This window comes from Actinomadura luteofluorescens (genome assembly GCF_013409365.1).
Classification (GTDB): Bacteria; Actinomycetota; Actinomycetes; order Streptosporangiales; family Streptosporangiaceae; genus Spirillospora; species Spirillospora luteofluorescens.
In genome coordinates, this window is sequence record NZ_JACCBA010000001.1 from 3,458,264 (window position 1) to 3,513,294 (window position 55,031).

At 73.1% G+C, this 55,031-nt stretch carries 55 protein-coding genes and 1 pseudogene (2 of these 56 running past the window's edge); 24 read left to right on the forward strand and 32 right to left on the reverse strand.

What is annotated here, in order from left to right; translation table 11 throughout:
- Window positions 1–659, reverse strand: partial view of a sensor histidine kinase gene (locus tag BJY14_RS15950; protein ID WP_179844327.1) — the 5' portion only. It extends 469 nt beyond the left edge of the window; 659 of the gene's 1,128 nt are visible here — the first part of the coding sequence; the start codon lies at window positions 657–659; the stop codon falls past the left edge of the window.
- A gap of 134 nt (window positions 660–793) precedes the next feature.
- Between BJY14_RS15950 and BJY14_RS15955 the strand changes: the two genes are divergently transcribed.
- Window positions 794–1,981, forward strand: coding sequence for a glycosyltransferase 87 family protein (locus BJY14_RS15955; protein WP_179844328.1), 1,188 nt, complete (start codon window positions 794–796; stop codon window positions 1,979–1,981).
- Here BJY14_RS15955 and bluB read toward each other — a convergent pair.
- A complete protein-coding gene (bluB, locus tag BJY14_RS15960) occupies window positions 1,875–2,504 on the reverse strand; it encodes a 5,6-dimethylbenzimidazole synthase (protein ID WP_179844329.1) in 630 nt (209 codons plus the stop codon). The two genes, BJY14_RS15955 and bluB, sit on opposite strands and share 107 nt — an antisense overlap.
- Window positions 2,505–2,555: 51 nt before the next feature.
- A complete protein-coding gene (locus tag BJY14_RS15965; protein WP_179844330.1) occupies window positions 2,556–3,398 on the reverse strand; it encodes an SMP-30/gluconolactonase/LRE family protein in 843 nt (280 codons plus the stop codon).
- A gap of 161 nt (window positions 3,399–3,559) precedes the next feature.
- On the opposite strand from BJY14_RS15965, the gene BJY14_RS15970 reads away from it, so the two are divergent.
- Together BJY14_RS15970 and BJY14_RS15975 are read left to right on the forward strand one after the other, a co-directional pair.
- On the forward strand, window positions 3,560–3,799 hold the full coding sequence (locus BJY14_RS15970) for a ribbon-helix-helix domain-containing protein (RefSeq protein ID WP_179844331.1): 240 nt from the start codon (window positions 3,560–3,562) through the stop codon (window positions 3,797–3,799).
- Complete coding sequence (locus BJY14_RS15975; protein ID WP_179844332.1) at window positions 3,796–4,185, forward strand: hypothetical protein; 390 nt, start codon at window positions 3,796–3,798, stop codon at window positions 4,183–4,185. Before BJY14_RS15970 ends, BJY14_RS15975 begins: the two co-directional genes overlap by 4 nt.
- A gap of 17 nt (window positions 4,186–4,202) precedes the next feature.
- On the opposite strand, the gene BJY14_RS15980 is transcribed toward BJY14_RS15975, so the two are convergent.
- Window positions 4,203–6,512: an MMPL family transporter gene (locus BJY14_RS15980; RefSeq protein ID WP_179844333.1), complete on the reverse strand. Its 2,310-nt coding sequence runs from the start codon at window positions 6,510–6,512 to the stop codon at window positions 4,203–4,205.
- Window positions 6,513–6,584: 72 nt separating this feature from the next.
- Between BJY14_RS15980 and BJY14_RS15985 the strand changes: the two genes are divergently transcribed.
- Both BJY14_RS15985 and BJY14_RS15990 read left to right on the forward strand, forming a co-directional pair.
- Window positions 6,585–7,214 (forward strand): TetR family transcriptional regulator, encoded by a 630-nt coding sequence (locus tag BJY14_RS15985; protein ID WP_179844334.1) that lies wholly within the window; start codon window positions 6,585–6,587, stop codon window positions 7,212–7,214.
- A 122-nt stretch (window positions 7,215–7,336) separates the two neighbouring features.
- Window positions 7,337–9,352, forward strand: a complete 2,016-nt coding sequence (locus tag BJY14_RS15990; RefSeq protein WP_179844335.1) for a hypothetical protein — start codon at window positions 7,337–7,339, stop codon at window positions 9,350–9,352.
- 21 nt (window positions 9,353–9,373) lie between these two features.
- Here BJY14_RS15990 and BJY14_RS15995 read toward each other — a convergent pair whose 3' ends face one another.
- The 4 genes from BJY14_RS15995 to BJY14_RS16010 form a co-directional block, all read right to left on the reverse strand.
- Window positions 9,374–10,108 (reverse strand): alanyl-tRNA editing protein, encoded by a 735-nt coding sequence (locus tag BJY14_RS15995; RefSeq protein ID WP_179844336.1) that lies wholly within the window; start codon window positions 10,106–10,108, stop codon window positions 9,374–9,376.
- Window positions 10,109–10,145: 37 nt separating this feature from the next.
- Entirely contained in the window at window positions 10,146–10,511 is a 366-nt protein-coding gene (locus BJY14_RS16000; protein ID WP_218905412.1) for a DUF2516 family protein, read from the reverse strand.
- 172 nt (window positions 10,512–10,683) lie between these two features.
- On the reverse strand, window positions 10,684–11,139 hold the full coding sequence (locus BJY14_RS16005; RefSeq protein ID WP_179844337.1) for a hypothetical protein: 456 nt from the start codon (window positions 11,137–11,139) through the stop codon (window positions 10,684–10,686).
- Complete coding sequence (locus BJY14_RS16010) at window positions 11,136–11,588, reverse strand: helix-turn-helix domain-containing protein (protein WP_246395941.1); 453 nt, start codon at window positions 11,586–11,588, stop codon at window positions 11,136–11,138. The genes BJY14_RS16005 and BJY14_RS16010 overlap by 4 nt, the downstream gene beginning before the upstream one ends.
- A gap of 175 nt (window positions 11,589–11,763) precedes the next feature.
- Between BJY14_RS16010 and BJY14_RS16015 the strand changes: the two genes are divergently transcribed.
- Window positions 11,764–12,135, forward strand: a complete 372-nt coding sequence (locus BJY14_RS16015) for a DoxX family protein (protein ID WP_179844339.1) — start codon at window positions 11,764–11,766, stop codon at window positions 12,133–12,135.
- A 16-nt stretch (window positions 12,136–12,151) separates the two neighbouring features.
- Here the strand turns inward: BJY14_RS16015 and BJY14_RS16020 are convergent, their stop codons facing one another.
- A complete protein-coding gene (locus BJY14_RS16020; RefSeq protein ID WP_179844340.1) occupies window positions 12,152–12,448 on the reverse strand; it encodes a YiaA/YiaB family inner membrane protein in 297 nt (98 codons plus the stop codon).
- A gap of 89 nt (window positions 12,449–12,537) precedes the next feature.
- Window positions 12,538–13,422: a neutral zinc metallopeptidase gene (locus tag BJY14_RS16025; RefSeq protein ID WP_179844341.1), complete on the reverse strand. Its 885-nt coding sequence runs from the start codon at window positions 13,420–13,422 to the stop codon at window positions 12,538–12,540.
- Window positions 13,423–13,626: 204 nt separating this feature from the next.
- On the opposite strand from BJY14_RS16025, the gene BJY14_RS16030 reads away from it, so the two are divergent.
- The 5 genes from BJY14_RS16030 (at window position 13,627) to BJY14_RS16050 (ending at window position 18,440) form a co-directional block, all read left to right on the forward strand.
- A complete protein-coding gene (locus tag BJY14_RS16030; protein WP_246395943.1) occupies window positions 13,627–15,405 on the forward strand; it encodes a DUF2207 domain-containing protein in 1,779 nt (592 codons plus the stop codon).
- Between the two features lie 60 nt (window positions 15,406–15,465).
- Window positions 15,466–15,870, forward strand: coding sequence for a hypothetical protein (locus BJY14_RS16035; RefSeq protein WP_179844342.1), 405 nt, complete (start codon window positions 15,466–15,468; stop codon window positions 15,868–15,870).
- Between the two features lie 178 nt (window positions 15,871–16,048).
- On the forward strand, window positions 16,049–16,753 hold the full coding sequence (locus tag BJY14_RS16040) for a FadR/GntR family transcriptional regulator (protein WP_218905414.1): 705 nt from the start codon (window positions 16,049–16,051) through the stop codon (window positions 16,751–16,753).
- Window positions 16,750–17,997 (forward strand): CynX/NimT family MFS transporter, encoded by a 1,248-nt coding sequence (locus BJY14_RS16045; protein ID WP_179844343.1) that lies wholly within the window; start codon window positions 16,750–16,752, stop codon window positions 17,995–17,997. The genes BJY14_RS16040 and BJY14_RS16045 overlap by 4 nt, the downstream gene beginning before the upstream one ends.
- 41 nt (window positions 17,998–18,038) lie before the next feature.
- Window positions 18,039–18,440 (forward strand): hypothetical protein, encoded by a 402-nt coding sequence (locus BJY14_RS16050; RefSeq protein WP_179844344.1) that lies wholly within the window; start codon window positions 18,039–18,041, stop codon window positions 18,438–18,440.
- 173 nt (window positions 18,441–18,613) lie between these two features.
- Here BJY14_RS16050 and BJY14_RS16055 read toward each other — a convergent pair whose 3' ends face one another.
- Window positions 18,614–19,213: a dihydrofolate reductase family protein gene (locus tag BJY14_RS16055; protein ID WP_179844345.1), complete on the reverse strand. Its 600-nt coding sequence runs from the start codon at window positions 19,211–19,213 to the stop codon at window positions 18,614–18,616.
- 307 nt (window positions 19,214–19,520) lie between these two features.
- Between BJY14_RS16055 and BJY14_RS16060 the strand changes: the two genes are divergently transcribed.
- A complete protein-coding gene (locus BJY14_RS16060) occupies window positions 19,521–20,099 on the forward strand; it encodes a TetR/AcrR family transcriptional regulator (protein WP_179844346.1) in 579 nt (192 codons plus the stop codon).
- On the opposite strand, the gene BJY14_RS16065 is transcribed toward BJY14_RS16060, so the two are convergent.
- Both BJY14_RS16065 and BJY14_RS16070 read right to left on the reverse strand, forming a co-directional pair.
- Window positions 20,096–21,073 carry an asparaginase gene (locus tag BJY14_RS16065; RefSeq protein ID WP_179844347.1) on the reverse strand — a complete coding sequence of 326 codons (978 nt, stop codon included), beginning with the start codon at window positions 21,071–21,073 and terminating at the stop codon, window positions 20,096–20,098. The two genes, BJY14_RS16060 and BJY14_RS16065, sit on opposite strands and share 4 nt — an antisense overlap.
- 170 nt (window positions 21,074–21,243) lie before the next feature.
- Window positions 21,244–22,071: a beta-keto acid cleavage family enzyme gene (locus BJY14_RS16070; protein ID WP_179844348.1), complete on the reverse strand. Its 828-nt coding sequence runs from the start codon at window positions 22,069–22,071 to the stop codon at window positions 21,244–21,246.
- 20 nt (window positions 22,072–22,091) lie between these two features.
- Between BJY14_RS16070 and dtd the strand changes: the two genes are divergently transcribed.
- Window positions 22,092–22,517, forward strand: coding sequence for a D-aminoacyl-tRNA deacylase (gene dtd / locus BJY14_RS16075; protein ID WP_179844349.1), 426 nt, complete (start codon window positions 22,092–22,094; stop codon window positions 22,515–22,517).
- A 25-nt stretch (window positions 22,518–22,542) separates the two neighbouring features.
- Here dtd and BJY14_RS16080 read toward each other — a convergent pair whose 3' ends face one another.
- The 4 genes from BJY14_RS16080 to BJY14_RS16095 all read right to left on the reverse strand — a co-directional run bounded on the left by BJY14_RS16080 (window position 22,543) and on the right by BJY14_RS16095 (window position 25,640).
- Window positions 22,543–23,034 carry a hypothetical protein gene (locus BJY14_RS16080; RefSeq protein ID WP_179844350.1) on the reverse strand — a complete coding sequence of 164 codons (492 nt, stop codon included), beginning with the start codon at window positions 23,032–23,034 and terminating at the stop codon, window positions 22,543–22,545.
- Window positions 23,035–23,113: 79 nt separating this feature from the next.
- Complete coding sequence (gene ygfZ / locus BJY14_RS16085; protein ID WP_179844351.1) at window positions 23,114–24,100, reverse strand: CAF17-like 4Fe-4S cluster assembly/insertion protein YgfZ; 987 nt, start codon at window positions 24,098–24,100, stop codon at window positions 23,114–23,116.
- Between the two features lie 43 nt (window positions 24,101–24,143).
- The gene (locus BJY14_RS16090; protein ID WP_141578642.1) at window positions 24,144–24,560 is read right to left on the reverse strand and encodes a Fur family transcriptional regulator; all 417 of its coding nucleotides are present in this window, start codon (window positions 24,558–24,560) and stop codon (window positions 24,144–24,146) included.
- 594 nt (window positions 24,561–25,154) lie between these two features.
- Window positions 25,155–25,640, reverse strand: coding sequence for a heme-binding beta-barrel domain-containing protein (locus tag BJY14_RS16095; RefSeq protein WP_179844352.1), 486 nt, complete (start codon window positions 25,638–25,640; stop codon window positions 25,155–25,157).
- Between the two features lie 111 nt (window positions 25,641–25,751).
- Here BJY14_RS16095 and BJY14_RS16100 point away from each other — a divergent pair, with 111 nt between their 5' ends.
- Together BJY14_RS16100 and BJY14_RS16105 are read left to right on the forward strand one after the other, a co-directional pair.
- A complete protein-coding gene (locus BJY14_RS16100) occupies window positions 25,752–26,414 on the forward strand; it encodes a GIDE domain-containing protein (RefSeq protein WP_179844353.1) in 663 nt (220 codons plus the stop codon).
- Window positions 26,415–26,564: 150 nt separating this feature from the next.
- Window positions 26,565–26,927, forward strand: a complete 363-nt coding sequence (locus tag BJY14_RS16105; RefSeq protein WP_179844354.1) for a DsrE family protein — start codon at window positions 26,565–26,567, stop codon at window positions 26,925–26,927.
- A 93-nt stretch (window positions 26,928–27,020) separates the two neighbouring features.
- On the opposite strand, the pseudogene BJY14_RS48000 reads toward BJY14_RS16105, so the two are convergent.
- Window positions 27,021–27,581, reverse strand: a pseudogene (locus BJY14_RS48000) (DUF2238 domain-containing protein); the annotation flags it as partial.
- Window positions 27,582–27,726: 145 nt separating this feature from the next.
- Here BJY14_RS48000 and BJY14_RS16110 point away from each other — a divergent pair.
- The gene (locus tag BJY14_RS16110) at window positions 27,727–28,746 is read left to right on the forward strand and encodes a TerC family protein (protein ID WP_179844355.1); all 1,020 of its coding nucleotides are present in this window, start codon (window positions 27,727–27,729) and stop codon (window positions 28,744–28,746) included.
- A gap of 7 nt (window positions 28,747–28,753) precedes the next feature.
- On the opposite strand, the gene BJY14_RS16115 is transcribed toward BJY14_RS16110, so the two are convergent.
- Window positions 28,754–29,284 (reverse strand): DinB family protein, encoded by a 531-nt coding sequence (locus BJY14_RS16115; protein WP_179844356.1) that lies wholly within the window; start codon window positions 29,282–29,284, stop codon window positions 28,754–28,756.
- Between the two features lie 104 nt (window positions 29,285–29,388).
- A complete protein-coding gene (locus BJY14_RS16120) occupies window positions 29,389–32,052 on the reverse strand; it encodes an ATP-binding protein (RefSeq protein WP_179844357.1) in 2,664 nt (887 codons plus the stop codon).
- Window positions 32,053–32,159: 107 nt separating this feature from the next.
- Between BJY14_RS16120 and BJY14_RS16125 the strand changes: the two genes are divergently transcribed.
- A complete protein-coding gene (locus BJY14_RS16125; protein ID WP_179844358.1) occupies window positions 32,160–32,705 on the forward strand; it encodes a cysteine dioxygenase family protein in 546 nt (181 codons plus the stop codon).
- An 11-nt stretch (window positions 32,706–32,716) separates the two neighbouring features.
- Here BJY14_RS16125 and BJY14_RS16130 read toward each other — a convergent pair whose 3' ends face one another.
- Window positions 32,717–33,370 carry a maleylpyruvate isomerase N-terminal domain-containing protein gene (locus tag BJY14_RS16130; RefSeq protein ID WP_179844359.1) on the reverse strand — a complete coding sequence of 218 codons (654 nt, stop codon included), beginning with the start codon at window positions 33,368–33,370 and terminating at the stop codon, window positions 32,717–32,719.
- A gap of 53 nt (window positions 33,371–33,423) precedes the next feature.
- Window positions 33,424–34,317 carry an NAD(P)-dependent oxidoreductase gene (locus tag BJY14_RS16135; RefSeq protein ID WP_312879253.1) on the reverse strand — a complete coding sequence of 298 codons (894 nt, stop codon included), beginning with the start codon at window positions 34,315–34,317 and terminating at the stop codon, window positions 33,424–33,426.
- A 97-nt stretch (window positions 34,318–34,414) separates the two neighbouring features.
- Here BJY14_RS16135 and BJY14_RS16140 point away from each other — a divergent pair, with 97 nt between their 5' ends.
- Complete coding sequence (locus BJY14_RS16140; protein ID WP_312879254.1) at window positions 34,415–35,035, forward strand: TetR/AcrR family transcriptional regulator; 621 nt, start codon at window positions 34,415–34,417, stop codon at window positions 35,033–35,035.
- On the opposite strand, the gene BJY14_RS16145 is transcribed toward BJY14_RS16140, so the two are convergent.
- From BJY14_RS16145 to BJY14_RS16155, 3 genes are all read right to left on the reverse strand, one after another.
- A complete protein-coding gene (locus BJY14_RS16145) occupies window positions 35,022–35,516 on the reverse strand; it encodes a pyridoxamine 5'-phosphate oxidase family protein (RefSeq protein WP_246395945.1) in 495 nt (164 codons plus the stop codon). The two genes, BJY14_RS16140 and BJY14_RS16145, sit on opposite strands and share 14 nt — an antisense overlap.
- Before the next feature lie 72 nt (window positions 35,517–35,588).
- Window positions 35,589–36,677 carry an alkene reductase gene (locus BJY14_RS16150; protein WP_179844363.1) on the reverse strand — a complete coding sequence of 363 codons (1,089 nt, stop codon included), beginning with the start codon at window positions 36,675–36,677 and terminating at the stop codon, window positions 35,589–35,591.
- 44 nt (window positions 36,678–36,721) lie between these two features.
- Window positions 36,722–37,936, reverse strand: coding sequence for an MFS transporter (locus tag BJY14_RS16155; RefSeq protein WP_179844364.1), 1,215 nt, complete (start codon window positions 37,934–37,936; stop codon window positions 36,722–36,724).
- 82 nt (window positions 37,937–38,018) lie between these two features.
- Between BJY14_RS16155 and BJY14_RS16160 the strand changes: the two genes are divergently transcribed.
- Window positions 38,019–41,126, forward strand: a complete 3,108-nt coding sequence (locus BJY14_RS16160) for an AfsR/SARP family transcriptional regulator (protein ID WP_179844365.1) — start codon at window positions 38,019–38,021, stop codon at window positions 41,124–41,126.
- Between the two features lie 95 nt (window positions 41,127–41,221).
- On the opposite strand, the gene BJY14_RS16165 is transcribed toward BJY14_RS16160, so the two are convergent.
- The 3 genes from BJY14_RS16165 to BJY14_RS16175 all read right to left on the reverse strand — a co-directional run bounded on the left by BJY14_RS16165 (window position 41,222) and on the right by BJY14_RS16175 (window position 44,691).
- A complete protein-coding gene (locus tag BJY14_RS16165; protein WP_218905416.1) occupies window positions 41,222–42,658 on the reverse strand; it encodes a purple acid phosphatase family protein in 1,437 nt (478 codons plus the stop codon).
- 76 nt (window positions 42,659–42,734) lie between these two features.
- The gene (locus BJY14_RS16170; protein WP_179844366.1) at window positions 42,735–43,451 is read right to left on the reverse strand and encodes a type 1 glutamine amidotransferase; all 717 of its coding nucleotides are present in this window, start codon (window positions 43,449–43,451) and stop codon (window positions 42,735–42,737) included.
- Window positions 43,441–44,691 (reverse strand): Mur ligase family protein, encoded by a 1,251-nt coding sequence (locus BJY14_RS16175; protein ID WP_179844367.1) that lies wholly within the window; start codon window positions 44,689–44,691, stop codon window positions 43,441–43,443. The genes BJY14_RS16170 and BJY14_RS16175 overlap by 11 nt, the downstream gene beginning before the upstream one ends.
- A 357-nt stretch (window positions 44,692–45,048) precedes the next feature.
- Between BJY14_RS16175 and BJY14_RS16180 the strand changes: the two genes are divergently transcribed.
- Together BJY14_RS16180 and BJY14_RS16185 are read left to right on the forward strand one after the other, a co-directional pair.
- Window positions 45,049–46,638, forward strand: coding sequence for a hypothetical protein (locus BJY14_RS16180; protein WP_179841655.1), 1,590 nt, complete (start codon window positions 45,049–45,051; stop codon window positions 46,636–46,638).
- Window positions 46,639–46,693: 55 nt separating this feature from the next.
- A complete protein-coding gene (locus BJY14_RS16185) occupies window positions 46,694–48,034 on the forward strand; it encodes a hypothetical protein (protein WP_179844368.1) in 1,341 nt (446 codons plus the stop codon).
- Window position 48,035: 1 nt separating this feature from the next.
- Here the strand turns inward: BJY14_RS16185 and BJY14_RS16190 are convergent, their stop codons facing one another.
- Together BJY14_RS16190 and BJY14_RS44440 are read right to left on the reverse strand one after the other, a co-directional pair.
- The gene (locus tag BJY14_RS16190; protein ID WP_312879256.1) at window positions 48,036–50,858 is read right to left on the reverse strand and encodes an ATP-binding protein; all 2,823 of its coding nucleotides are present in this window, start codon (window positions 50,856–50,858) and stop codon (window positions 48,036–48,038) included.
- 363 nt (window positions 50,859–51,221) lie between these two features.
- Window positions 51,222–51,914 carry a phosphotransferase gene (locus tag BJY14_RS44440; protein WP_218905417.1) on the reverse strand — a complete coding sequence of 231 codons (693 nt, stop codon included), beginning with the start codon at window positions 51,912–51,914 and terminating at the stop codon, window positions 51,222–51,224.
- A 185-nt stretch (window positions 51,915–52,099) separates the two neighbouring features.
- On the opposite strand from BJY14_RS44440, the gene BJY14_RS16200 reads away from it, so the two are divergent.
- On the forward strand, window positions 52,100–53,044 hold the full coding sequence (locus BJY14_RS16200; RefSeq protein WP_179844369.1) for a LysR family transcriptional regulator: 945 nt from the start codon (window positions 52,100–52,102) through the stop codon (window positions 53,042–53,044).
- 16 nt (window positions 53,045–53,060) lie between these two features.
- Here the strand turns inward: BJY14_RS16200 and BJY14_RS16205 are convergent, their stop codons facing one another.
- Entirely contained in the window at window positions 53,061–53,456 is a 396-nt protein-coding gene (locus BJY14_RS16205; RefSeq protein WP_179844370.1) for an ATP-binding protein, read from the reverse strand.
- A gap of 139 nt (window positions 53,457–53,595) precedes the next feature.
- Between BJY14_RS16205 and BJY14_RS16210 the strand changes: the two genes are divergently transcribed.
- On the forward strand, window positions 53,596–54,150 hold the full coding sequence (locus BJY14_RS16210) for a Scr1 family TA system antitoxin-like transcriptional regulator (protein ID WP_281382293.1): 555 nt from the start codon (window positions 53,596–53,598) through the stop codon (window positions 54,148–54,150).
- On the opposite strand, the gene BJY14_RS16215 is transcribed toward BJY14_RS16210, so the two are convergent.
- Entirely contained in the window at window positions 54,123–54,893 is a 771-nt protein-coding gene (locus BJY14_RS16215) for a transposase family protein (RefSeq protein ID WP_179844372.1), read from the reverse strand. The genes BJY14_RS16210 and BJY14_RS16215 overlap by 28 nt on opposite strands.
- A gap of 58 nt (window positions 54,894–54,951) precedes the next feature.
- Here BJY14_RS16215 and BJY14_RS16220 point away from each other — a divergent pair, with 58 nt between their 5' ends.
- Window positions 54,952–55,031, forward strand: partial view of a Scr1 family TA system antitoxin-like transcriptional regulator gene (locus BJY14_RS16220; protein ID WP_179844373.1) — the 5' end (the start) only. The gene runs 292 nt beyond the window's last position; 80 of the gene's 372 nt are visible here — the first part of the coding sequence; its start codon is at window positions 54,952–54,954; the stop codon falls past the right edge of the window.

Sequence of the window (55,031 nt, forward strand, 5' to 3'; positions counted from 1 at the left end):
TCGATGGCGTCGAGCGCGTTGCGGGCCTCGGCGGGCTGGGTGTCGATGACCCGCCCGCCCACGCCCGCCTGGATCGCGATGATCCCGATGCTGTGGGCGACCATGTCGTGCAGCTCCCGCGCGATCCGGAGCCGCTCGGCGGCGACGGCCTGGGCGGTGGCCTGCTCCCGCATCGCCTCGGCGTGCGCGCTCCGCGTCCTGACCGCGTTCCCCGCCATGTACGTGACCACCGCCGCCAGCAGGACCGTCATCAGCAGGAACTCGTCGGCGTGCAGGGACGCGGCGACGGCCGCGGCCTGGAGGAGGCACGTCGTGACCGCGACGGGGACGGAGACCCTCCGCGTGCGGGTCGCCGCGATGTAGCCGGACGAGACGTCGGTGACGAGGACCAGCAGGCCGGCGACCCCTCCGGCCGGCAGGGACAGCAGGGCGAAGCTCCAGGCGAGGAGCAGGATCGCGTGGGCGGTCAGCGCCCGCCGCCGCAGCAGCAGGAGCAGGAGGACCGTGAGCCCGGCCGAGGCGGGGATCTCCAACTGGTGGAGGGCGGACCTCCCATGCGAGAACGTGAGGAACAGGACCGCCGGGTACACGGCGGCGCCGCACCAGGCGAGTACCGTCCCCGTGCCGCGGCCCACGCGGCGCATCGACAGGGCTGACATGCGGCGATCGTAACCGCCGGCCCCGTCCCGGCACATTGGCCCGGAGGCGTAATCCCGCGGGCTACAAGCGCCTTTCGCCAATGTGTCCTGCGGCCCGATGCGCGGCGGGCGCCTCCACCGGAAGCGTTGCCCGCGTGAAACGCTGGGCACCTTTCGTTCTGGCCGTCGAAGTCCTCGGAATCGTCGTCTTCTCCGCCGCCTATGACTCGCTGGATTTCCGCATCTACTGGCTGGGCGGGCATGTCATGACGGACGGCTCGCACCTCTACCGGGAACAGCTCGCCGGGCACTATTTCACCAACACGCCTTTCATGGCCGCCCTGTTCGCTCCTCTTGCCGCCCTGCCGCTCCTCCTCGCCCGCATGCTGTGGCAACTGTCCTCGCTGGCGGCCTTCGCATGGGCGTGCGCGCTGACGGTGAGAATGGCCGGTCGCTGGATTCCCCTCGTGGTCGCGGTGGCGGCGGGCCTGCTCCTGCAACCGGTCTGGCAGTCGTTCTTCCTCGGGCAGGTCAACCTCATCCTGCTCGGCCTGGTCCTCGCCGACCTTCATCGCGTCGCACGCGGCCGTCCGGCCGGAATCGGCGTCGGCATAGCGACCGCGATCAAACTGACGCCGGCCGTCTTCGTCGTCCTGCTTCTGCTGAGCAGGCGCACGAAGGACGCCGTGACCGCAACCGCCACCTTCGCCGTCTGCACTTTCCTTGCCTACGCCATCGCCCCGGAAGCATCCCGCGAGTATTGGACGAACACCTTCTACGACACCTCACGTGTAGGCGTCGCCTACATCAGCAACCAATCGCCCTATGGCGCGCTGACCCGCATATTGCGGGGAACGGCCGAGGTCGGCGATTGGTATGCGACCGTCCCGCTGACCGTCGGCGTCTGCGGACTCGCGGTCGCCGCCCTCTGGGCGAGGCGGGGCGACTGGCTGAGCGCGACGGCGGTCACCGGCGCGACGGGCCTGCTCGTCTCCCCGATCTCCTGGGCGCACCACTGGGTGTGGATCGTCCCGGCGCTGGCGGTGCTCCTCCGCAACGGCCATCGGAAGAGCGCTCTGGCCGCCTACATCCTGTTCGCCGTCTCGCCCCCTTGGTGGACGCCCCACAACGGTGACCCACGCGAGTACGGTTTCCACGTCCTCCTGACCCCGCTCGCCAACTGCTACCTGCTGGCGGGGCTGTCCTTCCTGGCGTACACGGCGATCCGCCTCCGGGTCAGCCCGCCGGTTCCTTCCAGCGATCGTGATGGACGGCCGCGTCCAGCGCCCTGCGCCGCCGCCAGCCATGCCGTTCGAGATCGGGAACCTGTTCCAGGTGGGTGACGGGGCCGAGGCAGAGCCAGGCGACCGGGCGGATCGTCTCCGGGATGCCGAGCAGGTCGCGCAGGTGCGGCTCCCGGTAGAACGACACCCATCCGACGCCGAGGCCCTCGGCGGTGGCGGCGAGCCACAGGTTCTGGATGGCCAGGCACACCGAGTACAGCCCCGCGTTGGCGATCGCGTGCCGGCCGAGCACCGCCGGTCCGCCGCGCTCGGGATCGTAGGTCACCACGACCGACAGGCTGGACTCCAGGATCCCGTCGATCTTGATCCGGGCGAAGCGCTCGGCTGCGGCGCCCGTCAGCGTGGCGGCGAAGGCGGCGCGCTCGGACTGGACGTGCCCGTGGAAGGCCCGCCGGATCCCGGGATCACTGACGAGCACGAAGTCCCACGGCTGGGACAGCCCGACGCTCGGCGCGGCGTGCGCGGCCTCCAGGACCCGGTCGAGGACGTCCCGGGGGATGGGCGCACCGGTGAACTCGCCGCGCACGTCGCGTCGGCGGTGGATGGCGTCGTAGATGTCCATGGCAGGCGATTCTGCCCACGCCGGGGACCGGGCCGGCCCCCGGCGTGGCCGTCACGGCCGTCCGGCGCCCGGTACGTCGACCTCGACCGCGAGGACGCGGCCGCTGCCCGGCGTCACCGGCTCGGCCTCGGTCATGCCGCGCCATTCGGCGGCCGTGACGAACAGCGTGGTGCCGTCCGGCCCGCCCAGGACGCAGGCGAAGCCCCCGCGGTCGAGGTCGACCACGCGCAGCACCTCGCCGCCCTCCGCGACGCGCACGCACCGCCGGTTGGGGACGTCGGCGTACCAGACGGCGCCCTCGGCGTCCACGCAGATGCCGTCCGGGACGCCGTCGCCGAGCTCCGCCCAGGTCCGGCGGCCGGACAGCTCCCCGTCCGCCCCGATGTCGAAGGCCACCAGGCAGCCGCCGTAGGAGTCCGCGACGATCAGCGTGGAGTCGCCGGGCGTCACCGCCATGCCGTTGGGGAACGCGATCCCGTCCGCCACCTCACGGACTGAACCGTCCGGCCGCACCAGGGCGACCGCCCCGGGCGCGAACTCCTCGCCCGCCATCGGGTCGAAGCCGGCACGGTTGACGTAGACGTTGCCGCGCCCGTCGGCGACGACGTCGTTCCAGCCCGGCCTGCCGAGGTCGGCGTGGGTGACCAGGGATCCGTCCGGTTCCCGGCGCAGCAACCGCCCGTCCGGCGACGAGACGATCACCATCCGGCCGTCCGGGAGCCACGCCGTGCACAGCGGGAGCGACGCGACCCGCGCCACCACCTCGTCCGCACCGTCCGGCCCGACCGCGACGACCTCGCCCGCGGACCAGTCCGAGAAGTACAACCGGTCGCCGTGCCAGCGCGGCGACTCGACCAGTCCACGGCCGTCGAGCAGCGTCCGTACTTCGTCCATCTTCCTCACCGTCCTCTTCGGGCACCTGTGTTCCGCCCTCTACACGAACGGACTTCGGCCAGATCGACACTTCACCGCCGAATCTCCCGACCTGCGTCCCGCGAAGGCCGAGACGCCCCGAGTACACACTGGAGGGGATCGGAGTGTGTATCGTGTGCCCCATGGCGAGACTCAACATCACGCTGCCCGACGAGCTGGCCGCCACGCTCCAGGGGCTCGCCGAGGACAAGAAGATCGCCTCGGTGTCGGGATTCCTCGCGGACGGCGCGCGGCTGAAACTGGCCTACCTGCGGGACGCGTCCCAGCTCGACGACCTGTTCGGGCCTCCGAGCCCCGACGAGCAGGCCATGGTCGACCGGCTGGTCGAGGGCGGCCCCTCGTCCCGCCGGGACGTCGCGTGATCACCGGTCACGTCTTCGACGCGACCGCACTCCTGGACCTCGCGACCGGCAAGACCGTCTACGTCCGCGCCCGGCTCCGGGCGTCCATCGCCCAGCACGCCACCATCGTCATCCCCGCGACGTCGCTGGCCCGCGCCTGGCAGCTCGTCCCCGACCACGGCCGCGCCGTGCTGGAGCGCCTGCCCGGCATGCAGGTCGTGCACGTCGACGACCTCGACGACGTGATCGCCCAGCAGACCGGCCTGCTCGTCACGACGATCCCGAACCTCGGCATGGACGCCGCCCAGGCCGCCTGGTCCGCCCGGTGGCGCCGCTGGCCGCTGGTCACCGCCGACCCCGGCCTCTACACGTCCGTGCCGGGCGTCCGCGTGGAGCAGATCCCCTGACGGGTCCCTGACCGAGGTCAGGTCGTGAGCTCCAGTTCCAGCTGCTCGGGGACGGGACCCGGGGGCGGCGGCGCGGCCGGGCGGGAGCGGCCCGGCCACCACCAGTTGGCGTGGCCGAGCAGGCTCATCAGCGCCGGGACGAGCATGAGGCGCACGATCGTCGCGTCCATGGCGACGGCGACCGCCAGCCCCAGGGCCATCATCTTCACCATCGGGTCCGGCTGCGGGACGAAGCTGGCGAACACGAAGATCATGATGAGCGCGGCCGAGGTGATGAGCCGGGCGGTGGCCCCGATGCCGGTCACGACCGACTCGTGCGGATCGCCCGTCCGGTCGTACTCCTCCTTGATCCGCGACAGCAGGAAGACCTCGTAGTCCATGGACAGCCCGAAGATCAGGGCGAACATGAACAGCGGGATGAACGACATGATCGGGATGGCCTGGTCGACGCCGAGCAGCCGGGCGCCCCAGCCCCACTGGAAGACGGCCGTGACGACGCCGAACGAGGCCCCGATCGACAGCAGGTTCATCAGCGCGGCCTTCAGCGGGACGATCACCGACCGGAACGCGACCACCAGCAGCAGGACGGCGACGCCCACCACCGCGACGACCACGGTCGGCATGCGGTCCCCGACCGTGGCGGCGATGTCGATGATCGCCGGGTTCTCCCCGCCGAGGTAGATCCGGGTGCCGGGATGGGCCTCCCGCACGTCGCGGATCTCCACGTTCCGCAGGCGGTGGACGAGGTCGGTGGTGGACGCGGCGTGCGGCGCGTCCCGCGGGACGACCTGCACGATCGCCGTCGTCCCGGTCACGATGGGCTCCCCGGCGAACACCACGCCGGGCACCTCGGAGAGCTTCCGCTGGAGTTCCTGTCCGAGCAGGACCGCACGCTTGTCGGGCTTCTTGCTCATGTCCGGCGCGCCCTTGGGACGGGCCGGCTCCGGCGACGGGCTCGGCCCGGCGGCCGCCGGGCCCGTCAGTCCGGACAGCCCCCCGCGTCCCCTGACGGTCGGGACCACGCGCTTCGGCTTGGCGCGCTTCTCCTCGCCCGGCACCTTCGCGACCACGATGAACGGGCTGTAATGGCCCGCGCCGAACTCCTCGGCGACGATGTCGTAGGCCTGCCGCGCCTCCATCTTCGGCGACGACATGCTGTCGGCCATCACCCCGAACCGCAGGCTGAGCGTCGGGACGGACAGCGTCAGCAGGACGAGCGTCGCGACGATCGCGTACGGCCAGGCGTGGCGGTCGACGTGGCGTCCCCAGGCCGTCCAGCGGGCGGAGGCGCGGTCCGGGCGCACCCGGGGCAGGCGGTAGCGGTCGATGCGCGGGCCGAGGGCGCCGAGGATCGCCGGCAGCAGGGTCAGCGCGGCGGCGACCATGATGGCGACGGCCAGCGCGGCGGCGATCCCGATGCGTCCGATGAAGGCGATCCCGGACAGGAACAGCCCGCAGATCGCGAACACGACGGTGCCGCCGGCGAACACGACCGCGTGGCCCGAGTGCGCCATCGCGCGCCCGACCGCGGTCTCGACGTCGTCGCCCTCGGCGAGTTGCTGCCGGTAGCGCGTGACGATGAACAGGGCGTAGTCGATCCCGGCGCCGATGCCGAGCATCGCGGCGACCATCGGCGCGGTCGGCGCGATCTGGAACATCGACGCGAGGAAGTGGATCAGCGAGTACGCCACCACCATCCCGCACAGCGACACGACGATCGGGATGCCCGCGGCGAGGAACGAGCCGAACGCCAGCAGCAGGACGAGCATCGCCAGCAGGATCCCGACGCCCTCCTGCGGCCCGCCCTTCGGCTGGTTGAGGATCATCGCGACGATCCCGCCGAACTTCACCTCCAGCCCGGCCATCCGCGCGGGCTCCACGGCCCGGTTCAGCGCGTCGAGGTCGTCGTGGCCGACGTCGCTCATCGTGCCGGTGAAGTTGAGCCGGACGACGACGGCGGCATCGTCCTTCAGGCCGCCCATCCCCTGCGCGTACGGGTTCTCGACGAACGCGACCCGGTCGAGCTTGGAGATGTTCTCGATCGACTGGCCGACGGTGAGCGCGACCCTCCAGTCGGCGGGACCGGCCTGGCGCGTCTCGTGGAACACCACGGTCGCCGTCGGCCCGGTCATCGCCGGGAAGTCCTGCCCGAGCGTGTCGAGGGCGCGCTGGGTCTCGGTGCCGGGCAGCGTGCTCTGCTGGACGAACATGCCCCCGTGCATCAGCCCGAGGACGCCGGCGCCGAGCATCACGGCGACCCAGAGCTCGAACACCGCGCGGCGCCGTCGCACGCAGAGCCGCCCGAGTGCCTCCAGGAATCGCGCCATGCCCGCAGAAAACACCCACCGCATGCAGTTTTGCAACAGATGCAACTTTGCAGCCATGGTAATGTCCGTCACATGGAGGAGGACGCCGGCCGGCCGGGGCTGCGTGAGCGCAAGAAGATGCGCACGCGGCAGGCCATCGCGACGGCAGCGCTGCGCCTGTTCGCCGAGCGCGGCTACGAGGAGACGACGATCGCCGACATCGCGGCCGCCGCCGACGTCTCGCCCCGCACGTTCTTCAGCTACTTCCCCTCCAAGGAAGACGTGATCTTCGCCGAGATCGACGACCGGCTCGCCGAGGTCGCCGAGCGACTGCGCCGCACCCCCGGCGAGTCCCCCATGGAGACGATCCGGCGCAGCATCGTGGCCGTCCTGGAGGCGATCGCGGCGGAGCACCGCGACTACGGCCCCGTCCAGGTCGCCCTCATCCTGGAGCGTCCCGCCCTGCGCGCCCGGGCGCTGCAGCGCATGACCGACGCCCAGGACGCGATCGAGGCGCTGCTGCGCGAGCTGTGCCCCGGCATCTCCGAGATCGACGCGGTGGCCGCGGCGGGCATCGCGGTCGGCGGCATGCAGGCGGTCGTCGCGCACTGCCGCCGCGAGGGCTACGACCCCCTGTCGATGCGCACCGCCCTCGACCGCGCCGTGGACCTGGTCGAGCACGGCCTCGTCTCGGTGGACGCGCTGTCGCGTCCCTCCCCCTGAACCGCCGGGCACCGGCCGGCGGAGGCGCCCGCCGTCCGGTGCCCGGCTCAGCCCCCGCGTCCGGCCGACCGGATGGGGCGAAAGATCGGTAAATGTCCCCGGCGGGATGTAGAACTGCGGCTGTGGCAGACGAGACAGGACAGACGGACGACCGCGCGCGACTCTCCGAGCATGAGCACAACGTGGAGATCGTGCTGGGCCAACTCGTGACGAGATCCGGCTTCGGCAGACTGTCCGGGAGCACCCTCGCCCACATCGACATGGCCGGCCGGTTCCTGGCCGGAGCGCTGGACCCCGCGTCCGCCGCGGCCGCGCAGACGTCCGACGCCTGTCCGTGGGCGCCGCTGGTCGGACGGATCGGGGCCGTGGCGCTGCGGGCCGTCTCGCCCGCCACCGCCGATCAGCATCGGGAGACGCTGCTGGCCCTTCTGGAGCTCTGGTCGGGCACGCCCATGGCGGATCCGGCCGTCCGGCTGCGCAGGGGACGCGTGGCCGCGAGCGTCACCGCCGCGCGGGACGAGCACGGGGCGGCCGTCGCGATCGGGGGCGCCGACGCGGAATGGGTCGCCCGCAAGAATCCGGAGCTGTCCTTCCTCGACCGCGCGTTCGGGCAGGGCGACCCGCCCGCTCTCGGCAGGGTCGTGGGCGTCACGGACGCGCCCCTTGGCTGGGGTACCGCCGATCAGCTCACCCGGCTGATCGCACTGGTCCGCGCCAAGGGCCCGGCGCCCTGGGATCGCAAGGCCGTGGACCTGCTGGCCGGGAAGACCGGCTTGTCCCGTGCCACCGCGAGTGTGGCGCTGTGCGGATTTCTCGGACACCCCAACGCCAGGGGCGGCAAGCCGACCCCGCAGGCGCGCAAGACCCTCAAGGTGACGCTCGGCGACCTCGAAGACGCCTGGTTCCGCGACATGGAAGGACACACCGACGAGGACCGGCTCGAACTCCTCGCAGACGTTCTCCCGCAGGACCCCGAGAAGCTGTGGGCGCCCGGCGGCCTCAGTGAGGTCGCGCTACGTCTCGCCCAGGCGTGGCAGCAGCGATTCGGCACGAAGGCGGTCGCCCCCCTCAGCACCATCCAGGCGGCCGAGAAGGTGGCCCCGAACGTCACCGGCGCCCAGCTGTGCGAATGGCTGGCCGATCCCGGTGCCGTCCCGCTGCTCACCAAGGACCTGGACTCCTGGCTGGAGTCCGACGACACCCCCAGGTACAAGAACCAGAAGTGCGTTCCGGCCGCCGAGACGCTCCAGCTCCGGAATCTGATCGAAGCCGTCTTGCTCGGGCTCCGCTGGTCCTACGAGGAGCTTCCCGCCGGTGACCCGGTCCGGGAGGGCGCACCCGCGGCCTACGACCTGCTGCTGCGACGGCTGGCGCACCCCGGCCTGCTGCTGCCGGCCTGCCTCTTCGACGTCGGGACGCAGGGGCTGGACGCGATCACCGACAGGTTCGGGACCGTCCCCTACCGCGGCCCCAGCGAACTCACCGTCGACTACGTCGACGACGGCCTCACGGTCGCCTCACTCGTCGAACACCAGCGGCTCGCGAGCCTGTTCTTCCGCCCCTCCGCCTACGGCGTGGACGCCCGAACCGAGCGCCTGGCCGAGGTGGTGGACGCGTCCCGCGACAGCAGGCACGCCTTCGAACGCGTGCGCCTGCTCCGCGGGAAGGGCGCCGAGGCCATGGCGCACCGCATCCGCTCCGGCGCACTACCGGAGGGGGCCTACGAGGCCGACCCGTCGGCGTCGGCGCCGTCCCTGGTGGAGGAGGTGGCCGGGCGGCTGGACGTCCCGCCGGACTCCGCCGCGCTCTACCTCCAGCTGCTGACCCTCGCCGACCCGACGGACCGCAACGTGCGCACGTGGAACCGCTGGACCCCGGCCCGCCTCCGCAAGGCCGCCGACCCCCTGGTGGCCCGCGACCTGGTGATGCGGCACGAGCACCGGGGCGCCGGACGCAAGATCTTCCTCCCCGGCCTGTGGACCCAGGGCCCACCGCCCCAGGAAACATGGAAGACCGACCTGAAGACCGCGGCCGAAGCGGAGGACACTCACACCCCGTTCATCTGGCGCCCACTCCCCGACCGCTTCACCCAAGCCTGGCACCACGCCCAGAAGCAACCACCCACCCCACCCGCGTAGGGCGGCTCGCGTCGGTCATGGTCAGTCGCTGATTTTGATGCGGAGGCGGCGGAAACCGCGGCCCTTGTTCTCGACCTTGGCGACGGTGATGCGGCCGATCTGCTTGGTGGAGCCGACGTGCGTGCCGCCGTCGGCCTGGGTGTCGAGCCCGACGATGTCGACGATCCGGACGTCCCGCACCTCCGGCGGCACCAGGTTCGTGGCCGTCCGGATGATGTCGGGGATCTCGAACGCCTCGGCGCGGGGCAGCGTCCTGACGTCGATGCGCCGGTCGGCGTCGACCTCGGCGTTGCAGGCGTCCTCGACGGCCTGCTTGAACCCGGGCGGGACCTCGCGAAGGTCGAAGTCCATGCGCGCGGACAGCGGCTCCATGTTCCCGCCTGTGACGAGGCAGCCGTAGTCGCGGAACACGACCCCGCACAGCAGGTGCAGGCCGGAGTGGGTGCGCATCAGGGCGGTCCGTCGCTCGTTCTCGACCGCGCCCCGCACGACGGTGCCGGCGGGCGGGAGCGGGTCGCCCTCGGCGGGAACGAGCACGAGGTCGCCGCCCTTGCGGACGCCGGCGATCCGAGTCTGGACGCCCTGCCAGAGCAGGACGCCGTGGTCCGGGGGCTGGCCGCCGCCGCCCGGGTAGAAGGCCGACCGGTCCAGGACGATGCCGTCCGGGCCCGCGTCGAGGACGACGGCCTCCCATTCCCGGAGGGCCTGGTCGTCCAGTTCCAGTCGTGTGGTGCGTCCGAGGGTCTCCGCGCTCATGCCGTCACCCTAGAGCCGCCGGCGCGAGGGCGCAGGGTTACCAGGGGCCGTAGGGGCCCTGGCGGGAGCCGCCGCGGCCGCCGTTGTTCTTCTTGTACGGGCCGACGGCCGGGCGGACGTCGGCCAGGTAGACGGCGGCGGCGATGAACGCGGCGACCGGGAGGATGCCGAGCAGCAGCGCGATGGGGCTGGCGCCGAGCGCCACCGGCGCGACCGCGTACGCGGCGCCGACCACGGTGGCGACGATCAGGATGATCATCCACAGCTTCTTGCTCTGCTTGCTCGCGGCGGCGTAGGCGTTCACGGGCACGGTCAGCGAGTCCACCAGCGCCCAGGCCTCCATCGCGAACGCGATGATCAGCAGCAGCCAGAAGAAGTAGTCCAGCACGTTGAAGCCCGACATCGGCGATCAGCGCTCCTGCTCGTCTCGGACGGCGACTCCTCGTCGCACGCGGGTCTTCCCTCAGCGCAACCCTATGCGCACCGTCCACCGGTGCGGCCTGATGGAACGGGCACCTGTAGGGACGACGGAGCCCGGCCGGGTGTTCCCGGCCGGGCCCGATCGCTCGACGCCGTTACTTCTTCGTGGTGGAGCGGGACTGCCCGGTGGCCCGGCTCTGCGCCGTCCGGCGCTGCGCGGTGCGGGCCTTGGACGCCTGCTTCGGCGCGGCCTGGTCGGCCGCGGCGATCTCGGCGACCTCGGAGGCCTCGCGGTGCACGACCTTCTTGCCGCGCTCGGCGAGCTCGTCGATGAACTCGAAGGCGCGGGTGCCGAAGTGCGTGGCGTACGCGACGGCGGCGCCCGGCAGTTCCCTGGCGTCCACGCGCTCCTGGTACCGGGAGACCTCGCCGCGGTAGCGGGCGGCGGTCTCGCGGACCTGCACCCGGTAGCGGTCGACGGTCTCGCGGACCTCGCCCTGGTACCTGGTCACCTGCTCGGGGACCTCACGGATCTTCTCCACCGCGAAGTCGCCGGCGCCGGCCACGGCGTAGACGGCCTTGTTCTCGCGGAGGTTGCTGGCCAGCGTCATCCGACCTCTTCCTTTCCCTTGTGCTCTGGTCCGGCCTGTTCAGGGCCGGTCTGTTCCGGTTCGGCGGTCTCGGCGGGCGCATCGGGCTCGGCGCCGAGGACGCCGCTGGCTTCGTTCTCCTTGAGGAACGACGCGTAGATGTCGAGCAGAACCTGCTTCTGCCGTTCCGTCAGGACGAGGTCGGCCCGCACGGCGGCCTGCACATCGGTGTCGGCCTCGCGGTCCTCCAGGATGCCGGCCTGCACGTACAGCGCCTCGGCGGAGATCCGCAGCCCCTTGGCGATCTGCGCGAGGATCTCGGCGCTCGGCTTGCGCAGGCCGCGTTCGATCTGGCTCAGGTACGGGTTGGAGATCCCGGACACGTCCGCCAGCTGGCGCAGCGAGATCTTCGCCCGCGTCCGCTGCTCCCGGATGTACTCCCCGATGGAGCCGACCTTCGAACTCGCCATGTCTCCACTCTCCGTCATGGTGCTTGCTATTGCAAGCACCATAGCTAGCACTTTGTGGTGAATCGCCTCACATGACGTAAATGCCAGGTGGCGCAGGTCACGCACCCCGGGAGTCACGCGGGTCGCGGCGCCGGTGTCTTGCGGACGAACCACTCGTCCACCTGGGAGGAAGCTCATGAACACAGCGCTGTGGATCGGGGCGGGGCTGCTGGCGGCAGTGGCACTGACCGGCGGTTTCACCAAGGTCTTCGTGCCCACGGCCAAGCTGGCCGAGGCCCCCGGCGGGCAGTGGACCGGGGACGCCGGGGACGGCTTCGTGAAAGCGCTCGGCGGCCTGGAACTCCTCGCCGCCGCGGGCCTGATCCTGCCCGCCGCGGTCGGCGTAGCACCGGTCATGGTGCCGGTGACGGCCGTCTGCTGGGTGCTGCTGATGGTCGGCGCGATGGTCACGCACGGCCGGCGCGGAGAGGGCAGGTTCGTGGCGTTGAACCTGGTCTACCTCGCGCTCGCGGTCTTCGTCGCGGTGGGCCGCTTCGGCCCCTGGTGAAGGGCCGGGGCCGGGGTCACAGGGACGGGGCGGCGTACGGATCGTGCTCGGCGAGCAGCTTGTCGAGGCGGGCCTGGTCGACCCGGGTGCTGATGGCCTGGGTCTCCTGCCGGTCGCGGACGCACTTGGCCAGCGTGAACGTGGACGTGATCACGTACAGCAGGCCGAGCGCCAGGAACGCGCGGACCCACGCGCTGACCGGCAGGTACGCCACCCCGACGGCGACGGCGGTGCTGGAGACGGCGAACGAGATCGCCGCCTGGACGAAGAACGCGGAGGAACCGGCCTGCGCGGGCGGTTTGGAGGTCGTCATGGGACGAGTCTGCGGCCCGCCAGCGTCCCGGGCCTGAGTACCGGCACTCAACCGCCCCTGCGCGAGGAGCTCAGAACCGGGCCGGGAGGTCAGCTCACCTTGGACGGGGACGCGATCCAGGTGTTGCAGACGGTCAGGTCGCGCCCGTTGAAGCCGGTGATCACCCAGCCCGCGTAGTGGCGTCCCGAGCCGTGGTCGCGCTTGTCCGGCGGCTGGCGGTCGTCGCCCCTGCCCAGCACGTCGTTGATCATGGCCGTGTACTGCTCGCGGGTCATCGGGAGGGTGGTGCGCTCGCTGCCGAGGAACGCGCCCGCGAAGCACTGGGCCTGCAGCTCGATGCGGCGGCTCGCCTCCGTCCGGGTGGCGGTGTCGCCGGACTCCATCTGGCCGTCCCCGTAGAGCAGGATCCCGGCCCGGTCCTGGACGTGGTGCCCGTACTCGTGCGCGATCACGCGGGCGTAGACGGCGTAGTGGGACAGCGGCTCCCCGCCCGACGTCTCGACGACGTGCCGCAGCCCCACGTACATCGTGTTGTTGGCCGGGCAGTAGAACGCGGACGCGCCGGGAGCAGGGTAGGAGCCGCAGGGGCTGCGCCCCGGCTCGACCCAGAACACCCGGTCGGGCTTGTCGAACGCGATGCCCGCCTTGGTGAACTGCTTGGTCCATGCCGAGTCCAGGCAGTCGCTCAGGGTGTCCATGAACCCGCGCATGGACTGGGCGGACGGCTGGATCGGCGGGAGGCGGCAGCTCACCGGCGTCAGCGGGCCCGTCTTGTAGATCTTGCTGTTGGTCGCCTTCTCCCGCGGCGTCGAGGGGCCGCCGGACGTGGTGGTGGACGTCCCGGTCCCGCCGGCGGCGCCCTGGCTCCCGCCGAACAGCGAGATCCCGAGGATCGCCAGGACGACCAGGGACGTCAGGCCGCCGAAGATGCCCGCGATCGTCCCGCCCGCGCTGCGGCGCGGCGGCGGGCGCATCGGGACGTACCGGTACTGCGGCGGCCCGTAGGCAGGAGACCCGTATCCCGGCCCGCCGTACGGCGGTCTCCCCTGCGGCGGCGGCCCACCGTACGGCGGCCGGCCGTAGGGGGGTCCCGGTGGCGGCGGCGGAGGGGGCGGCGGGGGGTAATGACCTGCCATAGCGCAGAATCATCGCACGCATTCCCGATACCATTTGCGGCCATGTCTGCTCTTGCGGCGATGTTCCGGTCGCGTCCGGCGGTCCTGGCGGTCTCGGCGGCGCTGGCCTTCCCCCTGCTGACCAGCACTTCCGCGGTCGCGGCCGAGGTCGGCGGGGCGCCCGCGGCCGGTGCGGCGGCCTCCGGTCTCGCCGCCGCCGAGCGGGTGCTCAAGGACGACGTCGTCCTCACCGCGGTCCAGGGCGGCACGGTCAGGGTCAAGGAGACGATCGTCTACCGGTTCGCCGGGCACGACGGCTTCCAGCGGACGTACCCGACCCGGGTGCACGAGAGCCTCACCGAGGACCGCGTCTACAAGATCGAGAACCTGCGGGCGGCCAGCCCGGACGGCGGGCCGTCGAAGGCCACCGCGTCCGGCGCGGGCCTCAACACGACGGTCAGGGTGGCGGGCGACCGGAAGCTCACCGGGGACCACACGATCGTCCTGGAGTACGACGTGCGCGGCGCGATCACCCGGATGGGGGCGGCGGAGGAGCTGCGCTGGCCGGTGGTCGGCGGCTGGAAGGTGCCGCTGGACGAGGCGAAGGCCACCGTCGACGGCGGCGCGATGATCCGCAACGTCAACTGCTTCACCGGGCCGATCGGCAGCACGATCGGCTGCACGCAGTACTACACGAACCACACGCACACCCAGGGCGTGTTCGCGCAGCAGGGGATGCTGCCCGGCGAGTACCTGACGGTCGTCGCGGGCCTGCCCTCCGGGACGACGGGCGGGCGCGCGATCTACGAGCGCCGCCACACGGTCGCGACCGCGTTCTCCGTCAACGCCGTGACCGGCGCCGCGCTCGCCGGCCTGCTGGTGCTGCTGGGCGGCGGCGTCCTCGCCCTCTACCTGCTGCGCGGCCGGGACGCGCGGACCGTCGGCAAGCGGGCCGCCGAGGGCGACCAGGTGCCGGTGGCCGGGACGGAGTTCGAGCCGCCGAACGGGGTGCGGCCCGGACAGATCGGCACGCTGATCGACGAGCAGGCCGACGTGATCGACGTGACCGCGACGATCGTCGACCTCGCCGTGCGCGGCTACCTGCTGATCGAGGAGGAGGACCGGGCCGTCACCGGCCGCCTCGACTGGGCGCTGCGCCGCCTGGACCGCCCGCAGACCGACCTGCTCCCCTACGAGCGGATCCTGCTGGACGCCCTGCTCACCGCGCCCGACGGGTCGGCCCGGGACGCCGTCCGGCTGTCGGAGCTCGGCGGGACGTTCGCGACGAAGCTGGCACAGGTCAGGTCCGCGATGTACGACGACGTGGTGAAGCAGGGCTGGTTCGCGCGGCGGCCCGACACCGTCCGGTCCCGGTGGACGGTCGCGGGCATCCTCGTGACGCTGGCCGGCATCGCCGGGACGGTCGCGCTGGCGTTCACCACCGAGTGGGCGCTGGCCGGGCTCGCGCTGATCATCGCGGGCGCGGCGCTGGCCTATGGCGGCCAGTACATGCCGGCGAAGACGGCGCGCGGCGCCACGGTGCTCGCGCACACGATCGGTTTCCGGGCGTTCCTGGAACGCGGCGCCATCCCCGACGACGGCTCCATGGCGGCGCGCCAGCGGATCGCGCTGTTCTCGCGTTTCCTGCCGTACGCGGTGGTGTTCGACGTCGTGGCGAAGTGGGCCGAGACGGTCGAGGACGCGGGCGAGCGCGCGACGGGCGCCGACAACCTCTACTGGTACGAGGGCCCGGCGGAATGGGACCTGTCGAAGTTCGCCGAGTCGATGCGCACGTTCACGCTGGCCACGTCGGGGTCGATCTCCCAGTCGCGCGGGCTGTGACGGCCCCCGGCGGTTAACGGCCTGACGCCGGGTAAAGCCTGGGCGAGGAGGTGTCGCCTCATGGTGGCCGCTGCGATGCTCGCCGTCCCCGTGCTCGCCCGATCCGACCGCTTGGGGGACGCCGCCTTCATGGCCGTCGGCCCGGCCGTCATCTTCGTGGCGCTCATCGGCTGGGTGACGGTGGTGCTGACGACGTCGCGCAAGCGCCACCACTACCCCAGCGCCGAGGACGGCCTGCCGCACCGCGGGCCCGTCATGGGCGGTGTGATCATGGGCAGCCCGGCGCAGCGGACGCGCCGCGATCCGGCCCCGTCGGTGACCCACCGCGAGGTCATGGCCCATATCGAGCGGGGACGTGCGGAGGAGGAGGCGGCCCGTACGCGGGAGCGGGCCGAAGCGGGGAAGGTCCGCGCCGAGCCGCCCGCCAGGAGCCGCCGCAGATTCGGCCTTCCCCGGCTCCGCTGACGCGGAGGCCGGCGCAGAGGACGCGACGCCCGCCGGGTCAGGCGACCCCGCACCCGGGCCGGCGGGCGCCGTAGACGCCCGCGGTGGCGGCCGAGACCCCTCCCGGCCGCCACCGCGGGTCTTAACGGTCGACTCGGTCTGCTCGTAAGATGTCTGACATCTTACGAGGGAGGCTTTCGTGGCGTTGAGTCCCGTACCGGGCGGATCGACGGTGGACGCCGTGCTCGACCAGCTCCAGGCGCAGGTCAGCGCGGGCGCCTGGCCGGTCGGCCGGCGGATCCCGGCCGAGCTGGACCTGGCGGCGCAGCTCGGGGTGAGCCGTCCGGCCGTCCGGGAGGCGATCCGGGCGCTGTCGCACGTCGGGGTGCTGGAGGTGCGGCGCGGCGACGGGACATACGTGCGCAGCAGCGCCGACCCGCGCCCGCTACTGCGCCGGGTGTCCCGCGCGTCCGCCCGGGACGTGTTCGAGGTGCAGCTCGCCTACGACGTCCAGGCGGCCCGGCTGGCGGCGCGCCGCCGCACCGGCGCGGACCTGGCGCGGCTGGAGGGGCTGCTCCGCGCCCGCGACGAGGCCACCGAGCCGGACGCGTTCGGCGCCGCCGACGCGCGGTTCCACCTCGGCGTCGCGGAGGCGTCCCGCAACCCGGTGCTGATCGAGGCGATGCGGTTCTTCATCGACCGGCTGCACGAGTCGATGCGCGCGATCAGGATGGACCGCGAGGTCCCCGAGGCGGGCCCGGCCCGGCACCGCGCCGTGCTGGACGCGATCGCGGCGGGCGATCCGGAGGCCGCGGCGTCGGCCGCCGCCGCCGTCGTGGAGCCGACCCTCGCCGTCCTGGAGTCCCTGCTCGGCGACGCCGGGACGCCCGGGGAGGACGCGTGACCGGACGGCGCGCCGGGCTGGCCGTCGCCCTGCTGATGATCGTCCTGCTGGCGGTCAACCTGCGGCCCGCGATCGCGGCGGTCGGGCCGCTGCTGACCGAGATCAGCGACGCCTTCCGGCTGTCCGGGACGGCGGCGGGCGCGCTCACCACGCTGCCGCTGGCGTTCTTCGGCTCCTACGGCCTCCTCGCCGCCTTCCTGCGCCGCCCGCCGCGCAGCGAGACCCTGCTCGTGTGCGCGATGGCGCTGCTCGTCGCCGGGCTGCTGCTGCGGCTGCCGGGCGGCGTGGCGGCGCTGTTCGCCGGCTCCCTGGTCGCCGGGATCGCGATCAGCATCGGCAACATCGCGGTGCCGGCGATCATCAAGCGGGACCACCCGTCCCGGATCACCACGGTCACGGCCGTCTACACGGTCGCGGTGACGGCGGGCGCGTCCCTGTCGTCCGGGCTCGCCGTGCCGGTGGAGGACTGGTTCGGCGCGTCGTGGCGGCTGCCGCTCGGCCTGCTGGCGATCCCGGCGGCGCTCGCCGGGCTGCTGTGGCTGCCGAGGGCGCGGCGGGCGGCGCACGCGGCCCGCTCGGCCCCGCCCGCCGCGCCCCCGCGCGGCGTCGCGGCGCTGGTGTGGCGGTCGCGCCTGGCCTGGCACGTCACGGCGTTCATGGGCCTGCAGTCGCTGCTGGCCTACGTGGTGATCGGCTGGCTGCCGACGCTCTGCCAGGACCGCGGGATGGACGCGGCGTCCGCCGGCTACGTGCTGGCGCTGGTGGCGGCGGTCCAGGCGGTCGGGTCGCTGGCCGTCCCGGTGCTGGCCCGCCGGACCCGCGACCAGCGCCCCCTGGTGATCGCCACGGTGGCGCTGACCGCGCTGGGCTTCGCCGGGGTGACCTGGGCGCCGATCGGCTCGGTGTGGGCCTGGACGGTGGTCCTCGGCCTCGGCCAGGGCCTCGGCTTCGCGACCGCGCTGTCGTTCATCGGGCTCCGCGCGCACGACGCCCACGTCGCCGTCCAGCTGTCGGGGATGGCGCAGGGCGTCGGCTACGTCATCGCGGCGCTCGGCCCTCTCGCCCTCGGCGCGCTGCACGACGCCACCGGCGGTTGGACCGTTCCGATGCTGGGCGTGCTGGCCGTCTGCGCCGCCCTGGCCGTCCCGGGACTGCCCGCCGGACGGCTCCGCACGGTGGGCGCGCCCGCCGCCCCGGCGCCCGAGGTGGTTAACACGGGTTCCAGCGGACACATCCCTAACTGAACCGGCGTGGTCCGGTCCGCGCCATCGGGAGGTGGTCCGCCTTGCTCGCCACGATCGTCGCCGACCCCGTGCTGGCGAACACGTCCCCCACGGGCGCCCGCTACTTCGTCTGGATCATTCCGTTCTTCATCATCGGCGCCCTGGTGGCCTGGGTGTACGCGACGCGCGCCGCCTCGTCCAGGAAGCTCCACTGCTCCCGCAGGAACAACCAGCTGAACCAGCGGGGCATGGAGCAGGGCGGCTACTACACCTACGCGCCGGGGATGTTCTCGCACAGCTACCCGCCGGCCAAGGAGGGCCAGCCGCTGGAGTTCCGCAAGGACAACCCCCAGCCCGGGCGGGAGCCGAGGAAACCGTGGCCGGAGGGCGTCCTCTACGAGCAGACGATCTTCAAGGGCGAGTTCGAGGACCTCAAGACGCCCAAGGACCCCGAGCCCCTCTAGCCCGTGTTTCACAGTCCCGGCCCGCTCCGCTCGCCTGGCGGCTCGCTACGTAACCGGTACTGGGCGAACGCGGCATCGCTTCGCGATCCGCCCGGCTCCGCTCGCCTCCGGCCTCGCTCCACCGGCCAGGTCACACGTTCGCGCGCGTGGCCGAGGCCACTTCGAGACGGGCCCTAGCCCGCCGGACGGGAGGCCGGGCCCCGCTCCGCGCGCGTGTAGACGGTGACGACGAGCCCGGAGTCGAAGGCGTGGGTGTCGGCCGGGGTGAACGCCGCCACGGAGAAGGGCCCGTCGAACAGCGGGATCCCGGACCCGATCACCAGCGGGTGGCGCTTGATGACCAGCACGTCGATCTCGTCCGCCACCGCGGCGGCGAGCTTCCCGCCGCCCGCGAGCCAGATGTCGAGCCCGTCCCCCTCCTTCAGGTCGCGGACCAGACCGACCGGGTCGCCGGGGACGACGGTCACCGCGGGGTCCTCGACCCTGATCGTCGCCGAGACGACGTACTGCTCCAGGTGCGGATACGGGCTGGTGATCCCGGCGGCCAGGGCGGGCTCGTAGGTGCCGCGCCCCATGACGACCGTGTCGAAGTGCCGGTTCGGCGCGTCGGCGATGCCGAGCGGGCCGCGGACGTGGGCGGGCAGGCTCTCGGGGTACTCGGCCTTGATCATCTCGGCCGGCTCGCCCTCGAAGGGCATGAAGTCGTACTGCCCCTCCGGCCCGGCGATGTAGCCGTCGAGGGTGGCGGCGACGTAGTAGACCAGCTTGCGCATGCGGTGCTCGCTTTCAGGCGTGGTGTACGGAAGGGAAGCGGGCCGCGCGTCAGCGGGCGGAGCCGGGCTTGCGCGGCGGCCGCGGCCGCGGAACGCTGCGGGGCTTCGGAACGTGCCGGTCCCAGCCGGGACGTCCCGCGCGGGCGGGCAGGGCAGGGCGGTTCTGGGGCAGGCGAAGTGCGGAAGGGGTGGTGGACCGGGCGCGCATGCGATCTCCTCGACACTGGATTTGATGTACTCTAAGTGCAGTGGTTTGAACTTAGTACTGCACTTGCAGTGATTGCAAGCTGGTGTGATGGAGGTCACAGTGCGACGCAACCCGGCCCGTCGGGCCGCCCTGCTGGACGCGGCGATCGAGGTCCTGGCCCGCGAGGGGTCGCGGGGCCTGACGCTGCGCGCCATCGACGCCGAGGCGGGCGTCCCCACCGGCACCGCCACCAACTACTTCGCCAACCGCGCCGACCTGCTCACCCAGGTCATGCACCGCACCCGCGAGCGCCTCACCCCCGATCCCGAGGCGCTGGCCGAGACGATGCGGCAGGCGCCCACGCACGCGCTGGTCACCGAGCTGATGCGCCAGCTCCTCGGCCGCATGCGGGCCGACCGGCCCGGCTACCTCGCCATGCTGGAGCTACGGCTGGAGGCGACGCGGCGCCCGGAACTGCACGCCGAGCTCGGCGGCTTCCTCACCGCCGAGCACGAGGAGATCGTCCGCTACCACCTGGACGCGGGCCTGCCCGGCGACGCCACGGGCGTCGGCCTGCTCTACTTCACGATGGCCGGGCTGCTCCTGGACGACTTCACCGCCCCCGCCATCACGGAGCCCTACGACACCGGCGCCCTGATCGAGACGATGGTGGACCGTCTGCTGCCGGAGAAGAACTAGGCGGTCCGGTCGAAGACGCCTGGTGCCGGGCGGATGGCGCCGACGACGCCGTCCCCGCCGCGCACCTCGACGGTCGCCAGCTCGTCCAGGGCGACCCGGTCGGTGCCGTCGTGGACGCCGAGGGCCCGCAGCAGCGCGACGGTCACGGGCGTCCGCGCCCGCATCGCCCCGTCGTCGATCTTGACGACGCCGGCGCGCCCGTCGGCGAACGCGAAGGCGTCCACGCCCTCGGCGCCGCACTTGACGAGCAGGCCGGGGACGGCGTCCATCAGCTGCCGCTCCTCGCGCCGGGTCCCGGACGTCCACTGCGGGTGCGTCCGCATGGCGTCGGCGACGCGCCGCTCGTGAGTGCCCGGCTCGGCGAGGACGAGCGCCCGGAACGCCCGCGCGACGCCCGCGATGGACACGGCGAACAGCGGTGCCCCGCACCCGTCCACGCCGACCGCCGTGGCGGGCTCCCCGGCCAGTTCCTCGACGACCTCCCGGACGATCCGCTGCAACGGGTGGCCGGGATCGAGGTAGGAGTCGGTGGGCCAGCCCGCCGTGACGCATGTGGCGAGCATCGCGGCGTGCTTCCCGGAGCAGTTCATGCGCAGCCGGGACTGGCCGCCGCCCGTCCGGGCGACCTCCTGCTGCGCCGCGGGGTCGATCGGCCAGCTCTCGGGGCAGCGCAGGTCGCCGGCCCCCAGCCCGGCGCCCGCGAGGATCTTCTCCACCCCCTCGACGTGGAAGTCCTCACCGGAGTGGCTGCCCGCCGCGAGCGCGAGCAGCTCGCCGCCGAGTTCGAGCCCGCCGCGCAGGATCGCGACCGCCTGCATCGGCTTGTTCGCCGACCGGGGGAAGATCGGCGCCCCGGTCTCCCCCGCCCGGAAGGCGACGCCCCCGTCGGCGGCCAGCCCGATCGCCGCCCCCCGGTGCCGGGACTCCACGAACCCGGAACGCTCCACCTCGACCAGCACAGGATTGACGTCCACCGCACCCCTCCATCACCACGACACCGGAGCCACCGGCGCTCTCCCCGCCCCGGACGGCATCTCCGAAGGTCAAGTACCCGGCGTACCCCATGAAAGCGGCACCCGGCCCCACGAAAACGGCCAGGTTGCCCCATCCCGGCTTGACTCGCCCGGAGGGGTGCTCGCGCCGGTCAGCGGGGTCTGGTGGCGAGGAGGGTGCGGGCCTCGGCGGGCGCCATCGGCGGGCGCCCGGCCAGGTGCGCCGCCTGGGCCGCGCGTTCCACCAGCTCGACGTTCGCCGTGACCGGGCGGCCCTTGGCGAAGGTGACCGTGTCCTCCATGCCGACCCGCAGGTGGCCGCCGGCCGACAGGGCCGCGAACAGGACGGGCAGGGACGTCCGGCCGATGCCGGTGGCCGACCACGTGGCGCCTTCCGGGAGGGCCTCGACGGCGGCGACGAGGGTGCGGGCGTCGCCCGGCATCCCGCCCGGGACGCCCATCACCAGGTCGCAGTGGACGTGGCCGCCGTAGGGGAGCCCGTGCTTGTCCAGGAGGCGGCGCAGCGACGTGATGTGCCCGAGGTCGAACAGCTCGAACTCGGGGACGACCTCCAGCTCCTGGGTGCGCTTGTACAGCTCCACCATGAACGACCACGGGTTCATGAACACGTCGTCGCCGAAGTTGACCGTCCCGCAGGTGAGCGAGCACATGTCGGGCCCGGCATCCAGGACGCGGAGCCGGTCCTCGTACGGGTCGGTGACCGCGCCGCCCGTGGACAACTGGACGATCAGGCCCGTGCTCTCCCGCAGCGCCGTCACCGTGTCCCGCAGCAGGAACGGGTCGAGGGTGGGCCGCGTGTCGTCGTCGCGGACGTGCACGTGGATCACGGCCGCGCCGGCCGCCTCGCACTCCTCGGCCGTCCGGACCAGTTCATCCAGGGTGACGGGCAGGGCCGGAACGTCCGCCTTGGCGGACTCCGCGCCCGTGGGCGCCACCGTGATGAGCGTCGTTGCTCCCATGTTCGGCAGAATGCATGGTCATGCGTGCTGTAGTCCAGAGGGTGAGCCAGGCCAGCGTGTCCGTGGACGGGCGCGTCGTCGGCGCGATCGAGGGGCCGGGACTGCTGGTCCTGGTCGGCGTGACGCACGACGACGGCGCGGAAAGCGCCCGCAGGCTGGCGTCCAAGCTGTGGGGGCTGCGGATCCTGGACGGCGAGAAGTCGTGTTCCGACGTGAACGCGCCGCTGCTCGTCGTGAGCCAATTCACTCTCTACGGGGACGCGCGGAAGGGCCGCCGTCCGAGCTGGACGGCCGCCGCGCCCGGTCCCGTCGCCGAACCCCTGGTGGACGCGGTGGTCCGGGAGCTGCGCGAGCTGGGCGCGAAGGTCGAGACAGGGGAGTTCGGGGCGGACATGAAGGTCGCGCTGGTCAACGACGGGCCGATCACGCTGATCCTGGACGTCTGACCGCGCGGCCGGCCGGGCGCGCGGCTCAGCGGAACCCGTAGACCATGCCGACGAGCGCGGTGACGGTCCCGGCGGCGGCGAGGAGGATGAGGACGCGGTCCTGCGGGACGAGGCGGCCGCGCACGCCCGAGGACACCACGACGGTCCCGGTGTCGCTCTCGTCCCCGACGGGCCCCTGCTCGAACGGGTTGCGGAGCCCGGCGAGCCGCCACAGCGCGTCGTTGCGGAGCCGCTGGTGGGCCGGGCCGCAGGCGAACAGCCGGCCTCTGGTGCGCTCGGTGCAGGCGGCGCCCTTCGGCGTCAGCACCCGGCACAGGGTGGGGACGAGCGCGAACTCGTACAGGCACCAGGCGAGCAGGCCGAGCAGCGCGACGCGCCATGAGTGCTGCCACCACGCGATCCCGGCGATCGCCGCGAACAGGGCCCACCAGGTCAGGGCGGACTCCCGGCGCGGGCGGCGCCGGGTCCCTCCCCTCCGCGCCGCGGGCGGCTCCCCTTTCCCCAGGTTCGGGACCATCGGTAGGAATCCACCTTCCCCGGGCGGCGGTCGGTCAGAAATCGTCTTATCAGACGATATTCGTCCCAGGGTCGGGCTGCTACCCGTGTTTCGCGGGCCGGCGGCGCAGAGCGATCTGCGCGTTCGCGCCCGTCTCCGGTGACACGACGACCTCCTGCGCCGCCGCGACGCCGCCCGCGAGCAGCTCCGCGTCCACCGGGACGTTCCGCTTGACCAGCGCCAGCGCGATCGGCCCCAGCTCGTGGTGCCGCGCCGCCGACCCGACGAACCCGACCGTCCGGCCCCCGGGGACCTCCACCGGGTCGCCGTGCGCGGGCAGCCGGTCGACGCTGCCGTCCAGGTGCAGGAACACCAGGCGGCGCGGGGGCCGCCCCAGGTTGTGGACGCGCGCGACGGTCTCCTGTCCCCGGTAGCAGCCCTTGTTCAGGTGGACGGCCGTCTCCACGTACCCGGCCTCGTGCGGGATCGTCCGGTGGTCGGTGTCGAGGCCGGCCCGGGGGCGGTGCTCGGCGATGCGCAGCGCCTCGTACGCCCAGATCCCCGCCGGCTTCGGGCCCTCCGGGAACTCGCCGCGCGGGACGATCCGCGTCGTCGTGCCCGCGACGTCCGGCCAGGCGGGACGGCCGTCGTCGGGGCCGCCCGGCCCGGTGACCACCATGAACTCGTCCGACACGTCGGCGACCTCGACGCGCAGCATGAACCGCATCCGGTCGAGGAACTCCACCAGCGCCGGGGCCGCGCCCGGCTCGACGTGGGCCCACACGGCCTCGCCGTCGTCGACGAGGAACAGGTGGTGCTCGATGTGCCCGTTCGGGCCGAGCAGCAGCGCCTCGGTCGGCTCCGCCGGCTTCAGCCCGTCCAGGTGCTGGCTCAGCAGGCTGTGCAGCCAGCTCAGCCGGTCGGGCCCCGAGACGCGGACGACGCCCCGGTTGCTCCGGTCGACGAACGCCGTCCCGTCCTCCAGGGCGCGTTGCTCCCGCGCCGGGTCCCCGTAGTGCGCGGCGACCTCCTGGTCGGGCGCGTCGGCGGCGACGGCTCCGGGCGACTGCAGCAGAGGGCTCTCCATGCCGTCCAGACTATGTCGCGGACCGGCGGATCGCGCCGCCCGGCTACGCCTCGCGGCAGTCCTTGCAGCGCCCGTAGACGGTCAGGTGGTGGACGTCGGTCTCGAAGCCGAAGTCGCGCGCCAGGACGTCGGCCAGGCCGGCCGCCGCGCGCGGGTCGACGTCCTCCACGGTGTGGCAGCCCCGGCAGACGAGATGGATGTGCTCGGCCTCGGCGGCGAGATGGTAGTTCGGCGGGCCGTGCCCGAGATGGGCGTGCTTGACGAGCCCGAGCTCCTCCAGGAGTTCGAGCGTCCGGTATACGGTGGAGATGTTCACGCCGCGGGCCGTGCGCTGCACCTCGGTGCAGATCTCCTCGGGGGTCGCGTGCTCCAGGTTGGTGACCGCTTCGAGCACCAGCTGGCGTTGCGGGGTCACCCGGTAGCCCTTGGCCCGCAGCTCCTCCTGCCACGACTCGACCATGCACCGAGTCTAGGCGGTGCTTTCGAAGTCCCGGCCCACTTCGCTCGCCTGGCGGCTCGCTGTGTTTTCGAAGTCCCGGCCCACTTCGCTCGCCTTGCGGCTCGCTACGCGACCGAGCCTGGGCGAACGCTGCATCGCTTCGCGATCTGCCCGGTTCCGCTCGCCTCCGGCATCGCTCCACCGGCCAGCTCACGCGTTCGCGCGCTTGACCGAGGCCGCTTCGAGACAGGCTCCAGATCCCGGGCGGCGACGGTCCGGATGTCCGATTTCAGCTCACGGAAAATCCGCTTGCCTCCCCGCGCGGGCGTCGCATACGTTCGGGATACGCGCGAAAGGAGGTGGTCCTAACCAATGGTTGCTTGTAGGACTCGCGAGGTGACTGTCCGCTAGTCGCCGTTCCGCCTCGGATCCTCCGCCCACTGGGCAGAGGTAGCCGGTCGCGACGGTGACCGGCGAATACCAGGCAGTTACCCGGTCCCCGGACCGATGGACCCGTCCTGTCCGTCGCCCCGCCACCCGGCGGGAAGGTCCGGGGATCGATCATGTCCGGGGCCCGTCCGGGCGGTCACCTCCGGGACCGGCCCTCTCCGCCGCTCAGGAGACCTTCTTCAGCTGGGCCGACAGGTGCGACTGGAGCTCGTGCCCCATCGCCGCCATGTCGTACGCCCAGCCGAGGTCCTCGCCGATCAGCCCGTAGAGGCGGTGGCCGCCGGTGACCTCCTTGGCCGACTCCGTCCGCGCGACGACGTCCGTGTGCAGCTCCACGCGGTTGAACGCCACGTCCCCCACGTAGATCTCGACGATGCCCGTCGGGTGGGCCAGCGTGACCTCCACCTGGTGGTCGGGCCGCGGCCGCCAGTACCCCGTCTCCATGCCCAGCGGACGCCCGAGCGTGCCGTCCTCCTCGATCTTCCAGGTCCGGCTCGCGTAGATCAGGAACGGCTTCCCGACGTGCGTGAACGAGATCTCCTGGCCGAAGTTGAACGACTCGATCGTGGGATAGCCGCCCACGCCGGCGCCCTCCCAGGTGCCGAGGAGGAACTTCAGCGGCTCAAGGTCGGGGTGCAGCTCAACGTCCATGGGCACCGAGGGTAGCGGCGCGCGCCGCCGTGCGCGTCCCCGTGCGCCGTCCCCTCCGGTCCGGGACCGGCGTCCCTGTCCGGAGCCGGGCGGCGCCCCGACCATGGGGACGTGACGCCCCTCACCATGAGCATGGTGGTCCCGCTGATCATCGCCGCGGGCCTGCTGGCCGCGGGCTGGGTCTGGCGGATCCGGTTCCGCAACCTGCGTCGCGCCGTCCAGACCGACTGCGCCGGCCTCGCCGGGCTCCACGACGGCGTCCCGTGCCAGGTCAGCGGGACGGCCCTCGCCGTCCAGCCCGCGCCGTTCTCGGGCCGCCCCTGCGCCTGGTACAAGACGAAGGCGACGGCCAGCACGAAGACGGGCAAGCGGGTCTTCGTCGACGAGAGGTCGACGACGCCGTTCCCTCTGCGGGACGGGACGGGGCACGTCGTCATCGACCCCGCCACCGCGGCCGTCGACGGCGCCGTCCGGACGATGGACGAGCGCCGCCCCGCGAACGGGGACCTGCCCGGCGTGGACGGGGAGGTAGCCGAGTACCGGTACGAGGAGTGGATCCTGCCGGCCGACCGGCCGCTCTTCGTTCTCGGCACCGCGACCGGCGGCTCCGTCGGCAAGGACAAGGAGACCGGCCAGTACGCCATCAGCACGCGGACGCGCCGCGAGTACCGGCGCCGGGCCGTGATGTTCATGGGGATCGGGTACGGCGGCGGCGCGGCCGTCTTCCTCGCCTGCGCGGCCGTCGTCGCCCTCGACCACCTCTACCTCGGCTGAGGCGTCCGGCCTACCGGAGCCGGCCCAGCTTGATCACGAGGAGGACGGCGGCGACCGCCATCAGCCCCAGGACGACGACAAGGATTCCCGCGTTCACCAACCCGGCCACATCGCAGGATGCTACGCGGAACACCGGACTAGAGTGCCTTCATGGCAAGACCACTGGTCATCAAGGTGACGGCTGGCGCGGACGCCCCCGAGCGCTGCAACCAGGCGTTCACGGTCGCGGCGGCCGCCGCGGCGAGCGGGGTCCCGGTCTCCCTCTGGCTGACCGGGGAGTCGGCGTGGTTCGCGCTGCCAGGACGGGCCGCCGGGTTCTCACTGCCCCACGCCACTCCCCTGGACGACCTTCTCGGCGTCATCCTCGCGGCGGGCCGCGTCACGCTCTGCACCCAGTGCGCCGCCCGCCGCGAGATCGGCCCGGACGACGTCCTGCCCGGCGTCCGCATCGCCGGCGCCCCGACCTTCGTCGAGGAGATCACCCTTCCGGACGTCCAGGCCCTCGTGTACTGACACGAGGAGGACGTCCGGGCCCGGGTTCGCCCGGCCACCCGCCCCGGGACGCGACGGCCGTGCGCTCCGCAGGCCCAGACCGAGCCCCGCGGCGGCCGAGCCGGCGAGGCCGAGCATGAGGTCGCCGATGGTGTCACGGTAGATCGTGACGGTCTCGGGGGTGTCGAGGATGAAGACGCCGTACTCGAAGAACTCCCACAGGATGGCCGCGGCGGCGCCCAGACCGGTGCACGTCAGGGCGAGCGTCCAGGACCTGAGGCCCGCCCAGCGGCGCAGGGCGGCACCGGCGGCGGCGCTCAGCAGGGCCCAGTTCCCGAAGTGGCAGGCGTCGTCGAACCAGCCGACCGTGTCGTAGAGGTCGGCGGCGTTCCCGGCGACGTCCACGACGAAGGGGGCGGTGACGAGGAGGTCGACGTCCCAGGGGAAGGGCCGCTCCCGGCCGCGCAGCGCCCAGACCAGCGTGACGATCATGACGGCGGCGGGGTAGGCGGCCACCCGCACGCCCATCGCCTTGTCCGCGAACCGGTCCCATCCGGGGAACGCGACGGCCAGCGCCAGCAGCGCGGCGAGGGCGGCCTTGGCGGCGAGGGCGGGCGGGCGCCAGCGCGAGGTGTCCATGGCCGAAGCATGGCCGCCCGCCAGGTCCGGCGGCATCGGTGCGGGTACTCAGGCCCGCCTGAGTGCTTTCGCCCTGCTCCCGAAGCCGGGAGCTCGCGGCCGGGGCAGCGGGCCATGGCGGTAGAACGCCCGGAGAACGGAAATAGGACTGCCGACGTGCCCCCGAGACTGGAGCCGCCGGATGGCCGACATACCCGCATGGGCCTGGGGCGCGACGATCGCACTGATCATCGCGCTCTTCGTGTTCGACCTGCTGGTCGCCGTCCGGCGCCCGCACGCGGTCCACATCCGGGAGGCGACGTTCTGGTCGGTGTTCTACATCGCGGTCGCGGTCCTGTTCGGCGGCGCGGTGTGGATGCTCGCCGGGTCGGCGGCGGGCACCGAGTACTTCTCCGGCTGGATCGTGGAGAAGAGCCTGTCGGTCGACAACCTCTTCGTCTTCGTGATCATCATGGCGAAGTTCTCGGTGCCCGCCGAGTACCAGCAGAAGACGCTGCTGTTCGGCATCGCGGCGGCGCTGCTCCTGCGGGTGGTCCTGATCGCGGTCGGCGCCGCCGCGATCAACCTGTTCTCCTTCACGTTCCTGATCTTCGGGCTGATCCTGATCTGGACGGCGGTCCAGCTCATCCGGCATCGCAACGAGGAACCCGACGTGGAGGACACCTTCCTCGTCCGCCGCGCCCGCAGGATCCTGCCGGTCAGCCAGGACTTCCACGGCGGGCGGATGCTCGCCCACGAGGACGGCCAGCGCGTGATGACGCCGCTGCTGCTGGTCTTCGTCGCCATCGGCAGCACGGACGTGCTGTTCGCGCTGGACTCCATCCCGGCCGTGTTCGGCGTCACCGACGACCCGTTCATCGTCTTCACCGCCAACGCGTTCGCCCTGCTCGGGCTGCGCGCCCTCTACTTCCTCATCGAGGGCCTGCTCGAACGCCTCGTCTACCTGTCGATCGGCCTGTCGGTGATCCTCGCGTTCATCGGCTGCAAGCTGATCCTGGAGTTCCTGCACCAGGACGTCTCCACGTCCGTCCCCGAGATCCCGACGCCCCTCTCCCTGGGCGTGATCCTGGTGATCCTGCTGTTCACGACCGGTGCCAGCCTGGTCCGCGTCCACCACCACCCGGAGGAGAGGGCCAAGGCCGGCTCCCTGCGCGGCCGCCGGGAGAAGAAGCCCCGCGAAGAGGAGCCGAGCGCCCGCTGACCGGGGCTCAGCCCATGCTCTTGGCGCCGTCCAGCGACTCCCGGATGATGTCGGCGTGGCCCGCGTGCTGGGCCGTCTCGGCCGTGATGTGCAGCAGCACCCGGCGGATCGACCAGTGCGTGTCGGTGTTCCACGGGGCCTTGGGCAGCTCGTGCCGGAGGTCCAGGTCGGGCAGGGTCGGGACGAGTTCGTCGGTCCGGCTGGCCACCTCGGCGTAGGCGTCCAGGACCCCGGCCAGCGTCTCGCCGGGGAGCATCGTGAACTCGTCCGCGCGGCGCTTCCAGTCCTCCTCGGTCATCTGGGTGAAGTCGCCCATCGCGGAGGCGCCTTCGAGGATGAAGTCCACCCAGCCCCGCTCGCAGGACGTGACGTGCTTGACGAGGCCGCCGAGGCAAAGCTCGCTCGCCGTGGTCCGCCGCCCGGCCTGCTCGTCGGTGAGGTCCCGCGTGGTGAACCGGAGGAAGTGCCGCGCCTTCGCGAGCTCCGCCAGCAGGTCCGCCCGCTCCCCGGTGACCGCCCGCGCATTGTCAACGTTCATGGTTCCCGCCTTCGTTCGTGTCGTTCACCTGCGAGACCACGGTAGAAATCAAGGCGGTCAGATCCTGGCCTCCATCGCCGATCCGGAGAACTTCTTTGGCCGCGTTAGGGCTGGGCCAGTAGCCGTCGTGTGACGTCCCGTTCCGCTCGGGCTCCGAGGGCGTCCCAGCTCTTGGCCGCTCGCGCGAGGCCGTCGGCGTCGCCCTCGGCACGGGCGCGGGCGCGGTCGAGGCACGCCGCCGCCCACCGGTTCTCCTCGCCGAGCGGACCGGCCTCGGCCAGCAGTTCCGCCGCGCGGGGCAGCCCGGCGGCCACGGCCAGTTCCGCGCCCGCCGCCCGCGCGTACGCCAGGTACGGGTCCAGCGGCGTCCCGGCGGCGAACGCCTCGCGGACGAGCGGCTCGGCGTCGTCGAAGCGCCCGTCGTGCAGGGCGAGACGGGCGTCCACGAAGGCCACCGGCGCCGCCGGGCCGCCGGCCACCCGTGCGGCCCGGGCCCGCCACAGCGCCGCCGGTTCCCGGTCGCCGGACATCCCGCAGGCCAACGCGGTCGCGCACACCGACGCCAGCATCCAGCGCGGCGCCGGCCGTCCGGCCCGCTCCCACCGGTCCCACATCCGCTCGCCGTGCCCGATCGCTTCGCGGAAGCGCCCGGTCAGCGCCAGCGGCTGGACGAGGCGGCCGGCGGTGATGTGCGTGTCGCGCAGGAGGTCGTCCTCCATGCCCGCCCGCGCCGCCTCCATCCCGCCGCGCAGGTCCCCGGCCATGATCGCGTAGATGCAGGCGCGGCCGTAGGTGTTGCAGACCTCCGGCGCGCAGTACGGGTCGTCGCGGTCCATGGACGCGAGCAGGCGCAGCCGCTCCCGGGTGATCCGGTTCGCCTCCCGCAGCCGCCCGGCGCGCAGCGCCGCGGTGCCCGCAGCGCACAGCGCGGAGCTGGTCAGCACCGGATCCCCCGCCGCCCGCGCGGCGGCGACGGCGGCCGCCGCGAGCCCGGCGTCCGGGACGGCCTCGCCCGGCCCGGCCAGCCAGGCCCGGGCCACGGCCACGCGCGCGGCCACCTCGCGGTCGCCGCCGTGCCCGGCCGCGGACGCCTCGGCGAACAGGTCGTGCAGGCGCTCGCGCGGCACGCGGGTCTCGAACGCCTCCGGGAAGCGGCACGCGGTCTCCACCGCCCGCGCCAGGTCGACCGCCCGGCCGCGCTCGTCCCCGGCCCGCCGCGCCCGCTCGGCCGCCTCCAGCAGCAGGTCGAACACGTGCTGGTTGGACGTGGTGCTGACGTGCGCGCATCCGGCCCCGGCCCGCAGCTCCCGCGCCGCCGAGCCGGGGTCCCGCGCGAGGGCGGCGGCCGTCCGGTAGTGCGCGAAGGATTCCAGCAGGTTGCGGCGGGCGAACGTCAGGTGCGCCAGCGCGCTCGCCAGCCGGTACGTCACCTCGCCCGCGCCGGCGTCGTCCGGCGGCGCGGGCGAGGCCAGCGCGGCCCGCAGGTCGGCGGCCATGGCGTCGAAGTCGTCCCGCCACCCCGGGTCGCCGAGCCGGTCCTCGGCGGCGGACGCCGCGGCCGCGGCCCAGCGGAGGCGGCGGGCCCTCGTCCCGTCCTGCTCCCCGGCGTCGGACAGCCGGGCGAGCGCGAACGCCCGGACCGTCTCCAGCAGCCGCCACCGGCTGACCCGGCCGCGCACGTGCACGACGAGGCTCTTGTCCACCAGCCGGCCGAGCAGGTCGGCGACGCCCGCGCGGTCCCCGCCCACCGCGGCGGCGGCTTCCATATCGAACGCCCCCGCGAACACCCCGAGCCGCCGGAACAGCGCCCGCTCCTCGTCCGCGAGCAGGTCGTGGCTCCAGGACAGCACCGCGTCGAGGGACCGGTGCCGCTCCTGGCCGCCCCGGCCGCCGGACAGCAGCCGCAGCGCGTCCTCCAGCGCGGCGAGCAGCCCCGTCGCGCCGAGCGACGCCGCCCGGGCCGCGGCCAGCTCGATCGTCAGGGGCATGCCGTCCAGCCGGGCGCACAGCTCCGCGACCACCTCGGGCTCCGCCACGAACCGCGGATCGGCGGCGAGCGCGCGGTCGCGGAACAGCCGCTCGGCGTCCGAGCCCAGGGCCAGCGGCGCCACCGGCACGCAGCGCTCCCCCGGGACGCCGAGCCGCTCCCGGCTGGTCACGAGCACGCGGGTACCCGGGCAGGCGGCGAGGAGGCGCCCGGCGAGCGCGGCGGCCTCGTCGATCAGGTGCTCGCAGTTGTCCAGGACGAGCAGCCAGTGCCCGGAGCCGAGCCGCGCGGCGACCGCCTCCTCCAGCGGCTGGTGCGAGCCCTCCGTCACCCCGAGCGCGGTCGCGACCGCCCTGGTCGCGAACCCGGCGCGCACGGGGACGAGGTCCACGAACGCGCCGCCGGACGGGAACAGCGCGGCGGCGTCGCCGGCGACCGCCGCCGCCAGCCGGGTCTTGCCCACGCCGCCCGGTCCGAGCAGCGTCACCAGCCGCGCCTCCTCCAGCGCGGCCAGCAGGGCGGCGCGCTCGGCGTCCCGGCCCACGAACGTCGTGGCGGACGCCGGAAGGCCCGCGACACGGCCGGGGTCCCGCGCCCCGGAGCCGGCCAGCTCCGCCAGCGCCCACCGGTCCGGTACGCGGTACTTGCGCAGCAGCGACGACACGTGGCTCTCCACCGTCCGCACCGAGATGTGCAGGCGGTGGGCTATCTGCGCGTTGGACATCCGCGCGCCCAGGGCGGCCAGTACCTCGGCCTCGCGCTCGGACACGTGCTCCGCCACCGCGGCCCCTTTCCGTGGCGGCATCCGTGGTGCTCCGCGGGGGCCACGGATGACGGCGAACCTCCCCGGCGACGAGGCTGGAGGCGACCCGGTACGAGGAGGACGACATGACCACCCTAACCGCGCGACCCGCCACCGACCTGGACATCCTGACCGCCGCCGTGCGCGCGGCGACCGCCCGCGGCGCCGACTGGCAGGACACCGCCGACCGCGTCGCCGGCGCGCTGCGCGAGCATCTCCCGTCCCCAGGACAGCTGCTCCGTCCGGACCAGCTCGTCGGCGAGCCGGGCACCTCCAGCGGCCACATGCTGCACGTGGAACCGGACGGCTCGTTCTCGATGATGGCCATCGTGTGGCAGCCCGGTGCCGAGACCCGCGTCCACGACCACGTGACGTGGTGCGTGTTCGGCGTCCTGGCCGGGGCCGAGCACGAGGACCTCTACACCCTCTCCGACGACGGCACGGCCCTGATCGAGGCGGGCGCGAACCCGAACCCGGCGGGCGAGGTCAGCGGCTTCGCGCCGCCCGGTGACATCCACCGCGTGCGCAACCTCGGGGACGCCACCGCCGTCTCCCTGCACATCTACGGGACGGACCTCGACCGCGTCGGCTCCAGCGTCCGCCGCTTCTACGACCTGCCGATACGGGGCTGAGCCCGCCCCGCTCAGCCGAGGACGAAGGGAACCCTCGCGGCGAGACCGCCCAGCTCGGCCACCTCCGCGCCGGTCGGCGCGCGGCGTCCGGTGCCGACCAGCAGCACGTCCTCGTCGGAGAACGAGGCGGGGAAGGAATCCCCGGCGATCCTCTCCAGCAGCTCCCGGGCGGCCGCGAGGGTCTCGGCGGGCGGCTCCGGGCCCTCCGGCAGGTGCGCGATCAGGTCGAGGTGGTGCAGCGTCCACTCGATCACGTAGGCGGACAGGTAGTCGCCGGCCGTCAGGACCTCGTCCTGGGTCTCGACGCGGGCGGCGGGATCGGCGAGGGTCGCGGCGCGGCCCGCCGCCGAACCCACGTCGTCGAGATGGAACTTGAGCAGCCGCGGCTCCTCGTAGGCGGCGGCCAGCCGCGGGATGAGCGCGTCGAGCGGGTCGTCGCCGGTCGGCGGCTCGACGAGTTTCCAGTAGGTCGCCGCGTCCACGGTCGGTTCGCCGTCGGCGGGGGTGACCAGGGTGATCAGGACGTCCTGGGCGTCGATGACCAGATGGCACACCAGGTCCCGGACGAGCCAGCCCGCGCAGCCGGACGGGCGCGCGAAGTCCTCGTCCGGGAGGCCGGCGACCGCCGCGAGCAGGGCCGTCCACGAGCGTGAGAAGTGATCCACTTTCGGCACGGTAATACCGCGCCGCGATGGCGGACAAGGGAATTCGGGCCGCACTAGACGGCGGTCGCCGGGGCGGCGGTCCGGGCCTCCAGAGCGCGCACGACCGCGGCCATGTCGGCCTCGCCGTGCCCCAGCGCCGCGGTCTCGCCGTAGAGGGCGTGGCACACGTCCAGCAGGGGCGAGGCGAGCCGCGCGGCGCGGGCGGCATCCGCGATGAGGCGGTTGTTGTCCAGGACGTTGGCGATGGACGCCTGCACGGCGAAGTCGTGTTCGAGGAGCTTGCGGCCCTTGGCGCGCGACACGGTGCTGGCCATCGGCCCGGCGTCGAGCACCTCCAGCAGGCGCCGCCGGTCCAGGCCGTGCCGCTCGGCGAAGTGGAAGGCCTCCGCCAGCCCGGTGACCATGGTGATCAGGTAGAGGTTGACGGCGAGCTTCATCTGGAGGGCCTGCGGAACCGGCCCGCAGGCGAACACCTCGCCGCACATGGGGCCGACCAGGGGCCGGACGGCGTCCACGGCCGAAGGCTCCCCGGCCAGCATCGCGATGAGCTCCCCCGACTCGGCCGGACCCCGCGATCCGGACACGGGCGCCTCGACGTACCGTCCGCCGACGGCCTGGACGTCGGCTTCGAGGCCGCGCGAGTAGTCCGGTGACGTCGTCCCCATGTGGACGACGATCCGTCCTCGCAGGTTCGCCGCGAAACCGGGGGTGCCGCGCCCCAGCGCGGAATCGATGGCGGGGCCGTCGGCCAGCATGAGGAACACCACCCGCGTGCGGCGGAGAACGCCGGCGGGGTCGTCCGCCACCACCGCACCCGCCGCGCGCAGCGGTTCGCACTTGGCGGCGGTCCGGTTCCAGACGACGAGGCCGGTCCCCGCCCGGACGAGGTTGAGCGCCATGGGCTGCCCCATGACGCCGAGGCCGATGAAACCGGCGTCGCTGCCCACCGTCGCCTCCAGAGCTTGCGAGTTATGACAGTGGTCATGATAATGATCCAGGTAGATAGGGCAATAGCGTGCGAAGTTTTCCTCACAGGGGGCGATCGTGGCGACCGGCGAACGGGGCCCGCGGGAGCGGATGGTCTTCAGCGCGGCGCAGCTCATCCGCCGCGACGGCGTCACCGCCACCGGCCTGCGCGAGGTCGCCGAGCACGCCGGGGCGCCGCGCGGCTCGCTGCAGCACTACTTCCCCGGCGGCAAGGAACAGCTGGTCAACGAGGCCGTCGAATGGGCCGGACGCTACGCGAGCGCCCGCATCGCCCGTTTCATGGCCGCCATGGCGCGCCCCACGCCGGGGCGGCTCTTCGCGGCGATGGTCCGCCAGTGGACCGAGGAGTTCGAGGCGACGGGCTTCGACCGCGGCTGCCCCGTCGCCGCCGCCACGGTCGACTGCGCGGAGTCCGTGACGTCCACCCGGACCGCCGCGGCCGCCGCGTTCGCCGCGTGGCGGCAGCCGATCGCCCGCGAACTGGCCGCCATGGGCGTCCCGCCCCGCAAGGCGACCGCCCTGGCGACCCTGATGGTCAGCTCCCTGGAAGGCGCCATCCTCCTGGCCAGAGCAGAACAGAGCGTCCGCCCGCTACGCACCGTCGCCAGGGAACTGGCCCCCTACCTCGACTCCTGCGCCCCGAGAACCCGACCTGACCCGTGTCTCAGTGCGCCATGAGGCTGGGGAGGCGGGTCCGGAAGTCGATGACGCCGACCCAGGTGGGGCGCAGGGCGATGCGGGCCATGCGGGTCTCGGGATGGTCGGCGCCGGCCACGTAGCCCGCGCCGCCCTCCTCGCCCAGGAACCGGCGGGCCGACCGGGCCTGCTCGGGCACCATGCCGTCCACCTCGGTGATCGAGACGCGTCCGCGCAGGAGGAGCACCTCCGGCGGCTGCGTGTCGGTGTCGATGCTCACGGCGACGTCGGGACGCTCGCGGAGCGCGCGGATGCGGGCGGCCGGGCGCAGGATGCCCATCGGCGGGCAGTGGACGTAGGTCGCCATCACCAGTTCCTCACCGGTCCAGGTGAACCACGTCGACATGATGCGGGGCGTCCCGTCGACGGCCGTGAAGGCGAGGCGGGCCGGGATCGTGGAGTCGAGCAGGCGCTTCGCGACGTCGGTCTCCAGCAGGCGCACGTCGCCCTGGGGCAGGTCCATGGTCATCTCCTTTATGGCGGTCGAAGGGGATGACCACGGACGGCCCGGAAACTCATCGCCGCGCGACGAGATTCACCGCCGCGCGACGAGATCCATCGCCGGGTAGTCGGTGTAGCCCGTCGCGGCGCCCGTGTACATGAGGTGCTGCTCCCGGACGGGGTTCAGCGGCGCGCCGACGCGGAGCCGCTCGACGAGGTCGGGATTCGCCAGGAACGGGCGGCCGAGGGCGATGAGGTCGGCGCCCGCGGCGACGAGGCGGCCGGCCTCCCGGGCGACGTGCTCGGTGGTGACGCCGGGCAGCACCGGGTTGGCGATCAGCGTTCCGGGCCACATGCGGCGGATCGTGTGGAAGAGGGCGCTGTCCGGGTCGGCGTAGACGACGTGCAGGTACGCCGGGGAGATCTCCGCCAGCGCCCGGACGAGGGCCGGGTAGACGTCGTCCAGATCGTCCTCGTGCATGGCGTTGGCGGTGACTCCGGGCGAGATCCGGACGCCGACGCGGTCCGGGCCGACGGCGTCGGCGACGGCGCGGGTCACCTCGACCGTGAACCGGATGCGCGCCTCGGCCGGGCCGCCGTAGGCGTCGGTGCGGCGGTTGGTGGCGCGGGACAGGAACTGGTGCAGCAGGTAGCCGTTCGCCGAGTGCACCTCCACCCCGGCGAAGCCCGCGTCGACGGCGTTGCGGGCGGCGGACGCGAAGTCGGCGACGGTGGAGCGGACGTCGGCGGCGGTCATCTCCCGGGGGACGACGGCGGGCCGCGCTCCGGACGGGGTGTGGATCGTGTCCGGGAGCGGGACGGGCGACGGCGCCACCGGGTGCAGGCCGCTGTTGTCGGGGTGCCCGACGCGTCCGCCGTGCTGGAGCTGGAGGAACATGCGGCCGCCCGCGTCGTGGACGGCGCCGGTGACGCGCCGCCATCCGGCCACGTGGGCAGGGGCGTGGATCGCGGGGATGTTCGGGTACGTCTGGCCGACCGCGTTGGGGGTGGCGGCCTCGGCGATGATCAGCCCGGCGGTGGCGCGCTGGGCGTAGTAGGTCGCCATCAGGCCGGTCGCGACGCCCGAGGCGTCCGCGCGGTTGCGGGTCATCGGGGCCATGACCAGGCGGTTCGGGAGGACGAGTCCGCCGAGTCGGGCCGGTTCGAGAAGCGCGGTCTCCATGGTCGTGTCCCTTCGGTGAGAGAACTCAGGGGTGGTGAGAGGACTCAGCGGTGGTGCGAGAGGTCGGCGGTGCGCGGGAATCCGTGGGTGCGGGCGGCGAGGACGACCGCGAGGACCGGGGCGAGGAGCGCGAGGGTGCTCCAGGCGAGCGAGGCCGAGCCGGACACGTGCAGCAGGACGCCTCCGGCGATGCCGCCGCCGGCCATGGCGACGTTCCAGAGGGTGACGAGCATGGCCTGCGCCGCGTCGGCGGCGTCGCCGCCCGCGTCCCCGGCGGCGGTCTGGAGCAGGGTCGGCGCGCCGCCCCAGCCGAGGCCCCACAGCACCACGGCGGCGTAGACGAGGACGGGGGCGTCCGCCCACAGGGCGAGGACGGCGGCGGCAGCGGCGACCAGCAGCGTCCCGGCGATCATGAGGGCGCGCAGGCGGCGGTGGATGTGCGCGCCGACCACCCAGATGCCGGCCAGGGACGCCGCCCCGAAGGCCAGCAGGACGAGGTCGGTGGACGAGCCCATGCCGAGCCCGTCGAGGATCGCGGCGATGTAGGTGTAGAGGATCGTGTGGGCGAGGACGAACACGAGCGTCACGAACAGCACGGCCGCCACACCGGGGACGCGCAGGACGTTCTGGCCGCCCGTCCGCTCTCCCGCGCGGCGTCCGGGGAAGTCCGGGACCGACACCCTGATCCAGCCGAGCAGGACGACGGTCAGCCCGGTCATGGTCAGGAACGCCGCCTGCCAGCCGAGCGCCGCGCCGAGGAACGTCCCGGCGGGGACGCCCAGGGAGAGCGCGAGCGGGATCCCCGCCATGGCGACGGCGATGGCCCGTCCTTCCAGGTGGGAGGGCACGAGGCGGCGGGCGTAGCCGGCCAGCAGCGCCCACGCGAGACCGGCCGCGACCCCGGCCGCGAACCGGGCCGCCATGGTCAGCGCGTAGTGGGTCGACAGGGCCGTGACGGTGTTGGCGGCGGCGAACCCGGCGACGGTCGTCAGCAGGAGGCGGCGGCGCCGCCACCCGGCGGTGGCCGCGGTCAGCGGGACGGCGGTCAGCGCCGTCCCGATCGCGTAGATCGTCACGGTCTGCCCGGTGGCGGACTCGCTCGCGTGCAGGCTCGCGCTCATCGCGGGCAGCAGCCCGGCGGGCAGCGTCTCGGTCAGGCTCGTGATGAAGACCGCCGTCGCCAGCGCCAGCAGCGCCGGCAGGGGCAGGCCCCGGTCGGACGTCTCGTCCGGAGCGGTCGTTCTCTCCGCGGTTCGCATGCCGCGACTGTGCCGGGCGGCGCTTCGGATGCGCTGACGGTCCGCTGACGGTCGGCATGCCGCCGCCGAGTACCGTGCTGGCATGCGGTTTGGCGTGCTCGGTCCGCTCATGGTGCGGGACGGCGAGGGGGCTCCCGTCCGGATCCCGGAGGCGAAGGTCCGGGCACTGCTCGCCGATCTGCTGGTGCACGAGGGGCGGCCCGTCTCCGCCGACCGTCTCGTCCACGACCTGTGGGGCGACGACCTGCCCGGCAACCCGGCGAACGCGCTCCAGGCCAAGGTGTCCCAGCTGCGCCGCGCCCTCGGCCGCGACCGCGTGGTCCGCGAGGCGCACGGGTACCGGCTCCGCCTCGACGGGCCCGGCGACGAGGTGGACGCCGACCGGTTCCGCGCGCTCGCGGCGCGAGCCCGCACGCTGGACGCTCCGAGGGAGCGCGCCGCGCTGCTGACCGAGGCGCTCGGCCTGTGGCGCGGACCGGCGCTCGCCGACTTCGCGGACGAGGAGTTCGCGCGCGCGGCGGCGGACCGCCTCGCCGACCAGCGCCTGGCCGTCCTGGAGGAGCAGGCCGAGGCCCGGCTCGACGCCGGCGAGCACCTCCTGCTCGCCGGTGAACTCGCCGACCTGGTGGCCCGGCACCCGCTGCGGGAGCGGTTGCGGGCCGTGCAGATGCGTGCGCTGTACCGGGCGGGACGGCAGGGCGAGGCGCTCGCCGCCTACACCGAGTTGCGGAAGTTGCTGGCGGATGACCTCGGCCTCGACCCGAGCCCCGAACTGGCCGCCCTCCACGAGGCGATCCTGCGGCAGGACGCGTCACTCGCACCACCGGAACGGGCGTCGCGCTCCAACCTGCCCGCCTCCCTCACCGAGCTGGTCGGCCGGGACCGCTGCCTGGACGACGTCCGGCGGCTCGTCGCCGGCCCGGCGCGCCTGGTGACGCTGACCGGCCCCGGCGGCGTCGGCAAGACACGGCTCGCGCTCGAAGCCGCCGCGCGGCTCGCCGGGGACGCCTTCCCGGACGGCGTCCGGCTCGTCGAACTCGCCGGCCAGCGCGGGGACGCCGCCGCGCTGGCGCAGGAGATCTCGGCCGTCCTCGGGCTCCGCGACGACGTCCCGCCCGGCGTCCCGGCGGCCGGGACGTCCGGCGGCGGGGGCGGAAGCGTGGAACGGCTGGCGGCGGCGCTGCGGGACCGCCGGATGCTGCTCGTCCTCGACAACTGCGAACAGGTGGTCGACCCGGCGGCCGCACTGGTGGAGCGGCTGCTGCGCGGCGCGGCGGGCCTGCGGATCCTCGCCACCGGCCGCGAGCCGCTCGGCCTGACGGGCGAGACGGTGTACCTGGTCGAGCCGCTGCGGGAGGACGACGCCGTGCGGCTGTTCGCCGACCGCGCCGCCGCGTCCGCCCCCGGCTTCTCCCTGGACGCCGACCGGGCGGCGGTCGCGGAGATCTGCCGCCGCCTCGACGGCGTCCCGCTCGCGCTGGAACTGGCGGCGACCCGGGTCCGCGCCCTCGGCGCGCGGGAACTGGCGCGGCGCCTCACCGACCGGTTCGGCGTCCTCACCACCGGGCCGCGCGGCGCGCCGGCCCGGCAGCGGACGCTGCGGGGGATGATCGACTGGAGCTGGGAGCCGCTCGGCCCGTCCGAGCGCGCCGTGCTGCGCAGGCTCGCCGTGCACGCGGACGGCTGCGGCCTGGGCGCGGCGGAGGCCGTCTGCGCGGGCGGCGACGTCCGCGGCGAGGACGTCCTCGACCTGCTCACCCGGCTGGTCGACCGGTCCCTGGTCGTGATGGTGGACGGGCCGCGCGGCCCCCGCTACCGCCTCCTGGAGTCCGTGGCCGCGTACGCGATGGAGCGCCTGCGCGAGGCGGGCGACCTCGACGGCACCCGCGACCGCCACCTGCGCCACCACCTCGACCTCGCCGAACGCGCCGAACCGCACCTTCGCGGGCCGGAGCAGCAGGCCTGGCTCGACCGTCTCGACGCCGACTCGGCGAACCTGCGCGTCGCGCTGGAGGAGGCGCTGCGGCGTCCCGGCGCGGCGGAGGCGGTGCGCCTCGGCACGGCGCTGTGCTGGTGGTGGCTGTTGCGGGGCCGCCTGCACGAGGCCCACCGCACGCTGTCGGCGGTGCTGGACGCGGCACCGGGGGCCACCGAGTTGCGCCTGTTGCGGGCCGCCTTCGCACTGCTGACCGGGGACCGGACGGCCCTCGTCGCCCAGGGCGGCGACGGCATCCCCGACCCCGTGCGCCGCGGCCGCGCCCTCTGGCTCTACGCGCACGGGCTCTACCACGCCGGGGACCCGGACGCGAGCGAGCGCGCCAACGAGGACGCGCTGCGCCTGTTCCAGGAGGCCGGCGACCGCTGGGGCACCGCCGCCGCGCTCGGCCTCCGCGCGACGCTCGCGCTCGTCCGGGGCCGCCTCGACGTGATCGCGGACGCGGGCGGGCGCGCCGCCGCCCTGTTCACCGAGCTGGGCGACCGCTGGGGGCGGCTGCAACCCGTGTCGCCGCTGGCGATGCTCGCCGAGATCAACGGCGACTACGCGGCGGCGGAGCGGCTCCAGCGCGAGGGGCTGCGGATCGCCGAGGAGCTGGACCTGCGCGCGGAGGTGTCCGCGCGGCTGTCGGGCCTCGGCCGCCTGGCCCTGCTCGCGCGCGACTGGGACCGGGCGCGCGACCTGCACGAGCGGGCGCGGTCGATGGCCGTCGAGCAGGGCTACCGGTTCAGCGAGACGCACGCGCTGATGGGCCTCGCCCTCGGGGCGCGCCGCTCGGGCGATCTCGACACGGCCCGGGAGATCCTGCACCGCATCCGGGACGAGTACGACTCGTCCGAGATCGGGGAGCATCTGCTGCGCGCGGAACTCGGCTTCACCGCCGAGCTGCGCGGGGACGCCGCGGAGGCCCTGGCGCACCACACCCGCGGCCTGGAGATCGCCCGCTCGATCGGCGAGCCCCGCGCACTGGCCCTGTCCCTGGAGGGCCTGGCGGGCGCGGCGGCACTGGCCGGCGACGCCATGCGAGCCGCCGAACTGCTCGGCCAGGCCGACGCGGCCCGCCGGAGCGTGAACGCCCCCCTCCCACCCGCCGAACGCGGCGACGTCGACCGCATCACGTCCACCGCCACCGCCGCCCTGGGCCAGCGAGCCTTCACCGAAGCCTTCCAGCGAGGCGCCCAGACCATCAGCTGAGCCCCCAAGACCGCGGCTTCTGTCCGCATCACACCCAAACCACCGCCTCAGACCAGCGAACCATCGCCGAACGCTCCGCCGGGGCGCCAGGACGATTAGCCAAGACCTGAGAGGTCGCGGTTGATGACCGTGTTGCGGTCGGTGGTGCGGTTGCCTAGGGAAAGCTGGGGCCACTGGCCGGAGAGTTCCTGGCGGCTGCGCTCGCTCCAGGCGCGGGCCTCGTCGCTGCGGGTCTTGTAGAAGTTGAGCGCGTACCCGCCGCTGTGGACGCGCAGGAGCGTGAATCCGCCCGGGTATTCCTTGACCGCCCCGACCTCCTGCTGGACGACCCTGGGCGCGAGCGGGAAGACGGAACGCTGGTTGCGGTGCGTGTGGCCCGCGTGGTGAAGGAACACGCCGGGCGTCCGGCCATAGGCCGTGAGGATTCGCAGGGACTGGCCCGCGTCGAGGGAATGGGCCCCGGTAATGGCGAGCGGGTCGTTCTCCGTGAACAGCGGGTGGTGGCCGAAGACGATGGTGGGGCGCTCGGGGTCCTTCTTCAACTCCGCTTCGAACCAGGCATGCTGCTCCGCCGAGAGGCCGCCGGAGTCACCGCCGTCGCCGGGCCTGTCGTAGGTGTCGAGCCCGATGACGCGCAGTCCCCGCAGGTCGTGGGAGAAGTACGTCCGGCCGGACGTCGAGAACGCGTCCTTGAAGCAGTCGTTTCCCTGGTGCTCGCCGGGGCTGCACGCACCGTACGGCGCCCCGGAGTGCGCACGGTCATGATTGCCGCGGGCTATCAGGTAGTCGTCGCCCAGGGTTCCGAAGGTGTCGAGGATGCTCCTGGCGCTCGCGAGGTCGGCGGGGGCGGCCTCGCTCGACACGTCCCCGGCGGCGAGGAGGTAGTGCGCGCCCCTGGCCCGCGCGTCGGCGATCAGAGCCTTCGCCATGACCTCGGGATAGGGCGGATGGCCGGGAACCTGCTCGATGCCTTTGATCCATGGGAGCTGACCGACCAGCCCGGCCACGGTCTCACCCAGGTGAAGGTCGTTGCAGAGGGCGACCGAGAAAAGGTGCCGCCCCGGAGGCGGTTGCGGGGTCGTGAAGGCGAAGACGTCCCCATAGGGAGTGCCCGCCGCTTGGCCTGCGGCCAGCCATGTGGGCGCGGCGTCCCGTCCCCTGGAGCGGGCTCTGTAGTAATAGGTGCGCCCAGGCTCCAGGCCGGTCAGCTCCACGTAGTGGTACGGGGTGCCGGACGGGCCGTGGGCGACGCCGGTGAGGCGGGACGGGTGCGTGCCGTAGAGGACCTCGGCATCGGACGGCGCGGGCTCCATCCGCCCCAGGCCGTCGTCAGTCCCGGGGGCGCCCGTGTACCAGGTGAGGACGGCCGTGGTCTCCGTCACGGTGACCAGTTCGAGGTTCACCGGCTGGACGTCGTCCGAAGCGCGCGCGGACAGCGGCTCGACGGCGGGCAGGAGCGAGGCGCCCGCGACGACGGCACTCCAGCGCAGGAGTGCCCGGCGGGAGGGCCGGCAGCAGATCACGACCGTCACGGTCGCAGCACGAGGCCCCCCGCACCAGACCCAAAGTCACCCGAACCGACGAACCCGGCCGTCCACCCCGGGTGGGTCAGCTCATCACGGATTGCAGGCGCTCCTCGCGGAGGCGGCCGGCCCAGGAGTCGTCCAGCGGGGGGATGTCCCTGCCGACGGCCCAGCGGAGCAGCAGGTCGGCCAGGCCGGGGTTGCGGACGAGCGCCGGACCGTGCATGTAGGTGCCGAGGACGCGGCCGCTGTAGGCGCCCTCGAAGCCGTTCCCGTCGCCGTTGCCGACGCCGTGCAGCACCTTCGCGAACGGGCGCGCGTTCGGGCCGATCTGCGTGACGCCCTGGTGGTTCTCGAAGCCGGTGATGCGCGGGACGTTCAGCTCTCCCGCGACGTCCCCGACGATCTCGCCGACGGCGCGCTGCTCGCCGCGGCCGGAGCGGATGTCGAGCAGGCCGAGGCCCGGCACGGGCTGGCCCTCCTCGCCGCCGAACTCGTGGCCGAGCAGCTGGTAGCCGGCGCAGACCGCGAACACGACCGCGCCGGACTGGACGGCCCGCGCGAGGCCGCCGTCGCCCCGCAGCCGCTGCGCGGCGAGGATCTGCGGCCGGTCCTCGCCGCCGCCGAGCAGGTAGATGTCGCCGTCGGCGGGGACGGGCTCGTCCGACCGGAGGCTGACGGTCTCGGTGGGGATGCCCCGCAGCGCCGCGCGCCGCTCCAGGACGATCGTGTTGCCCTGGTCGCCGTAGGTGCTGAGCAGGTCCGGGTAGATCCAGACGATTTTGATGCGGTCAGACGACACGGCCGTACCTCGTTCGGATGGTCTGGAAGGCGGTGTAGTTGGCGATCACGTCGAGGTGGCCGGGCGGGACGGCCATGACCGCCTGGTCGATGTCGTCCACCACCGTGAAGGACACCTCGGCGGCCTCCAGCCGTGCGGCGAGGTCGATGCGGCGCTCGCCGGTCACCCACACGGGACGGCCTTGCAGGATGCGGTAGTCGACGTCCCAGAGCCAGGACGTGTCGCGGCCGTCGGGGCCCTGCGCGTTGACCGACAGGGCGACGGGGCCGGGCGCGGGCTGCAGGACGTCGAAGGCCTCCAGCCATCCGGCGGGGTTCTTCGACAGCAGCAGCCGGATCGAGCGCCCCTGGTGCTCGACGGTCGTGTACCGGCCGGCGACGGAGGTGACCTGCGACAGCAACGGGAGGGCCTGCTCGGGCGCCACCCCGAACTGCGCGACGACCGCGAGGGCGATCAGGGCGTTCGAGCGGTTCGCGCGTCCGGGCAGGGACAGGCCCGCGAGCGAGTACGCCCGGCCGTCCGGCGCGGTGATCGTGTCGCCCCGCAGCGCCCAGTCGGGGCGGGGGCGGGCGAAGTGGCACTGCCGGCAGCGCCAGTCGCTGTCCTCGTCGGTGTCCTGCCGGTCGAGGGGGCCGCCGCACTCGGGGCAGCACCAGGAGTCCTCGCGCCAGTGCTGGCCGGCGGCGACCCAGGTGACGCTCTTGGCGGTGGACGCGCCCCAGGTGACGAGCGGGTCGTCGCAGTTGGCGATGACGTGGCTGGTCGGGGACGCCTCCAGCGCGCGCCGCCACTTGCCGGCCAGCAGCCAGATCTCGGCGGCGCGGTCCATCTGGTCGCGGCTGAGGTTCATCAGGGCGACGAGGTTCGCCCCGGTCTCCTTCAGGACCATCGGGACGTACTTCTCGTCACACTCCAGCACGCCGTAGCGGGCCGAGGGGGCGGACGCCAGCGCGGACACGTGACCGGTCGGCATGTTCGCGCCGAACGCGTTGGTGGCGACCTCGCCCAGCGGCGTCATCGCCGAGGTGATCAGCCGGGTCGTCGTCGTCTTGCCGTTGGTGGCGCTGACGAGGACGAGCTTGCGGTCCTTGGCAAGCTTGGTCAGCAGCTCCGGGTCGAGCCGGAGGCCGACCTTGCCGCCGATCACCGAGCCGTCCCCGCGGCCCGCCATACGGGACATCTTGGCGGCCGTACGACCGAGCGCGACGGCCAGCTGCGAACGCAGCGGAAGATCGCTCATGGACTCCGTCTTCTCTGGATGCGCCGGGAAACCGCTCCGAGCCTAGCCGCTGACTGCGGCTTTCGCGGCGCGCCGGGCGGTTCGGGGGACGTCCGCCGCCGCCCCGGTGCACAATGTGAGCAGCATCACAACGATCCCGGTAAACCACCGGCGGCAATCTTGACCAGTACCGACATGTCGTGATTGCGTGCGACCTCCGACTGCGGTGCGCCGGATTACCAACCACGCGTCCAAGAACGGCGTCACCCACTACTTTTGTCGGGAGCCCCGCTGATGATCGCGGGGAGCGGTGCCCGCCCCGGGCGGCGGGCCTGGATCGCAAGCGTGGACAAGCGGCTAAAAGGCGAGGTCTGAGCGATGCAGTGTCCGACGTGCGGCAATGACACGCCTGGGACGCTCGGCAAGTGTTCGCACTGCGAGGCCCCGATCGACGTGTACTCGGTCGGGCCCGCCCTTCCGCTGGCGTCGCCGGTCGCGGAGGCCGCTCCGGCGGGCACCGCGATGGGCGTGTCGGCCGGCGCCGACGCGATCGGCGACCGGACGATGACGGCGCCGCCGTCCTGGGCCGCGGGCCCGCCCGAACCCCCGGCGCAGCCCCCGATCCAGCTCTCGGCCGAGCCGCCGATCCGGCTGCCCGTGGAGCCGCCCGCGACCGCCTCGGCGCCGACGCCCGCCGTCGCCTCCCCGCTGCCGGCCCACGACCCCGACGACACCGCGGCCTGGACGTTCGACCCCGACGCGGACGACGACTCCGGCGCCTTCAGCACCCCGGCCTCCCCGCCCTCGTGGGGGCGGCAGGCGCCGCGCGCGGCGGAGCAGCCCGCCCCGCCCTCGCCGTCGAACTCGTTCGGGCTCCAGGACCAGGCCCCCCGCACGGAGTCGATCGTCCCGGACTCGTGGTTCGCCCAGCCGCGCAAGCCCGAGGCACCGGACACCGACGCCACCCAGGCGTGGGGGCAGCAACCTCCCGGCGGCCCGCAGTTCCCCGCCCTACCGGACGCGGAGGCGACGCAGATCGCCCCCGGCGCCGGGGCGGGCCTGGCCATGCCCGGCGCCCACGGCTTCGGCGACGACCTCGACCGGACGCGGATGGACTCGGGCTCCCCCATGGGCACCCCCGGCCCGATGGGCGGCATAGGCCCCATGGGCGGAATGGGGAACATGGGCCCGGGCCCGACGCAGACGATGCAGCCGGGCCCCATGCATCAGGGTCCGATGGGCCCCGGCATGCAGCCCATGGGCGCGATGGGGCCGGGCGACCCCGCGTACGGCGGCTACCCGCCGGGCCAGTTCCCGCCGGGCGGGCCGGGCCACCCGGGGCAGCACAAGAGCGGGACGAGCAAGCCGCTGATCGCCGCCGTCGCCGCGCTGGTCACGGTCGCGGTCGGCGCCGTCGCCTTCGTCGCGTGGCCCTCCGGTGACGACGCGCCGACGGGCGGCGACCCGTCGCCCGCGGCGTCCCAGACGCAGGTCGCGCAGAAGAACGCGATCCCGCCCGAGATGAAGCAGCAGGCCGCGGCGCTGAACGCGATCCTGAACGACAGCGTCGCCACCCGCCGCGTCCTCGCCGGGGCGCTCGGCCGGGCCGGCAAGTGCAAGACGCTCCCGCAGGCGATCCAGGGGTTCCAGACCGTCGCGCAGCGCCGCACGAACCAGATGCACCGCACGCAGGGCCTCAAGGTCGACAAGCTGGCGAACGGGGAACGGCTGCGCGGCTCCCTGAACCAGGCTCTGGGTGCGTCGCTCCAGGTCGACCAGGTGCTGCTGCGGTGGGCGCAGGCCAACCAGCGCAAATGCAAGGGCAAGCCGCGCCCGAGCGCCGCGCAGGTACCCGGACGCGCGGACGCCGAACGGCGCGCGACCGCGGCGAAGAAGCAGTTCGTCGTCCTGTGGAACCCGGTCGCGAAGAAGACCGAGCAGCCGCAACGTAGCTGGAAACGGGTGTAACGGTCGGTCACGCAGTATTCTCTGACCGTTCGAACTCACCGGGCAGGGGGCCGTCATGCGGTGTCCGAACTGCGGAACCGAGTCCGCTTCGTCGTCGCCGAGGTGCGCGCTCTGCGACGCGCCCCTCGTCCCGCCGGGCGCGGCCGATGCGACGGCCCAGGACAACACCGCCGGGGCCGGCGACACGACAGCCCAAGACCAGACGACCCGCGACCCGTTCAGCGCCCCGCCCAGCACCTGGACGCCGAACGAGGCCGACGCGACCGTCCAAGACACCCCGTACCGCACCCCCCCGCCGGGGGGAACCCCGCCAGAACCAGACGACGCAACCATCCAGGGCAACCCCTACGGCAGCGCCCCCTACGGCGGCAACCCGATGGGCGGCGCACCGGCGAGCGGAGACGACGCGACCGTCCAGGGCAACGCGTATGGCGGCGCCCCTTACGGCGGCGGCCCAATGGGCGGCGCACCGCCCAACGCAGAAGACGCAACCCTCCAAGGCAACCCCTACGGCAGCGCTCCTTACGGCGGTAGTCCGATCGGCGGCGCACCGGCGAGCGGAGACGACGCGACGCTGCGGGGCGACCCCTACGGCGGTGCCCTTTACGGGGGCGGGCAGGCGGGTGAGAGCGCTCCGGGTGGGGTGCCGGTGCCGCGGGATCCGGTGCCGCCGCCTTGGGCCGACCAGAGCCCCGTCCAGTGGGAGCCGCGTCCCGAGCACACGCTGCACATGACGCCCGGCGAGGAGCGGACGACGCACCTCTCCCCCGAGCCGTGGGCGGCCGAGCCGTGGTCCGAGCCCGCGATCTGGCAGCCTCCGGCGCCGCCGAAGCGCAGCATGCTGCCCTACTTCCTGGGCGCGGCGGGCGTCGTCCTCCTGCTCGGGGTGGCGCTGGGGATCGTGTTCTGGCCGAGCGGGTCGAGCACCTCGCCGCCCGCGGCCTCCGAGCCGTCCACGGGGCAGAGCCCGAGCGCCGCGTCCGCGAGCCCAGCGAGCAGCGGCGACCTGGACGCGCAGGCCGGCGCCGTCAACGATCTGCTGGAGGAGATGGGCGGCACCCGCTCCGAGCTCGGCTCCGTCGTCACCCAGGGCTGCCCGGTCAGCGGCGTGCAGCGCGTCCTCGACTCGCGGCGCGGCGAGCTGGAGAAGGCACGGGCGCTGGACGTGAGCGCGCTCGACAACGGCGCGGAGATGAAGGCCGCGCTCGTCCGCGCCCTGGAGGCGTCGACGGAGTCGAACCAGCGCTACCTGGACGGCGCGCCCGGCTGCCCGTCCGACAGCGAGGTCGCCGACGTCAACCAGCGCGCCAGCTCCGCCAAGAGCGAGTTCATCGGCTACTGGAACCCGGTCGCCCAGAAGGCCGGCCTTCCCGCCCGCACCGAAGGCGACATCTGAGTCACTCGGCCTGCGGGTTGAGGAACGCGAGGCCCTTGGACGGGTCCTCGAACGGCGTGACGAAGCGGTCGTACCAGCTCAGGACGGGCTCCAGCCATCCGGTGACGCGCATCGTCTCGGCGACGTGCTCGATCTGCTCGTCCTCGTCGAAGCCGATCGCGACGACGGCCAGGTCCTTGAAGAAGCCGGTGTCGTCGTCGCCGTAGAGGGCGGTCGCGGCGATGGGACGGTTGCGTTCCAGCTCCATGGACAGCGGGTGGCGGCGCAGGGCGCGGAGCCGGTGGCCGAGCTTCGCGTCCGGCGGCTGCTTGAGACCGGGCAGCTGGTAGTCCAGGGGCGGCGCGAGGGCGTGCTTGTCGGGCGCGCCGTCCCCGTAGGGGAAGAGCCTGTCGAGCTCGTGCAGCCATCTGACCTGCGGAATCACCCATTGAGGTCCGGGGGATGTCCCGGGCGGGCCGCCGCCGAGCAGCCGCTGCGCGACCTCGGCGACGGCGGCGGTGAGGTCCCCCGGCGGGAAGGCGGTGCGCAGCCCCCGCGACCGCCGGGACACCGCCCGTTCGAGGACGGTCGCCAGCGCGCACTCGCGCAGCCGGGGCGCCCGCCGCGACCAGGCGCGCCCCAGTTCGGGCGGGACGGAGGGAATCGGACGGTTCGTCACATGCGCCAGGACGAGCGTGTCGCCCCACAGGCGCAGCCACGCCCATTCCGCGTCGCCCGCGATCAGGTCCGCCTCGCGCAGCTCGTACAGGGTGCAGGCGCGGCCCGACCGGCACTCGCATCCGCACGCCGGGGAGCGCCGTCCGTCCACGGGCGGGGGCGGGCCGGGCAGTTCCGCCTCGCGGCCCTCGCCCAGCGGCACCCGCACGCGCAGGGGGCGGTCCATGCCGTCCGCGAACACGGCGGCGACGCCCGGACGCAGCGACACCACCTCGCGGGACTGGTCCGCGTCCAGGTTCATCGCCGCGCCGACCTGGTGCCGGTCGTCGAACGCGGGCAGCCGGTGCACGACCTTCAGCGCGGTGTTCTTGATGACGTCCGGGACGAGCTTCGTCGGGATCTGCTCGGCGACGATGATCCCCTCGCCGTACGCGCGGATCTCGGCGAGCATCCCGGCGAACAGCTCGACGGCGTGGGAGCTGCCGCGCTCCGGCCCGCGGTTGCGCAGCAGCCGGTGCGCCTCCTCGATCACGATGACGTGCCGCAGCGCCGGCCCCGCGGCACGGTCGCGCTTGCGCTCCCGCATCCGCAGGTGCTCGACGATGCGGATGATGAGCGTCCCCATGAGGAACGCCTTGTCCTCGTCGTTCGCGACGTCCTCGATGGCGAGCACGATGTTGTCGCGGAGCATCCCGCCGATGTCGGCGGGGTGGCCGCCCTCGAAGAACCGTCCGGCCGAGCCGATGCGCAGGGACCTCAGGCGCACGTCCACGAACCCCTGCACATCGGCCATCAGCTCGCGCCCGTAGCCCACGTCCTGGATGACCTGGAGCGCCGCGTTCTGCAACTGCTCCAGCGTCGGCACCGCGGGGCCGATGCGCGACCCGGGCACGCCGCCGCCCGTCACCACGTCCCACCCGTTGTTCTCGTAGACGCGCTGCAGCGCCTGCGCCATGATCTGCGGGAACGGCTCCTCGGCGTCGAACGCGGCCTGGAACAGCGCCCGCACCATGTCGATGTGCGCCTGGACGGGGTAGCCCGGCTCCGGCGCGAGCGGGTTCACCGACAGCGGCACCGAGTCCGGGTCGGACGGGTTGACGACCGTGACGGGCCCGCCGAGGTCCTGGATGCGCCCCGCCATCGCCGCGTACTCCGACTTCGCGGGCTCGATCGCCAGCCACGGAACCCCGGCCCGGGTGAGCTGCTCCAGCAGGTGCCGGACGGTCTGCGACTTCCCCGCGCCGGTCGCGCCCGTGACGAACACGTGCCGGTTGATGGTCGAGCGGGGCACGGCGAACCGCCCGACCTCGCGGTCCTGGCCGTCCAGGATGGCGCCCAGTTCGATCTGCGTCTCCCCGCTCGCGGGCGCGGTCTCGGACGTCACGTCGAAGTACCCGGCGTCCAGCACCCGCAGCCCGGGGACCTCCCGCCGCGGCAGCCCCGCCAGCGCCGCCAGCGCCCCGGCCGTCGCCGTGAACGGGAACCGCTGCTCCGCCTCGCCCATCGGCCGCGCCGGCGCGGGCGCCGTCCCCGGGCCCAGCATCTCCGCGAAGGACCCGCTCCCCTGCCCCGACCTCAGCCGGTACGGATGGTGCCCGAGTTCCATCGACCCGACCAGCACGGGCGCGATCTGCCCCAGCTCCGCCTGCGACGCGGCCCCGGCGACCACCCGGACCTGCCAGAGCCCGGCCTCGCGGAACGCGTCCAGCTCGGCGAGCCGCCGATCGGCCCGCGCGACCGCGAGCCGCGCATGCTCGTCCTCGCCCCGCCGCAACATCCGCAACTCGTGGTGCAGCTCGCGCATCTCGGCGTCGATCATTCGCTCGTCGCACGGATCGGCGACCACGAACCACCCGAACGGCCGCTCCATCAACGTGACGAGCGTCGCCTCGAACAGCCCCGGCCCAGAGCCGGACCCCTGCGGGGCGAGGCGCCCCGGACACCGCGTCCATTCCATCCGCTCGGCCTGCCGCAACCACCCGTCCCCGATCGGCACACCCCGCGCACCACTCGGAAACAGCAGCCCGTACGTCTCGGCCCCGGTCTCGGGCGTCCCGATCGGCCCCGCATTAGTGATCAGCTCCAGCGGCGCCCCACCACCCGCCGACAGCCACCCGACGACGAACGGCCTCCCCAGCCGCGCCGCCGACAGCGCCGCGGGCAGCACGCTGACGAAGTCCCACTCCGCAGACGCCTCCCGCTGCGGACTCGGGATCGCCTGGATCCGATACCAAGGCCCCGGAAACACGAACGGCGCGCCTTGCGCAGCGACCGGCGGCCCACCGGACCCCCACCCGAGGGGCGGTCTGCCGGCACCAGACGAACCAGGGGGCATAGTCACCCCAGCATCCAACCCCGCCCCCACCCCCCACGCCAATGCCCCTCCAGGAAGAACCCGCCCCTCCCAGAGGCGAAGTCGCCTTGCCAACCACGACCCTGGACACCGCCGGGTCGCTGCCGGTGCCGGGTCAGCCTGGGGGTGGCCAGCCGAGGCTTGCCGGAGCATCCGCGCTCGCCCTTGTAGCCTTTCTCAGATTCGGATCCGCAGCATGCGGTCGATGGCGTCGGCGTGGTCCTTCAACCACACGATCTCCTGGTGGAGCCAGGTGTCGGGGGCGGTGATCCGGCCGGCGCGCTGGTGCATGGCGAGCTCGTCCTCGACCCGGCCGACGACGAGAGCGCCGAAGCCCTCCCGCCGCTCGTCCTCAAGCCCGTACACGTCGAGGAAGGTGCGCAGGAGGCCCACCTGCCGGTCGAGGGGCGCGGCGGCATCAGCGCCGAACAACCACAACCAGGCGGCGTAGGCGAGATCACGCGTTCGCGGGCCGGGGGCGGCCTGGTCGAAGTCGAAGGCGGCGGTGGGCAGGCCATCGACGAAGGTGACGTTCAGCGGGGAGAAGTCGTTGTGGCACACGGTCTCCTGATCGCCCGCGATCACCGCGCCCGCACTCGCGTCGTGCAGCCGGCGCAGCAGCCGTGCCGCAGCGGTGATCTGGGCGGACGTCCATTCCCGGGGCCTGAACTCCGTCCGGGTCTCACCGTCCTGGAAGCTGAGGATCTCGCGGCCCCGGCCATCGGTCCCGCGCAGTCTGGGCGCGGCGTCGCAGCCCACCGCCTCGAAATGCCGGAGCAGCCGATGCACGAACGGTGAGTGCGGCCCCACCGGGCGCCGCACCGTGTCGCCGACCCGGACGACGCCCTCGGTGATCCGGCCCCCGCTCAAAGGGATCTCCACCTCATCGGTCACCCCAAGGGCCCCGTTGTGCAGGGATGCGCCCGGTTCAGCCGACGGCCCCATCTACACTCCTCCGCGTTGTCCCACTGATTCCCGGCATCGGCATCAGACCCGAAACGGCCGCGCAGCGTCCAACAACCGACACGCGGGACTATGACAACCAGGAGTTGTTGATGGATCTGGACCTCGGTGCCGTCCGCGCCTTCCTCGCCGTCGTCGACGGCGGACGGTTCACCGATGCCGCCGATCGCCTGGACATGACCCAGCAGGCGGTCTCCAAGCGGATCGCCAAGCTCGAAGCGGCCCTCGGCGTCCCGCTGCTGCACCGCTCCCGCGCGGGCGCCAGGCCGACCGAGGACGGGGCGGCCTTCCTCCCCCAGGCCCGCGCGTTGATCGGCCTCGCCGACCAGGCCACCGCGATGCTGCGCGCCCGCCGCCGCGCCCTGCGCATCGACGTTCTCGGCCACAACGCGGCCCCGATCGAGATCGTCCGCTCCTTCTACGAGACCGGCGGCGCCGAAGTCGACATCGTCGTCTCCCGCGGCACCGGCTCACGCTGGACGGCCCTCACCGACGGCTCGATCGACGCCGCCTTCGGCCGGGTCACCGCGCCTCTCCCACCCGGGATCAAGCGCGTCCCGGCCGCCCTGGAGCCCATCCCCATCCTGGTCGGCCACCGGCACCGCCTCGCCGAACACCGCCAGGTGCCGATGAAAGAGCTCTCGGGCTTGACGGCATGGATGCCCGGTAACGCGCCGGAAAGCGAATGGGCGGACTACTACCGCCATCTCAGCGCGGAATTCGGCGTCCACATCGACGCCTCAGGCCCGGTCTTCGGCCAGGACCACATCATGGAAAGGATCGGCGCCTCCCCCGATCTCATCACCTTCGGCAACAAGACCCAGTTCCCCGGCCACCCGGACGTCGTCCAGATCGCCCTGACCGACCCCACCCCGGCCTACCCCTGGTCCCTGATGTGGCACGAGGCCAACCGCCACCCGTCCCTCGCAGGCTTCGTCGCCCACGTACAAGACCACTACCGTCCCCACGCCCAATGGCTTCCCGCCCCCGACCGCCCCCACTTCCCGAATGACGAGCGAGAGGGCGGACGAGGGTAGATCCGTCCACTGGTCTTCAGGCATCGAGGACCGCGAAGACGACCTTGCCGGCGTTGCCGGCCAGGGGGCGGACGCCCCAGCAGCGCGCGAACTGGTCAACGATGAACAGGCCGCGGCCCGCCTCGCTGATGGTGTCCGCGTACTGGATGCGGGGCAGCTCGCAGGTCGCGTCCTGGATCTCCAGCCACAGCGCACCGTCGTCGTTGCGTCCGATCCGGAACGTCACGCCGCAATCGGGAGCGGACGCGTAGCGCAGAGCGTTGGTGACCAGCTCGCTCGCCACCAGGCACGGCACGAAGTCGTCCATGCCCCACTGACCGGTGACCAGCCGAACGAACCTCCGCACCTCGGCAACGACCGAGAGATCGTTCTTCACCACGATCTCGTTCTCGTGACACGCCGCCTCACCCATGATCCATCTCCTCACTGTATGTGTTCTAAAGCACACAGTGAGCCACTATCCAAGCTACGATTTGCATGCCAGAACAGGCTTGGCAGGTGCTGGCATGGCTGAATCGCAATTGGCATGTTCCAAGGAGAGGCAGGCCCGGATGTCCCCCCGCCGACAACGTCCACGCGAGTCCCCGGCCCTCGTCGCTTTCGGTCGTCAGATGCGGCTGATGCGAGAGGCCAAAAAGGTCAAACAGGAAACCATTGCTCACCTGACCAAGGTCAGCGCGCCACAGGTCAGCAAGATCGAGGCTGGCAAACGGCGCGCCACCCGAGCATTCGCGGTGGCCGTGGACGACTACCTGGGAGCTGGGGGCGCCCTCGTCAACCTCTGGGAGGACCTCAACAAGGACGGTCACCCCGTGCCCATCTGGTTCGACTGGCCCGTAATCGAGGCCGATGCGGCGATGCTCGTCTGCTACGAGCAGTCGGTCATGCCCGGCCTCGCGCAGACTCCGGCTTACGCCTCGGCGATCCTCCATGGCAACCAGGAAGCCGTAGAGGCCCGGATCAGCCGCCAGGCGATCATCACCGGCGGTGACAGGACGGTCCCGCCCACCCTCGTGATCATGGTGGACGAACAGGCGCTCCACCGGCCGGTCGGCACCTCGGAGACAATGAGCTCTTTTCAACGTGATGCGGTCTCGCGGAGTTGAAGGGTGTGGATGGCTTTGGCGAGGCGTCCGGCGCGGTGGGGGCAGCAGCGCAGCTTGCGCAGGATTCGCCATGACTTGAGCTGGGCATTCGCGCGTTCGCCGGGGCCGCGGAGCTTGGCGTGTGCACGGTTGGCGTCCTTTTGCGGTTCGGGCTTGTCGCGTCCCTTGTAGGGCGTGAGGATGTGCGGGCCGGCGCCCTGGTAGGCCTTGTCGGCCAGCACCGGCAGGCCGGTGGCGGCCAGTGCCCGGACGACGCCCCAGATCCTGGCCGCGGCCAGGTCGTGAACTGACCCGCGCAACGGTCCCGACACCCACAGCAGGCTCCCGTCCGGTGCGGCGATGACCTGGAGGTTCATGCCGTGGCGGCGGTGTTTCCCCGAGTAGTAGGGCCGGTCGGCGGCGACCCGGTCGATCGAGACCAAGGTGCCGTCCAGCAACAGGTACGGCAGGCCGTCCTTGACCGCTTTGGCCAGCGCCGCGCCGAGTTTGGGCGCGGGGGCGGCCAGTACGTCGACGGTCTCGTTGATGTAGCGCCATGCGGTGGTGGTGGAGACGGCGAATCCGGCGCCCAGTTCGGCGTAGGTCTCGCCCTTACGCAGGTAGACCAGGGTCATCAGTGCTTGCATGCCCGGGGGTAGGCGCCGGCCCTTGCTGCCGATGGCCCTTCGGTGGCGGCGGACCACACCGGTGGCGTAGGTCAGGGTCTGACGCGACAAAGGCAGCGAAGCACGGTACAAAAGCATGCGAGGCCTCTGGTGGGGACGGGGGTTGTGAGAGATCAACCGTCCTACCAGGGGCTTCTTGACGTCCGGCATCGTCCACGCCGTCCGCGATCATGCTGTGACCAGCGCCTCCGAAGCTGCCGCTGAAAAAGGCTCAAT

Excerpts from the sequence above, each read along its gene's own strand:
- BJY14_RS16185 (WP_179844368.1), top strand. The coding sequence starts at position 46,694 with ATGCGGTGTCCGAACTGCGGAACCGAGTCCGCTTCGTCGTCGCCGAGG.
- bluB (WP_179844329.1), bottom strand. The coding sequence starts at position 2,504 with ATGGACATCTACGACGCCATCCACCGCCGACGCGACGTGCGCGGCGAG.
- BJY14_RS15965 (WP_179844330.1), bottom strand. The coding sequence starts at position 3,398 with ATGGACGAAGTACGGACGCTGCTCGACGGCCGTGGACTGGTCGAGTCG.
- BJY14_RS16210 (WP_281382293.1), top strand. The coding sequence starts at position 53,596 with ATGTCCCCCCGCCGACAACGTCCACGCGAGTCCCCGGCCCTCGTCGCT.
- BJY14_RS16155 (WP_179844364.1), bottom strand. The coding sequence starts at position 37,936 with ATGCGAACCGCGGAGAGAACGACCGCTCCGGACGAGACGTCCGACCGG.
- BJY14_RS16215 (WP_179844372.1), bottom strand. The coding sequence starts at position 54,893 with ATGCTTTTGTACCGTGCTTCGCTGCCTTTGTCGCGTCAGACCCTGACC.
- BJY14_RS16175 (WP_179844367.1), bottom strand. The coding sequence starts at position 44,691 with ATGAGCGATCTTCCGCTGCGTTCGCAGCTGGCCGTCGCGCTCGGTCGT.
- dtd (WP_179844349.1), top strand. The coding sequence starts at position 22,092 with ATGCGTGCTGTAGTCCAGAGGGTGAGCCAGGCCAGCGTGTCCGTGGAC.
- BJY14_RS16015 (WP_179844339.1), top strand. The coding sequence starts at position 11,764 with ATGAACACAGCGCTGTGGATCGGGGCGGGGCTGCTGGCGGCAGTGGCA.
- BJY14_RS15970 (WP_179844331.1), top strand. The coding sequence starts at position 3,560 with ATGGCGAGACTCAACATCACGCTGCCCGACGAGCTGGCCGCCACGCTC.
- BJY14_RS16000 (WP_218905412.1), bottom strand. The coding sequence starts at position 10,511 with ATGTCGGGCTTCAACGTGCTGGACTACTTCTTCTGGCTGCTGCTGATC.
- BJY14_RS16145 (WP_246395945.1), bottom strand. The coding sequence starts at position 35,516 with ATGGACCTGCCCCAGGGCGACGTGCGCCTGCTGGAGACCGACGTCGCG.
- BJY14_RS16080 (WP_179844350.1), bottom strand. The coding sequence starts at position 23,034 with ATGGTCCCGAACCTGGGGAAAGGGGAGCCGCCCGCGGCGCGGAGGGGA.
- BJY14_RS16150 (WP_179844363.1), bottom strand. The coding sequence starts at position 36,677 with ATGGAGACCGCGCTTCTCGAACCGGCCCGACTCGGCGGACTCGTCCTC.
- BJY14_RS16205 (WP_179844370.1), bottom strand. The coding sequence starts at position 53,456 with ATGGGTGAGGCGGCGTGTCACGAGAACGAGATCGTGGTGAAGAACGAT.
- BJY14_RS15985 (WP_179844334.1), top strand. The coding sequence starts at position 6,585 with ATGGAGGAGGACGCCGGCCGGCCGGGGCTGCGTGAGCGCAAGAAGATG.
- BJY14_RS16005 (WP_179844337.1), bottom strand. The coding sequence starts at position 11,139 with ATGACGCTGGCCAGCAACCTCCGCGAGAACAAGGCCGTCTACGCCGTG.
- BJY14_RS16105 (WP_179844354.1), top strand. The coding sequence starts at position 26,565 with ATGGCAAGACCACTGGTCATCAAGGTGACGGCTGGCGCGGACGCCCCC.
- BJY14_RS16090 (WP_141578642.1), bottom strand. The coding sequence starts at position 24,560 with ATGGTCGAGTCGTGGCAGGAGGAGCTGCGGGCCAAGGGCTACCGGGTG.
- BJY14_RS16180 (WP_179841655.1), top strand. The coding sequence starts at position 45,049 with ATGCAGTGTCCGACGTGCGGCAATGACACGCCTGGGACGCTCGGCAAG.
- BJY14_RS16115 (WP_179844356.1), bottom strand. The coding sequence starts at position 29,284 with ATGAACGTTGACAATGCGCGGGCGGTCACCGGGGAGCGGGCGGACCTG.
- BJY14_RS16010 (WP_246395941.1), bottom strand. The coding sequence starts at position 11,588 with ATGGCGAGTTCGAAGGTCGGCTCCATCGGGGAGTACATCCGGGAGCAG.
- BJY14_RS16125 (WP_179844358.1), top strand. The coding sequence starts at position 32,160 with ATGACCACCCTAACCGCGCGACCCGCCACCGACCTGGACATCCTGACC.
- BJY14_RS16110 (WP_179844355.1), top strand. The coding sequence starts at position 27,727 with ATGGCCGACATACCCGCATGGGCCTGGGGCGCGACGATCGCACTGATC.
- BJY14_RS16070 (WP_179844348.1), bottom strand. The coding sequence starts at position 22,071 with ATGGGAGCAACGACGCTCATCACGGTGGCGCCCACGGGCGCGGAGTCC.
- BJY14_RS16025 (WP_179844341.1), bottom strand. The coding sequence starts at position 13,422 with ATGCGCCCGCCGCCGCGCCGCAGCGCGGGCGGGACGATCGCGGGCATC.
- BJY14_RS16200 (WP_179844369.1), top strand. The coding sequence starts at position 52,100 with ATGGATCTGGACCTCGGTGCCGTCCGCGCCTTCCTCGCCGTCGTCGAC.
- BJY14_RS15980 (WP_179844333.1), bottom strand. The coding sequence starts at position 6,512 with ATGGCGCGATTCCTGGAGGCACTCGGGCGGCTCTGCGTGCGACGGCGC.
- BJY14_RS16020 (WP_179844340.1), bottom strand. The coding sequence starts at position 12,448 with ATGACGACCTCCAAACCGCCCGCGCAGGCCGGTTCCTCCGCGTTCTTC.
- BJY14_RS16030 (WP_246395943.1), top strand. The coding sequence starts at position 13,627 with ATGTCTGCTCTTGCGGCGATGTTCCGGTCGCGTCCGGCGGTCCTGGCG.
- BJY14_RS16095 (WP_179844352.1), bottom strand. The coding sequence starts at position 25,640 with ATGGACGTTGAGCTGCACCCCGACCTTGAGCCGCTGAAGTTCCTCCTC.
- BJY14_RS16055 (WP_179844345.1), bottom strand. The coding sequence starts at position 19,213 with ATGCGCAAGCTGGTCTACTACGTCGCCGCCACCCTCGACGGCTACATC.
- BJY14_RS16035 (WP_179844342.1), top strand. The coding sequence starts at position 15,466 with ATGGTGGCCGCTGCGATGCTCGCCGTCCCCGTGCTCGCCCGATCCGAC.
- BJY14_RS15995 (WP_179844336.1), bottom strand. The coding sequence starts at position 10,108 with ATGAGCGCGGAGACCCTCGGACGCACCACACGACTGGAACTGGACGAC.
- BJY14_RS16160 (WP_179844365.1), top strand. The coding sequence starts at position 38,019 with ATGCGGTTTGGCGTGCTCGGTCCGCTCATGGTGCGGGACGGCGAGGGG.
- ygfZ (WP_179844351.1), bottom strand. The coding sequence starts at position 24,100 with ATGGAGAGCCCTCTGCTGCAGTCGCCCGGAGCCGTCGCCGCCGACGCG.